Source organism: Pseudomonas sp. P4_C3 (assembly GCF_056402075.1).
The window spans coordinates 1-56,262 of the sequence record NZ_JBFUIC010000008.1 but is presented as its reverse complement, the minus strand read 5'-3'; the positions used below and the strand labels follow the sequence as shown (position 1 = coordinate 56,262).

52 protein-coding genes, 1 tRNA gene and 1 pseudogene (1 of these 54 only partly in view) are annotated in these 56,262 nt (G+C 59.7%); 30 read left to right on the top strand and 24 right to left on the bottom strand.

Going from position 1 to position 56,262, the window contains the following annotated elements:
- The 3 genes from AC1DVH_RS03615 to AC1DVH_RS03605 form a co-directional block, all read right to left on the bottom strand.
- Nucleotides 1-331 carry the 5' portion of a hypothetical protein gene (locus tag AC1DVH_RS03615; RefSeq protein WP_477752655.1) on the bottom strand. It extends 86 nt beyond the left edge of the window, so the window shows 331 of its 417 coding nt (coding positions 1-331); it begins with the start codon at nt 329-331; its stop codon lies off the left edge, out of view.
- A 36-nt stretch (nt 332-367) separates the two neighbouring features.
- Nucleotides 368-1,342 carry an alpha/beta hydrolase family protein gene (locus tag AC1DVH_RS03610; RefSeq protein ID WP_477752654.1) on the bottom strand — a complete coding sequence of 325 codons (975 nt, stop codon included), beginning with the start codon at nt 1,340-1,342 and terminating at the stop codon, nt 368-370.
- Between the two features lie 68 nt (nt 1,343-1,410).
- Nucleotides 1,411-2,469 carry a PDDEXK nuclease domain-containing protein gene (locus tag AC1DVH_RS03605; protein ID WP_477752653.1) on the bottom strand — a complete coding sequence of 353 codons (1,059 nt, stop codon included), beginning with the start codon at nt 2,467-2,469 and terminating at the stop codon, nt 1,411-1,413.
- A 253-nt stretch (nt 2,470-2,722) separates the two neighbouring features.
- Between AC1DVH_RS03605 and AC1DVH_RS03600 the strand changes: the two genes are divergently transcribed.
- Nucleotides 2,723-3,172: a carboxypeptidase regulatory-like domain-containing protein gene (locus AC1DVH_RS03600; RefSeq protein WP_477752652.1), complete on the top strand. Its 450-nt coding sequence runs from the start codon at nt 2,723-2,725 to the stop codon at nt 3,170-3,172.
- Nucleotides 3,173-3,201: 29 nt separating this feature from the next.
- Here AC1DVH_RS03600 and AC1DVH_RS03595 read toward each other — a convergent pair whose 3' ends face one another.
- From AC1DVH_RS03595 to panM, 7 genes are all read right to left on the bottom strand, one after another.
- Nucleotides 3,202-4,008, bottom strand: a complete 807-nt coding sequence (locus tag AC1DVH_RS03595; protein ID WP_477752651.1) for a TSUP family transporter — start codon at nt 4,006-4,008, stop codon at nt 3,202-3,204.
- A gap of 76 nt (nt 4,009-4,084) precedes the next feature.
- The gene (locus AC1DVH_RS03590; RefSeq protein ID WP_477752650.1) at nt 4,085-5,164 is read right to left on the bottom strand and encodes a hypothetical protein; all 1,080 of its coding nucleotides are present in this window, start codon (nt 5,162-5,164) and stop codon (nt 4,085-4,087) included.
- Between the two features lie 315 nt (nt 5,165-5,479).
- Nucleotides 5,480-5,555, bottom strand: a tRNA-Phe gene (locus AC1DVH_RS03585).
- A gap of 103 nt (nt 5,556-5,658) precedes the next feature.
- Entirely contained in the window at nt 5,659-5,931 is a 273-nt protein-coding gene (locus AC1DVH_RS03580; protein WP_477752649.1) for an oxidative damage protection protein, read from the bottom strand.
- Nucleotides 5,928-6,995: an A/G-specific adenine glycosylase gene (gene mutY / locus AC1DVH_RS03575; RefSeq protein ID WP_477752648.1), complete on the bottom strand. Its 1,068-nt coding sequence runs from the start codon at nt 6,993-6,995 to the stop codon at nt 5,928-5,930. Before mutY ends, AC1DVH_RS03580 begins: the two co-directional genes overlap by 4 nt.
- A complete protein-coding gene (locus AC1DVH_RS03570) occupies nt 6,992-9,223 on the bottom strand; it encodes an AsmA family protein (RefSeq protein WP_477752647.1) in 2,232 nt (743 codons plus the stop codon). The genes mutY and AC1DVH_RS03570 overlap by 4 nt, the downstream gene beginning before the upstream one ends.
- Nucleotides 9,224-9,301: 78 nt before the next feature.
- Nucleotides 9,302-9,706: an aspartate 1-decarboxylase autocleavage activator PanM gene (gene panM / locus AC1DVH_RS03565; RefSeq protein ID WP_477752646.1), complete on the bottom strand. Its 405-nt coding sequence runs from the start codon at nt 9,704-9,706 to the stop codon at nt 9,302-9,304.
- A gap of 231 nt (nt 9,707-9,937) precedes the next feature.
- Between panM and AC1DVH_RS03560 the strand changes: the two genes are divergently transcribed.
- The 7 genes from AC1DVH_RS03560 to AC1DVH_RS03530 all read left to right on the top strand — a co-directional run bounded on the left by AC1DVH_RS03560 (nt 9,938) and on the right by AC1DVH_RS03530 (nt 15,786).
- Nucleotides 9,938-11,602, top strand: a complete 1,665-nt coding sequence (locus AC1DVH_RS03560) for an OFA family MFS transporter (RefSeq protein ID WP_477752645.1) — start codon at nt 9,938-9,940, stop codon at nt 11,600-11,602.
- A 305-nt stretch (nt 11,603-11,907) separates the two neighbouring features.
- Nucleotides 11,908-12,501, top strand: coding sequence for an imidazoleglycerol-phosphate dehydratase HisB (gene hisB / locus AC1DVH_RS03555; RefSeq protein WP_003218037.1), 594 nt, complete (start codon nt 11,908-11,910; stop codon nt 12,499-12,501).
- Nucleotides 12,501-13,139, top strand: a complete 639-nt coding sequence (gene hisH, locus AC1DVH_RS03550) for an imidazole glycerol phosphate synthase subunit HisH (RefSeq protein WP_057712412.1) — start codon at nt 12,501-12,503, stop codon at nt 13,137-13,139. Before hisB ends, hisH begins: the two co-directional genes overlap by 1 nt.
- The gene (locus AC1DVH_RS03545; protein ID WP_093227621.1) at nt 13,140-13,397 is read left to right on the top strand and encodes a DUF2164 domain-containing protein; all 258 of its coding nucleotides are present in this window, start codon (nt 13,140-13,142) and stop codon (nt 13,395-13,397) included. It abuts the gene before it with no gap.
- A 42-nt stretch (nt 13,398-13,439) separates the two neighbouring features.
- The gene (hisA, locus tag AC1DVH_RS03540) at nt 13,440-14,177 is read left to right on the top strand and encodes a 1-(5-phosphoribosyl)-5-[(5-phosphoribosylamino)methylideneamino]imidazole-4-carboxamide isomerase (RefSeq protein WP_020795736.1); all 738 of its coding nucleotides are present in this window, start codon (nt 13,440-13,442) and stop codon (nt 14,175-14,177) included.
- A gap of 10 nt (nt 14,178-14,187) precedes the next feature.
- Nucleotides 14,188-14,958 (top strand): imidazole glycerol phosphate synthase subunit HisF, encoded by a 771-nt coding sequence (gene hisF / locus AC1DVH_RS03535; protein ID WP_110659523.1) that lies wholly within the window; start codon nt 14,188-14,190, stop codon nt 14,956-14,958.
- A 72-nt stretch (nt 14,959-15,030) separates the two neighbouring features.
- Entirely contained in the window at nt 15,031-15,786 is a 756-nt protein-coding gene (locus tag AC1DVH_RS03530; RefSeq protein ID WP_477752644.1) for a substrate-binding periplasmic protein, read from the top strand.
- Between the two features lie 147 nt (nt 15,787-15,933).
- Here the strand turns inward: AC1DVH_RS03530 and AC1DVH_RS03525 are convergent, their stop codons facing one another.
- From AC1DVH_RS03525 to gpmI, 4 genes are all read right to left on the bottom strand, one after another.
- Complete coding sequence (locus AC1DVH_RS03525; protein WP_477752643.1) at nt 15,934-16,710, bottom strand: divergent polysaccharide deacetylase family protein; 777 nt, start codon at nt 16,708-16,710, stop codon at nt 15,934-15,936.
- A 1-nt stretch (nt 16,711) separates the two neighbouring features.
- On the bottom strand, nt 16,712-18,031 hold the full coding sequence (locus AC1DVH_RS03520) for a S41 family peptidase (protein ID WP_477752642.1): 1,320 nt from the start codon (nt 18,029-18,031) through the stop codon (nt 16,712-16,714).
- A gap of 34 nt (nt 18,032-18,065) precedes the next feature.
- Nucleotides 18,066-19,361, bottom strand: coding sequence for a murein hydrolase activator EnvC family protein (locus tag AC1DVH_RS03515; protein ID WP_477752641.1), 1,296 nt, complete (start codon nt 19,359-19,361; stop codon nt 18,066-18,068).
- Between the two features lie 228 nt (nt 19,362-19,589).
- Nucleotides 19,590-21,119, bottom strand: coding sequence for a 2,3-bisphosphoglycerate-independent phosphoglycerate mutase (gene gpmI / locus AC1DVH_RS03510; RefSeq protein ID WP_477752640.1), 1,530 nt, complete (start codon nt 21,117-21,119; stop codon nt 19,590-19,592).
- A gap of 152 nt (nt 21,120-21,271) precedes the next feature.
- Here gpmI and AC1DVH_RS03505 point away from each other — a divergent pair, with 152 nt between their 5' ends.
- The 4 genes from AC1DVH_RS03505 to AC1DVH_RS03490 are packed head-to-tail and all read left to right on the top strand — an operon-like array spanning nt 21,272 to nt 22,672.
- Entirely contained in the window at nt 21,272-21,685 is a 414-nt protein-coding gene (locus AC1DVH_RS03505) for a rhodanese-like domain-containing protein (RefSeq protein ID WP_007989216.1), read from the top strand.
- 1 nt (nt 21,686) lies between these two features.
- The gene (gene grxC, locus AC1DVH_RS03500; RefSeq protein WP_108216188.1) at nt 21,687-21,941 is read left to right on the top strand and encodes a glutaredoxin 3; all 255 of its coding nucleotides are present in this window, start codon (nt 21,687-21,689) and stop codon (nt 21,939-21,941) included.
- Between the two features lie 56 nt (nt 21,942-21,997).
- Complete coding sequence (secB, locus tag AC1DVH_RS03495; RefSeq protein ID WP_477752639.1) at nt 21,998-22,483, top strand: protein-export chaperone SecB; 486 nt, start codon at nt 21,998-22,000, stop codon at nt 22,481-22,483.
- An 18-nt stretch (nt 22,484-22,501) separates the two neighbouring features.
- Nucleotides 22,502-22,672 carry a hypothetical protein gene (locus tag AC1DVH_RS03490; RefSeq protein WP_477752638.1) on the top strand — a complete coding sequence of 57 codons (171 nt, stop codon included), beginning with the start codon at nt 22,502-22,504 and terminating at the stop codon, nt 22,670-22,672.
- On the opposite strand, the gene trmL is transcribed toward AC1DVH_RS03490, so the two are convergent.
- Nucleotides 22,665-23,120 carry a tRNA (uridine(34)/cytosine(34)/5-carboxymethylaminomethyluridine(34)-2'-O)-methyltransferase TrmL gene (gene trmL / locus AC1DVH_RS03485; protein ID WP_090452600.1) on the bottom strand — a complete coding sequence of 152 codons (456 nt, stop codon included), beginning with the start codon at nt 23,118-23,120 and terminating at the stop codon, nt 22,665-22,667. The genes AC1DVH_RS03490 and trmL overlap by 8 nt on opposite strands.
- Here trmL and AC1DVH_RS03480 point away from each other — a divergent pair.
- Complete coding sequence (locus AC1DVH_RS03480; protein ID WP_477752637.1) at nt 23,119-23,559, top strand: hypothetical protein; 441 nt, start codon at nt 23,119-23,121, stop codon at nt 23,557-23,559. The two genes, trmL and AC1DVH_RS03480, sit on opposite strands and share 2 nt — an antisense overlap.
- Nucleotides 23,560-24,114: 555 nt before the next feature.
- On the opposite strand, the gene ntrC is transcribed toward AC1DVH_RS03480, so the two are convergent.
- Together ntrC and glnL are read right to left on the bottom strand one after the other, a co-directional pair.
- A complete protein-coding gene (gene ntrC, locus AC1DVH_RS03475; RefSeq protein WP_056852210.1) occupies nt 24,115-25,551 on the bottom strand; it encodes a nitrogen regulation protein NR(I) in 1,437 nt (478 codons plus the stop codon).
- On the bottom strand, nt 25,548-26,633 hold the full coding sequence (glnL, locus tag AC1DVH_RS03470; protein ID WP_057712404.1) for a nitrogen regulation protein NR(II): 1,086 nt from the start codon (nt 26,631-26,633) through the stop codon (nt 25,548-25,550). Before glnL ends, ntrC begins: the two co-directional genes overlap by 4 nt.
- 23 nt (nt 26,634-26,656) lie before the next feature.
- Between glnL and AC1DVH_RS03465 the strand changes: the two genes are divergently transcribed.
- Nucleotides 26,657-26,815, top strand: a complete 159-nt coding sequence (locus AC1DVH_RS03465) for a hypothetical protein (RefSeq protein ID WP_477752636.1) — start codon at nt 26,657-26,659, stop codon at nt 26,813-26,815.
- A gap of 48 nt (nt 26,816-26,863) precedes the next feature.
- Here the strand turns inward: AC1DVH_RS03465 and AC1DVH_RS03460 are convergent, their stop codons facing one another.
- From AC1DVH_RS03460 to glnA, 3 genes are all read right to left on the bottom strand, one after another.
- Nucleotides 26,864-27,484 (bottom strand): DUF4124 domain-containing protein, encoded by a 621-nt coding sequence (locus AC1DVH_RS03460; RefSeq protein WP_477752635.1) that lies wholly within the window; start codon nt 27,482-27,484, stop codon nt 26,864-26,866.
- Nucleotides 27,481-27,996 (bottom strand): DUF4124 domain-containing protein, encoded by a 516-nt coding sequence (locus AC1DVH_RS03455; RefSeq protein ID WP_477752662.1) that lies wholly within the window; start codon nt 27,994-27,996, stop codon nt 27,481-27,483. Before AC1DVH_RS03455 ends, AC1DVH_RS03460 begins: the two co-directional genes overlap by 4 nt.
- A gap of 296 nt (nt 27,997-28,292) precedes the next feature.
- On the bottom strand, nt 28,293-29,699 hold the full coding sequence (gene glnA, locus AC1DVH_RS03450) for a type I glutamate--ammonia ligase (protein WP_008002929.1): 1,407 nt from the start codon (nt 29,697-29,699) through the stop codon (nt 28,293-28,295).
- A gap of 328 nt (nt 29,700-30,027) precedes the next feature.
- Here glnA and thiI point away from each other — a divergent pair, with 328 nt between their 5' ends.
- The gene (gene thiI, locus AC1DVH_RS03445; protein WP_477752634.1) at nt 30,028-31,482 is read left to right on the top strand and encodes a tRNA uracil 4-sulfurtransferase ThiI; all 1,455 of its coding nucleotides are present in this window, start codon (nt 30,028-30,030) and stop codon (nt 31,480-31,482) included.
- A gap of 139 nt (nt 31,483-31,621) precedes the next feature.
- Nucleotides 31,622-33,442, top strand: coding sequence for a translational GTPase TypA (gene typA / locus AC1DVH_RS03440; RefSeq protein ID WP_477752633.1), 1,821 nt, complete (start codon nt 31,622-31,624; stop codon nt 33,440-33,442).
- A 217-nt stretch (nt 33,443-33,659) separates the two neighbouring features.
- On the opposite strand, the gene AC1DVH_RS03435 is transcribed toward typA, so the two are convergent.
- The gene (locus AC1DVH_RS03435; protein WP_477752632.1) at nt 33,660-34,097 is read right to left on the bottom strand and encodes a YkgJ family cysteine cluster protein; all 438 of its coding nucleotides are present in this window, start codon (nt 34,095-34,097) and stop codon (nt 33,660-33,662) included.
- A gap of 254 nt (nt 34,098-34,351) precedes the next feature.
- Here AC1DVH_RS03435 and AC1DVH_RS03430 point away from each other — a divergent pair, with 254 nt between their 5' ends.
- The 5 genes from AC1DVH_RS03430 (at nt 34,352) to AC1DVH_RS03410 (ending at nt 43,405) form a co-directional block, all read left to right on the top strand.
- Nucleotides 34,352-36,802 (top strand): glycogen/starch/alpha-glucan phosphorylase, encoded by a 2,451-nt coding sequence (locus tag AC1DVH_RS03430; protein ID WP_477752631.1) that lies wholly within the window; start codon nt 34,352-34,354, stop codon nt 36,800-36,802.
- 148 nt (nt 36,803-36,950) lie between these two features.
- Entirely contained in the window at nt 36,951-40,142 is a 3,192-nt protein-coding gene (locus AC1DVH_RS03425) for a DUF2339 domain-containing protein (protein WP_477752630.1), read from the top strand.
- Entirely contained in the window at nt 40,139-41,512 is a 1,374-nt protein-coding gene (locus AC1DVH_RS03420) for a DUF3999 domain-containing protein (protein ID WP_477752629.1), read from the top strand. The genes AC1DVH_RS03425 and AC1DVH_RS03420 overlap by 4 nt, the downstream gene beginning before the upstream one ends.
- Before the next feature lie 276 nt (nt 41,513-41,788).
- A complete protein-coding gene (locus AC1DVH_RS03415) occupies nt 41,789-42,799 on the top strand; it encodes a class 1 fructose-bisphosphatase (RefSeq protein WP_015093094.1) in 1,011 nt (336 codons plus the stop codon).
- 3 nt (nt 42,800-42,802) lie between these two features.
- Complete coding sequence (locus tag AC1DVH_RS03410; protein WP_477752628.1) at nt 42,803-43,405, top strand: DUF924 family protein; 603 nt, start codon at nt 42,803-42,805, stop codon at nt 43,403-43,405.
- 117 nt (nt 43,406-43,522) lie between these two features.
- Here AC1DVH_RS03410 and AC1DVH_RS03405 read toward each other — a convergent pair whose 3' ends face one another.
- Nucleotides 43,523-44,287, bottom strand: coding sequence for a methyl-accepting chemotaxis protein (locus AC1DVH_RS03405; protein ID WP_477752661.1), 765 nt, complete (start codon nt 44,285-44,287; stop codon nt 43,523-43,525).
- Nucleotides 44,288-44,380: 93 nt separating this feature from the next.
- Nucleotides 44,381-45,280 (bottom strand): annotated as a pseudogene (locus tag AC1DVH_RS03400) (HAMP domain-containing protein); the annotation flags it as partial.
- A 417-nt stretch (nt 45,281-45,697) separates the two neighbouring features.
- Between AC1DVH_RS03400 and AC1DVH_RS03395 the strand changes: the two are divergent.
- Nucleotides 45,698-45,952 carry a hypothetical protein gene (locus tag AC1DVH_RS03395; RefSeq protein WP_007975531.1) on the top strand — a complete coding sequence of 85 codons (255 nt, stop codon included), beginning with the start codon at nt 45,698-45,700 and terminating at the stop codon, nt 45,950-45,952.
- 30 nt (nt 45,953-45,982) lie between these two features.
- The gene (locus AC1DVH_RS03390) at nt 45,983-46,552 is read left to right on the top strand and encodes a lipocalin family protein (protein WP_477752627.1); all 570 of its coding nucleotides are present in this window, start codon (nt 45,983-45,985) and stop codon (nt 46,550-46,552) included.
- 106 nt (nt 46,553-46,658) lie between these two features.
- Here AC1DVH_RS03390 and AC1DVH_RS03385 read toward each other — a convergent pair whose 3' ends face one another.
- Nucleotides 46,659-48,023, bottom strand: coding sequence for a formimidoylglutamate deiminase (locus AC1DVH_RS03385; protein ID WP_477752626.1), 1,365 nt, complete (start codon nt 48,021-48,023; stop codon nt 46,659-46,661).
- 146 nt (nt 48,024-48,169) lie between these two features.
- On the opposite strand from AC1DVH_RS03385, the gene hutC reads away from it, so the two are divergent.
- The 7 genes from hutC (at nt 48,170) to AC1DVH_RS03350 (ending at nt 56,007) form a co-directional block, all read left to right on the top strand.
- Nucleotides 48,170-48,880, top strand: a complete 711-nt coding sequence (hutC, locus tag AC1DVH_RS03380) for a histidine utilization repressor (protein WP_173677901.1) — start codon at nt 48,170-48,172, stop codon at nt 48,878-48,880.
- Between the two features lie 10 nt (nt 48,881-48,890).
- Nucleotides 48,891-49,460 (top strand): HutD/Ves family protein, encoded by a 570-nt coding sequence (locus AC1DVH_RS03375; RefSeq protein WP_477752625.1) that lies wholly within the window; start codon nt 48,891-48,893, stop codon nt 49,458-49,460.
- Nucleotides 49,461-49,904: 444 nt separating this feature from the next.
- Nucleotides 49,905-51,587: a urocanate hydratase gene (gene hutU, locus AC1DVH_RS03370; protein ID WP_223457541.1), complete on the top strand. Its 1,683-nt coding sequence runs from the start codon at nt 49,905-49,907 to the stop codon at nt 51,585-51,587.
- Nucleotides 51,588-51,747: 160 nt separating this feature from the next.
- Nucleotides 51,748-53,220 (top strand): purine-cytosine permease family protein, encoded by a 1,473-nt coding sequence (locus AC1DVH_RS03365; RefSeq protein WP_477752624.1) that lies wholly within the window; start codon nt 51,748-51,750, stop codon nt 53,218-53,220.
- A gap of 69 nt (nt 53,221-53,289) precedes the next feature.
- Complete coding sequence (locus AC1DVH_RS03360; RefSeq protein WP_477752623.1) at nt 53,290-54,258, top strand: ABC transporter substrate-binding protein; 969 nt, start codon at nt 53,290-53,292, stop codon at nt 54,256-54,258.
- A 70-nt stretch (nt 54,259-54,328) separates the two neighbouring features.
- Entirely contained in the window at nt 54,329-55,180 is an 852-nt protein-coding gene (locus AC1DVH_RS03355) for an ABC transporter permease (protein ID WP_046039591.1), read from the top strand.
- Complete coding sequence (locus AC1DVH_RS03350) at nt 55,177-56,007, top strand: quaternary amine ABC transporter ATP-binding protein (protein WP_007975542.1); 831 nt, start codon at nt 55,177-55,179, stop codon at nt 56,005-56,007. Before AC1DVH_RS03355 ends, AC1DVH_RS03350 begins: the two co-directional genes overlap by 4 nt.
- The last annotated feature ends 255 nt before the right edge of the window (nt 56,008-56,262 follow it).

Genomic DNA, 56,262 nt, shown 5'->3' with positions numbered 1-56,262 from the left:
CCAGGGCGCTGGCTTCGTCGGTTTCGGTCGACCATTGGCGATATTCGATCAGAGCAGCGAGGATGAAGTCTGTCGCTGTTTCCTCACCTTCCTGCTCCAGTACCAGTGCGATAAGCGGATGTTCCAGAAAGGCCGCGCACATGGCCTGCTGGCTGATCTTTTGTGCGTCGATCATCTCCTTGAACATGTCGGTCAGGTCCACCGATTCGAAGTCGATGCGATCATCGTTCGGGTCCAGTTCCACCGGTGCGGCAGCCCGCTGGGTGCGGTTCTGCTTGGCCTTGGCCTTGGCGCGGGAGGCGCGTTTTTGCTGCTTGTTGGCGGAGGCCATGGGCGTCGTTCCGTATTCGTTGAAAGGGCAATTGACTTAGCTGCGCGGTACTCGCCGCCCGGGGGTATCGGGGGCCAGTTCGCCGTTTTGCAGCCAGGTCAATGCAATGGGCCATAGTGTGGCTTGGTATGCGCTGCGAAAAAAGGCGAAATGTCCGACTTCTTCTTCGCCGATGTCTTCGGGATGGATACGCAGGTGAGAGTTTGTGCTGCCGGTGAAGTAGCCGAGCAGGCGTTCGATGGCCGGAATTGTGCCGTAGGGATCGTCGCTGATGCTGATGGCCAGGGTTTGCGCGGTGACACCGACAAAGGGCAGCTGCCCGGCGGTTTTGCTGATTGTGCGGGCGCTGGAGCGTTTCTCGAAACGGGCAGTGGAGAAGCTCCAGTCACGGACCACGCCGGCGGGTGTGTCTTCCAGCCAGCCAAGGCGTTTGCCCGGAAAGTAGCCGTAGATCATCGTTACCAGTGGCATCAGCACATGCCACTTGCCGAACATGCGCCAGCGATGGGCCGGCGCATAGTCGCGCCAGTAGGCGAATTGCGCACCGACCGTCACCAGACGCCGGATCAGGTGCCCGGACGCCCCCAGGCCCGCTGCACAGCCGCCAAAGCTGTGGCCGACCACATCGATAGGCTGCCTTGGGAACTCACGCTGTGCGCGCTTGAGCATCGCCTCGAAATCCAGCGCTCCCCAATCGGTCCACGAGGCTTGAAGCCCCTTGAGCGATGCCGGCCGCGACTCGCCGATGCCGCGGTAGTCATAGGTGATGACATCGAAGCCGTGGGCGAACAGGTAGTCGGCAAAACGCGAGTAATGGCGGCAACGGACCGAGGTGGCGGCATTGATGATCACGACCGGACGAGCGGCGTCCTGAGAGGCGTGTCGCCAAGTGAAGCCACCGAGGATGAAACCGTCCGAAGCGGTTTCCTTGAACGGTTTGCCGGGCGTGGTAATCGGCAGCGGCAACTCGATTTGAGTGGGGGCCGGTGGAGGCGTGTCCTGCAAATTCATCGGCGTCAGTCCTTTGCGGGTAGCTGCCAACGATAGTCTTGATGCCGTTGATGAACAATCCGTTCGCCTCAACGCGGTTGTTGATCGAGCAGTCGTTCTTCAAGTGCCGCCCATTGCCGATCCAGTTCGTTACGCAGTTCCTCTTCACTCGGCAGGACAAGCTTGTACTTGCTGGCGAGCAGTTGCTCGTTGCCTTCCAGCACTGAGTAACGCACCACGGATTCATCCTTTTGCGCGCAGAGAATGATGCCGACGGTGGGGCTGTCTTGCGCGCCACGTTTGAGGTCGTCGTACATGCTCAAGTACATGTCCATCTGCCCCAGATCCTGATGGGTCAGTTCACCGCGCTTGATATCGAAGATGACGAAGCACTTGAGCAAGTAGTTGTAGAACACCAGATCGATGCAGAAGTCTTTGCTGCCGATACTGATGCGTTGCTGGCGGGCAATGAATGCGAAGCCCTTTCCCGGTTCCAGCAAGAAGCCCTGCAATTGTTCGATCAGCGCTTGTTCGATCTCACTTTCCTGAAGCTTGCCGGCATTGGGTAAACCAAGAAACTCCAGTACCACCGGATCACGGATGAAATCCCGAGGGCTGGCCTTCATGTTCTGAATGTGGGTGGCGGCCTCCTGCTTGAGACTGCCGCGATCGCGGCTCGCCAGCAGGCGTTCGTAGTACAGCGTATTGATCTGGCGCTCCAGCGCTCGGCTTGACCAGTTTTGGGTGACTGATTCGTTCATGTACCAGAGGCGCGCGCTGTCGTTGTCGACCCGAAGCAGGCGGCGGTAGTGGGTCCAGCTCAATTCGGAACGCACTGCGTTCCAAATTGGAAAAGTTTGATAAAAATCCCGCATGTAACGCAGATTGCGTTCGTCAAAGCCTTTGCCGAAGTCGGCACTGAGCACTTTCGCCAAAGTGGCCAGTAAGCGTTTGCCATATCTCGCACGCCGAGCCCCTTCCTGCTCGAACTCGACAATATGTCGCCCGATCTGCCAACAGGTTTGTACTTGCACGGTATCGACCGCCCGAAGCGCCTTCTGACGTGCCTGATGGATCAATTTGCCAAGGCTGCCAAGCAGTGATGCGAGATGTGGGTCGTGAGTGTCGTTGGGTGTGAGGGCCGTCATGAAGTCTTCCGCAGCAGGTTGAACAGCGAAAGAGAATGACAAGTGAGCACCCTTCGAAGATGCCGGGAGTTACTGAAACACAGGCAGGAAATGCCGGGTTCGCTGGCAGGACGTGTCGGAGGGCAGGCGAGGGCTGCGGAACAAATGGCGTAGTACGTTTCGTACTCAGGCCAAATCAATCTGAACCCTTCCCTCCGACTGGAAATCCAAAGGATGTAACGATTGGGTTCTGCAGAGCCCGGGAGTCGTCATCATGAAATACCTCCATACACTCCTGTTGCCCCTCACCGCTGTAGGCGTGCTGATGTTTCCAGCGATGTCACCTGCCGCCAGCCTTGAGCCCATCGACAGCTCGGGGGTGCAGGTGCAAAGCCATGAGCAAAACGGCATCGCCTACCTGTCCGGCGGTATCGGCGAGGATGAGTCCAAGGCCATCCAGCAGACCACCGGCTATAACCTGCACATGACGTTCTCTGTCGGGACGGAAAATAAATACATTCCTGACGTGAAGGTAGTTATTCAGAAAGCCCCGGGGCAGACCGTACTGACGCTCAATGACGCCGGTCCGCTGGTTTACGTGAATCTGCCTGCCGGTAAATACACGGTCATTGCGACGCGCAACGGCGAAACACGGCAGGACGTTGTCGATGTTGGCAGTGGTGCAGCCCGTAACCTGGTTTTCCACTGGAATGATGCGAGTTAACGAGAGCTCTAAACCCTGGGTCCTGCGACTCAGGGTTTTTCGTTATTAACACCCGCGTACGCTTGGATGAGTGCAACGCGTAAAGGGTTGGTTTCTACGCTCAGCAGCTTGATGGCCAAGGCGCAGCAGACCACGATCAACATGGGTTTGATCAACCGTGGTCCGACCCGGACAGCGGCCCGTGCACCCAATTGAGCGCCGACGAAGGCTGCCAAAGCCATGGCAATGGCTACCGGCCAGATAATCACACCTTTGGTGATAAAGACCGACAGAGAACCGAGATTGCATGAGGCGTTGGCAAGTTTGGTAAAGCTCATGGCCCGCATCATGCCCAAGCCGCAGAGCAGTACGAATCCGACGATAAAGAAAGAGCCCACACCGGGGCCAAATATACCGTCGTAGAAGCCAAGAATCGGCGCAACGCTAAACGAAAAAAGCAGAATGCCGATTCTCTTGCGTCGATCTTCATTGGCCAGCTTTGGAGAGAGCGCAAAATAGATGGCTACCAGAATCAGCATGATAGGTACGCAAACTTCCAGATAGCGCTTATCAATAGAGCTGACCAGCAAGGCACCACTGGCGCCGCCAATAAACCCGCAGACAACCAGGAAACGACCTTCGCGCCACTCGATCATCCCTTTGCGAGCAAAGGTTACAGTTGCCGATACAGTTGCCGAAGCGGCCTGGAACTTGTTCGTGGCAATCGCACTGATGGGGTCCATCCCAGCCAGAAAAAGTGCAGGCAATGTTATCAGCCCGCCCCCACCTGCAATGGCATCAAAAAAACCGGCGCAGAACGCCACGAGCGCCAATAGGCTAATTACATCCCAAGACATCCCAATCCCTCTTTTACAATTATTGGCCGGTCATCTACTTGACTGGTCATTCAATAGTCTGAAGCTGTGACAGACCTCAGCCCTGAAGTCGCAACGGGTCGTCTGTGATAACAATGGGGGAAGAAAACTTCGATAGTCCGAAAATGCGGACCAGAACACGTCTGTTGTCTTTGATCAGATCACGACAATGCAGTGCTCGAACGTTATTGATGACCATTGCCGACTCTTGCGTCAGCGTGTACTCGACTGGAGCTGCTTCGCCTACGCTCTGGCAAAGAGCGGCGTAGGCCGTTTTGACAAAGCGAGGGGCGTTATCGCTGACCGAAAATCGGTATGAGTTGAAACGGGCCGCGAATCCGACCTTGTCATCGAACTCCAGTATCGAAACATTGCGCCCGTCCCCTCCCTTGCCACTGACGAAGGAGTCACTGCGGGTGAACTGAAAATTCCCTGTAGTCAGGGCGAGGCAGTTGGTTACACCGATTTTTTCCAGCACGGGTGGCAGCGGAATTACCGAAGTCGGTTCCAGGCTCGGGTTCCAAAGGGCGGAGAGTATGAGCGACGACGGCGATGGGGAGTGCCCGTCTTTCGCGTTTATCGCGCACCAGTAAGGCGCCTCGGTGTGTGGGCCGAGCGCCAGGCCTGAGTGGGAACTCAGTTCTTTGATGTCCGGCTCGGCAGGGATTTTGGTCAGTCCGCCGCCCTTGAAGTTGGCCACCAATCGAACCAGTTTTCCTTCATTGTCCATGTCGTAGGCAAAGGCACTGTTATCCACCAGTTTCAACAAGATCTGATTACGGGCGGCCAGGCAAAGAACGTCGTATCGGTTTTCCAGGGATGTCAGGTCGGGCAGTTCATTGGGAGGGCTGACATCGGTGATTTTTTGCAGCCCTTCAAAGATCAATACGGAAACAAGGCCATCGGAGTAGGCACCCAGCAGTTCGCATTGGTCTTTCGAAAACGAGAACTTCAATTCAATGGCTGCCAAAGCGGCTTTGGACTTGGCTCCTGGTGCCTGCGGCCCGCCGATGGCGGCCAGCTCTTCGGCGAACATGTGCAGCAATGCTGACTGCTGGATATCAAAGCTGAACGTTCTGATTTCTTGTTCGGTAAAAAACTCAGCGGTTTCGACGTCTGGTTGAATAGCCTCAGTCATTGTCTTCCCTGTTGTGTATCTGCTCCCGCCTGTGCGGCAGCTTATCCTCCAATTCTGCACGAGCCGATGATCAGCGTATGTCATCCAATTCCGTTAAAGCATACGGAACGTTCCGACAAACCAAGAGACTGCCAGGAAGGGCCGATTTCCAATGTCTGAAGCTTTTGGGGGCTCAGCCCCGGCAACCATTACGGGCACTTGCTGGCGTGGCGAGAGGAGGTGGGAATTGTCGCTTCGATGGTGACTGGACCGGTGCCTCGTCAAATCGCAGGCATAAAAAAACCCTGAATCTTGCGATTCAGGGTTTTCGGTATTTGGTGCCCAGAGACGGAATCGAACCGCCGACACGGGGATTTTCAATCCCCTGCTCTACCGACTGAGCTATCTGGGCAACGGGGCGCATTAAACGGGTTTTTCAGGGGGTCGTCAAGCAAGTTTTCAAAAAAAATTTAATTATTACCGTCGCTTACGTTCCGACCCCCGATAAATCGGGGTTATTCCGACGGCGGCACGTAGCCTTCGGCCTTGGCGTATTCCTCGCCGGAGAAGTACTTGTCCATTTCGCCCTGCAGATATTTACGATCTTCGGCGTTCATCATGTTCAGGCGTTTTTCGTTGATCAGCAGGGTCTGGTGCTTCTGCCAGTCGGCCCAGGCCTTTTGCGAGACGTGGTCAAAAATGTCCTGGCCTTTGGCGCCCGGGAAGGGAGCGCGCTCCAGGCCTGGCAATTCTTCTTTGTACTTGCGGCACATGATGGTGCGGGTCATGACGACTCTCCTGCGTTCAATACGGCGGCCGCGCGTTCGAGCAAGGTTTTGACCGGGGCGGCAAGGCCCAGGCGCGGCGGGGTGGCGAGGTTATACCAGAGCCAGTCAGCCTCGGCCACGTGATGGCCGGACTCCTGGACCTGAACCAGCCAGGGTTCGATGGATAACTGAAAATGGCTGAAGGTGTGCACCAGGCTCGGCAATGCCTGTTGGGTGCCCAGTTCCAGCGAGTGCTGCGATGCCAGATGCGGCAGGTCGTCAAGGTCGTCGAGTTCCGGCAGGCTCCACAAACCGCCCCACAGGCCCGTGGACGGGCGACGGTAAAGCAGGATTGCGCCCTCGCCGTTGGCGAGCATCGGCATCAATGTGCGTTTCTGCGGGATAGCCTTGCGCGGCTTGGGGATCGGGTAGCGGGTTTCCAGGCCGAGCATGTGCGCCTCACAGCCATTTTTTAGCGGGCACAGCAGGCAGCTCGGTTTGCTGCGGGTGCAGAGCGTGGCGCCCAGGTCCATCATCGCCTGGGTGTAGGCGTTGACGCGGGTCTGCGGCGTAAAGCGCTCAGCGTTGGCCCAGAGCTGTTTGGCGACCTTCGGCTCGCCGGGGTAGCCCTCTTGTGCGGTAAATCGCGCCAGCACGCGTTTGACGTTGCCGTCGAGGATCGGCGCGCGCAGGCCCATGCTGATGCTGGCAATGGCGCCAGCGGTGGACAGGCCGATCCCCGGCAGATCCGTGAGTTTTTCCACATCCCGGGGAAATTCGCCGCCGAACTGCTCGACGACGATCTTCGCGGTCTTCTGCAAATTGCGTGCGCGGGTGTAGTAACCCAGGCCCGTCCACAGGTGCAGCACTTCGTCTTCCGGTGCCGCCGCCAGAGCTTCGACCGTTGGCAACGAGGCCATGAAACGGTCGAAGTAGTTCAGCACGGTGCTGACCTGGGTCTGCTGCAACATGATTTCCGAGACCCATACCCGATACGGGTTGATGTCCTGCTGCCAGGGCAAATCGTGACGGCCGTGGCGGTCGAACCAGTCCAGCACCGCCGTTGAAAACTGCTCGGCTCTCATCGCTTGAACAGCTCCTTGAGCGCGTCTTTGAGTTTCGGGTTGACCTTGTCGCCCCATTTCTCGTCGATTTTTTCGCTGATCCTGTCGCCAGCCAGTTTGGCCGCGACCTGGCTCATGCGGTCGTTATCCAAACGGCAAGCCTTGGCGCCCAGCTCCAGCGGGCCGCGGCAGCGCAGTGGCCACTCGATGCCGACAAACTTGTCGCCGACCTGGCAGGCCGGGTCCGGCATGGCGCTGGTATCGCCTTCGACGATGATGCCGACGCGGTAGTCCATGCCCAGCACTCGCAGATCGATGTCACCGTCACCGTTGACGGTCATGCCCGGGATGCGCACTTTCAGGTCGGGGTTGCTGGCCACGCCGTTACGCAAGGTCAGGTTGCCCTTGAGCTCCTGGAACGGTGTGTCCTTGCCCCGCGGCTCGCCGCTGAGGGATTTGCGGTTGAGCGTGGCAATGCCTTTGCACAGCTGTTGCTCAAGGTTGGCGTTGAGCAGCACGCCATTGTTGATGAGGAAACTGGCGTTGCCGTTGAGGGTTTCGATCAACGCTTTCTGGCTGTTGCCGCTACCGGTCAGGCTGCTGTTGAGCGTGACCAGGCCTTTGACCGGCGGGTTCTTGCCCTGGCTTTCGAGGATTTTTTCTGCCGGTACCCGGCTGATTTTCGTCTGCAGGTTCAGCGCCGGCACTGGCTGGCGTACATCGAGCGTGCCGGTGGTTTCGAAGTTGCCCTCGTACAGGTCGCCGCGCAGGTTGGCCAGTGTCAGCAGGCCGCCCTGGCCGGTGGCCTTGAGCGCAGCGTTATTGATCGGCAGTTTTTGCAGGGTCAACTGGCCGAAGGTCAGGTCGGCGTCCACATCGAGCTTGCTCAAGCGTTCCACGGGCAACAGGCGTTCGTTGCTCCACGCGTCCTTGGTCGGCGCGGGTGGCAATGGAGTGCTGCCGGCGCCGGCCATGGCATTGGCTTCGGTGCTGGCGACTTCGGCTTGACGCACTTGTGTCGCGCTATTGGCCTCGGCGGATTTCGGTGGCAGGTAACGGTCGACGTTGAAGGTGTCGGCCTTGAGTGCTGCGCGCAACGATTGCTTGGCGAAGTCTTCGACGGCGATACGGCCGCTGAAGGTGCTGTCGTCGACTTTCAGGTTGAGGTCGTCGAGCGCCAGGCTGGTCGGTGTCGCTGCCAATCGGCTGACCAGCTCGACTTTGCTCAGGCTGCCTTCGGCCATGGCCGGGAGCTTCTGGCCGACGCTGTCGACGAATTTCGCCAGGTCGAACTGGGCAATCGAGATGCCGCCGCTGACTTGTGGGGTCTTGTCGAGGTCGTTGACCTTCAGTTCACCCAGTGCCCGCAGTTGGTTGGCGGAGATCTTGATACCAGTCCATTCGGCAACGTTGGCGGCCTTGTCCAGCACCAGCTGGCCCTGGGCGGAGAACGTCATGGTCTTGCCCTGCAATGGGTCGCCGGTCACTTCACCGGACAACTTCATGTCTTCGAGTTGATAGCGCTGCAGTGCGCGTGCGATGCGCACCTCACCATTGAGCTCGGTACGCACACGCAATGCCGGCTGGTTGGCTGACAGGAAAGCCGTGAGCTTGAGCGGAATGTTGACGGAGTCGTGAACCGCACCGGTGCTCAACTGAATGCTTTCGGCGCTGAAGCTCTTGCCGGTTCGTTCGTCGGTGTATTCAACCCGTGCGTTGTTCACGGTCAGGCTGTCGATGTCCAGGCGAATCGGTTGCGGCGGTTTTTCCGCCGCGACGCTGGCTTCGGGCGCAGGTTCGCCAGCGGCCGGCGGGGTGCTGGTCGCGTCGGTATTGGCCGGTGCCGGCAGCTTGCCGACGTCTTGCCAATTACCGTGACCGTCCTTGTCGCGGTTCAGGCGCAGGTTCAGGCCCTCGACGCGCACGTCGCTCATCTGCACTTCACGGCGCAGCAGCGGCAGTACGCGCACCGACAGTCCGAGCATCTGCAAGTCGGCAAACGGCTCGGCAGGCTTGATCAGGGTCGCCACACTGGCGTCGTGCAGCTCCAGGCCCAGCCACGGGAACAGGCTCCAGCCGATATCGCCATTGAGCGTCAGCTCGATGTGGGCCTTGTCGCGGGCAATCTGGCGAATCTCGTCTTTGTAGTCGTTGGGATCGAAGAGGTGGGTCAGGGCAAAGCCCAGCGCCACAATGATCAGCAACAGCCCCAGAAGTACCAGACCCAGGATTTTGCCGAACGCTTTCATGGGCGAGTCCTTGTAATTAGTCGAATTCAAAATTTAGCCGAGGAGTATAGCGCCCCCGAACAGACGACCGGTCAGCGATCACGCCGGCAATATGTCCAGCGGCAGTTTCAGCTTGGCGGCCAGTGCCTGTGCCTCCAGATGCCCGGCAGGCGCGAGCAAGCGCAGGGTCATGCCCGATTGCGCGGCCATTTTCTGGGCTTCGGCGACCAGTCGCTCGGCAACACCACGGCGACGGGTAATTTTTCGCACACATATTTGGGACAAGTGCCAGGCGTCTTGGTGCCTTTGCAGGCGGGCCGCGCCCAGCAGGCGATCGTTGAAGCGTCCGGCGATCAGTGTGCCGTCGCGCAAACAGTCTTCGATCAACTGCGCGGCCCCGGAAAAAGGGGCGAACAGCCAGTCCGGGGCGTCGCAGTAGATCTTCTGCAGATCCTGCCGATCCTGGGCAGTGGCTTGGTTCAGCGGCTCGACAATGATCGGCATGGTGATTCCTGTGAGGTCATGAAGCGATAGAGATCAGATGACGTACAAAAGGTGATGTCAGTTTGGTTTTTCTGTCACTTGCAGATGGTAACCTTTGCCCGTTCGTCCGTCCTTCTGCGACCTGTTGTCGCACAACAAGGTGCTCCACCAAAAAAACGGTCATGCCTGCGTGCATCAAGGCCGGGAGTGAACCGTGGCTGGCGAACCCTACTGATAATTGGGGGATACACAATGACCACGAGCATCACGGCGGACGGCTTCAGCGCCGACCAGCCTGCGTTCCTGTCCAAGGAGCGGATCATCGCCAAGCCCGGTTTCAACCGTTGGCTGGTGCCACCGGCCGCGCTGGCCATCCACCTTTGCATCGGCATGGCCTACGGCTTTTCGGTGTTCTGGTTGCCGCTGTCCAAGGCGCTGGGCATCACCGCTCCAGTGGCCTGCGCACCCGACATGAGTTTTATCGCACAAGTCTTTTCGTCCCAGTGTGACTGGCCGATCTCGATGCTCGGCTGGATCTACACCCTGTTCTTCATCTTCCTGGGATGCTCGGCCGCCATCTGGGGTGGCTGGCTGGAACACGCCGGACCGCGCAAGGCCGGTGTCGTATCGGCACTGTGCTGGTGTGGCGGCCTGCTGATTTCGGCGCTGGGGGTATACACCCACCAGATCTGGCTGATGTGGATCGGCTCCGGGGTCATTGGCGGTATCGGCCTGGGCCTGGGCTACATTTCGCCGGTGTCGACCCTGATCAAATGGTTCCCGGACAAGCGCGGCATGGCGACCGGCATGGCGATCATGGGCTTCGGCGGCGGCGCAATGGTCGGTGCTCCACTGGCGGCGGCGTTGATGGGGCATTTCGCTTCGCCAACCAGCGTCGGCGTGTGGCAGAGCTTCCTGGTGATGGCCGCGATCTACTTCGTGTTCATGATCGGTGGCGCATTGTCCTACCGCGTCCCACCAACCGGCTGGAAGCCTGAAGGCTGGACTGCCCCGGCGAAAAAAGCCTCGAACGCAATGATCACTCATCGTCATGTTCACGTGAATGTGGCCTGGAAGACGCCGCAGTTCCGTCTGGTGTGGCTGGTGCTGTGCCTGAACGTATCGGCCGGTATCGGCATCCTCGGCATGGCATCGCCGCTGTTGCAGGAAGTGTTCGGTGGCAAGTTGCTGGGCAATGACCTGGCATTCGGTCAACTCGATGCTTCACAACTGGCTTCGATTGCCGCCATTGCTGCCGGTTTCACCGGTTTGCTGAGTCTGTTCAACATCGGCGGGCGTTTCTTCTGGGCTTCGTTCTCGGATTACCTGGGCCGCAAAAACACCTACTTCGTGTTCTTTGCCCTGGGTTTTGCCCTGTACGCACTGATTCCGAACCTCGGCCACCTGGGCAACGTCGCGCTGTTCGTGGCGGCGTTCTGCATCATCCTGTCGATGTATGGCGGTGGTTTCGCGACGGTTCCGGCGTATCTGGCGGACCTGTTCGGTACGCAAATGGTCGGTGCGATCCACGGTCGCCTGTTGACCGCATGGGCGGCGGCGGGCGTGTTGGGTCCGGTGCTGGTGAACTACCTGCGTGAGTATCAGCTGAGCATCGGCGTCGAGCGCGCCGCCGCTTACGACATCACCCTGTACATCCTCGCCGGCCTGCTGGTGCTGGGTTTCCTGTGCAACCTGCTGGTGCGTCCGGTGGCGGACAAGTACTTCATGACCGACGCCGAACTGGCCGCCGAACAGGCGCTGGGCCATGACAAAGGTGCCGACAGCAGCACCGTGCTGGAGTGGAAAGCCGCGCCGGGCACCAAGCCGCTGGCGGTTGCGGCGTGGCTGGTGGTGGGCATTCCGTTGGCGTGGGGTGTTTGGGTGACCTTGCAGAAGACGGCAGTGCTCTTTCACTAAGGTGTTCATGGGCTGACAACAGCCAGTCCTGAATAAACACCGACACTGTGGGAGCGAGCTTGCTCGCGATAGCGGTCTGACAGTCGACAGAAAGGTTGAATGTGAGGGCCCCATCGCGAGCAATCGAGCGTCGACCGGCTGCTCCCACAGTTGTTTTGTGGTGTGCCAAATGGCTTGTATGGACATGTCTATCGCCGATACCCCCGAATTCACTCCGTCAGGGATATCACCTCGCGTGTTTCTGTTTGGCGCCCGCGCCCCTATAATGGCTGCCTTTTTCGCCCAATGATTTTGCGGAGCTGGTGATGGCCGAACGTAAGGCGTCTGTCGAGCGCGACACTCTGGAAACCCAGATCAAAGCCTCGATCAACCTCGATGGCACCGGAAAGGCCCGATTCGATATCGGTGTTCCTTTTCTTGAGCACATGCTGGACCAGATCGCCCGTCACGGGCTGATCGACCTGGATATTGTCAGCAAGGGCGACCTGCATATCGATGACCACCATACGGTGGAAGACGTCGGTATCACCCTCGGCCAGGCGTTTGCCAAAGCCATCGGCGACAAAAAAGGCATCCGTCGCTACGGCCACGCCTACGTGCCGCTCGATGAAGCGCTGTCGCGCGTGGTGATCGACTTCTCCGGCCGTCCAGGCCTGCAGATGCATGTTCCGTACACCCGCGCCACCGTCGGTGGCTTCGACGTTGACCTGTTCCAGGAATTCTTCCAGGGCTTCGTCAACCATGCTTTGGTCAGCCTGCACATCGACAACCTGCGTGGCACCAACACCCACCACCAGATCGAAACCGTGTTCAAGGCTTTCGGCCGCGCTCTGCGCATGGCCGTCGAGCTCGATGACCGCATGGCCGGGCAAATGCCATCGACCAAGGGCGTCCTGTAATGCAGACAGTCGCGGTTATCGATTACGGCATGGGCAACCTGCACTCGGTGGCCAAGGCCCTCGAGCACGTCGGTGCCGGCAAGGTGCTGATCACCAGCGATGCGAACGTGATTCGCGAAGCCGACCGGGTGGTTTTCCCCGGCGTTGGCGCGATTCGCGACTGCATGGCGGAGATCCGTCGCCTCGGCTTCGATTCGCTGGTACGTGARGTCAGCCAGGACCGTCCGTTCCTCGGCATCTGCGTGGGCATGCAAGCCTTGCTCGACACCAGCGAAGAGAACGACGGCGTCGACTGCATCGGCCTGTTTCCGGGGGCGGTGAAGTTCTTCGGCAAAGACCTGCATGAAGACGGCGAACACCTGAAAGTCCCGCACATGGGCTGGAACGAAGTGAAGCAGAAGGTCAGTCACCCGCTGTGGCACGACATTCCGGACCTGGCGCGGTTCTACTTCGTGCATAGCTACTACATCGCTGCCGCCAACGCGCGGCAGGTGGTGGGGGGCGGTCACTACGGTGTCGATTTCGCCGCGGCGCTGGCCGAAGGCTCGCGTTTCGCCGTGCAGTTCCACCCGGAGAAAAGCCATACCCATGGCCTGCAATTGCTGCAGAACTTCGCTGCGTGGGACGGTCGCTGGTAAATGGCAATCAAGAAAAAGCCGCCGATTCTAACCCTCACTCCCGAGCAGGAGAGCGAGGCCAATCGCAAGATCAAGCGTTTCATGGAAGACCGCTTCGAACTCGACCTCGGCTCGTTCGAGGCGGCTGAGATTCTTGAGCTGTTTACCCGTGAAATTGCTCCGCATTATTACAACAGGGCGATTTTCGATGTGCAGGCGCACCTCAAAGAGAGGTTCGAAAGCATCGAAAGCGACCTGTGGGCGCTCGAGAAAAACTGATTTCCGAGCCAAGCTGAACATTCAAATTTGAAGGTTTGCCAGATGCTGATTATTCCCGCTATCGATCTTAAAGACGGTGCCTGTGTTCGTCTGCGCCAGGGCCGCATGGAAGATTCCACGGTGTTCTCCGATGACCCGGTGAGCATGGCTGCCAAGTGGGTGGAGGGCGGTTGCCGTCGTCTGCATCTGGTCGACCTGAACGGCGCGTTCGAGGGCCAGCCAGTCAACGGCGAAGTGGTGACGGCCATTGCCAGGCGCTACCCGAACCTGCCGATCCAGATCGGCGGCGGTATCCGCTCTCTGGAAACCATCGAGCACTATGTGAAAGCGGGCGTGAGCTACGTGATCATCGGCACCAAGGCCGTGAAAGATCCGGCCTTTGTCGCTGAAGCCTGCCGCGCCTTCCCGGGCAAAGTGATCGTTGGCCTGGACGCCAAGGACGGTTTCGTCGCTACCGATGGCTGGGCTGAGATCAGCACTATCCAGGTGATCGACCTGGCCAAGCAGTTCGAAGCCGACGGCGTGTCCGCCATCGTTTATACCGACATTGCCAAAGACGGCATGATGCAGGGCTGCAACGTACCGTTTACCGCCGCACTGGCTGCCGCAACAAAGATCCCGGTGATCGCTTCGGGCGGCATCCACAACCTGGGTGACATCAAGACCCTGCTCGACGCCAAGGCGCCAGGCATCATCGGCGCCATTACCGGCCGTGCGATCTACGAAGGCACCCTCGATGTCGCTGAAGCGCAAGCTTTCTGCGATTCGTACAAAGGCTGAGGAAACGACCATGGCCCTGGCCAAACGCATCATCCCTTGCCTGGACGTGGACAACGGCCGGGTGGTCAAGGGTGTGAAGTTCGAAAACATCCGCGACGCCGGTGACCCGGTGGAAATTGCTCGTCGCTACGACGAGCAGGGCGCCGACGAGATTACCTTTCTCGACATCACCGCCAGCGTCGACGGCCGCGACACCACGCTGCACACCGTCGAACGCATGGCCAGCCAGGTGTTCATCCCGCTGACCGTGGGCGGTGGCGTGCGTACCGTGCAGGACATCCGCAACCTGCTCAATGCTGGCGCAGACAAGGTTTCGATCAACACCGCCGCGGTATTCAACCCGGAATTCGTTGGCGAAGCCGCACAGCATTTCGGTTCGCAATGCATAGTGGTAGCCATCGATGCGAAGAAGGTTTCCGCTCCGGGCGAAACTCCGCGCTGGGAAATCTTCACCCATGGCGGTCGCAAGCCAACCGGTCTCGACGCCGTTGAGTGGGCGAAGAAAATGGAAGGCCTGGGTGCCGGTGAGATCCTTCTGACCAGCATGGACCAGGACGGCATGAAAAACGGCTTCGACCTGGGCGTCACCCGCGCCATCAGCGATGCGCTGGGCATTCCGGTGATTGCCTCCGGCGGTGTCGGCAACCTGCAGCACCTGGCCGACGGCATTATCGAAGGCCACGCCAGTGCGGTACTGGCGGCAAGTATTTTCCACTTCGGCGAATACACCGTGCAGGAAGCCAAGGCCTATATGGCCCATCGCGGAATAGTGATGCGCTAAACATACAGGCTAGTGGACATCATGGCGGGCCCAAGGCACTCTTGGGTACGCCATGGATTTCGGTAGCCAGACATGCTTAAACGCTTTCTACTCGTTCTCGCCAGCGCTTCTCTGTTGCTCATTAACGGGGCACATGCTGCAGACCATTCCGATACCGACCTGGTGTTGCTGACGGAAAACTTCCCGCCATACAACATGGCGAAGAACGGCAAGAACTTCGCTCAGGACGAGAACATCAATGGCATCGCCACCGATATCGTCCGCGAGATCTTCAAGCGCGCCGACATTACCTACAGCCTGACGCTACGTTTCCCTTGGGAACGAATCTACAAACTCACCCTGGAAAAACCCGGTTACGGCGTATTCGTCATGGCGCGGTTGCCGGATCGCGAGAAGCTGTTCAAATGGGTCGGCCCAATTGGTCCGGACGACTGGATCATGTTGGCCAAGGCTGACAGCACGATCACCCTCGAAACCTTGAGTGACGCGCGCAAGTACAAGATCGGCGCCTACAAGGGCGACGCCATTGCCGAGACGCTGGCCAAGCAAGGCCTCAACCCGATCGTTGTGCTGCGTGATCAGGACAACGCCAGGAAACTGGTCAACGGCCAGATCGACCTGTGGGCCACCGGTGATCCGGCCGGGCGCTATCTGGCGCGCCAGGAAGGGGTTAACGGGTTGAAAACCGTACTGCGTTTCAACAGTGCCGAGCTGTACCTGGCGCTGAACAAGAATGTGCCGGACGAGACAGTAGCCAAGCTCCAGGCGGCGCTGGACCAGATGCGCAAGGAAGGTCGGGTGGACGAGATCATGGCGCAGTATCTCTAGGATTCAACACCAACCCTGTAGTCATACCTGGCCCCCTGTGGGAGCGAGCTTGCTCGCGATAGCGATCTGTCTTCAACAATGATGTCGACTGAAACGACGCCATCGCGAGCAAGCTCGCTCCCACAGTTGTTTGGTGGTGCCCGCGGATTAGCGGTACACCCCATCCTTGCCATGCGCCGCAGTCGCCCGGTTACCGCGCACACTGATCATCTGCCTAATATCAATCCACTCGATTCCCTGAGCCTTCAGCTTGGGCAACTCACGCTCCAATACCGCCAATGTCTGCGGATACGGATGCCCGATCATCACCGCCGAACCCTGCTTGTGCGCGAGGCTGATCGCGGTCTGCAGCTGGGTCAGGATCGCCGCTTCAGTACGCTCATCATCGAGAAACACATCCCGCGAAACACTCGCCAGACCGATCTTCTGCGCTTGGGCAGCGGCCACGGTCTGGGCGCTGGTGCGGCTGTCGACGAAGAATTTATGCCGGCGTTGCAAATCGGCCATCAACCACGCCATGGCCGCTGGTTGTGCGGTCATGTGGCTGCCCATGTGGTTGTTGATGCCGCTGGTGTACGGGACCATTTTGAACGCGGCGTTCAGGCGTTTTTCCAGCTCCTCGACGGGCAGCTCGGGATGCCAGGCGAACGGTCCGGTGGCCGGATCCATAGGCATGTGCAGAATGACGATCTTGCCGGCGCGATGGGCTTCGCGGGCGAATTCGGTGGCGTGGGGTGTGTCGGGCATGATTGCCGTGGTCACCGGGCCGGGCAGGGCCAGCACGCGGCGATCCCGGGGCAGGTTCTGCCCCAGGTCATCGATGATCAGACTCAGGTAGGCTTTGTGGGGTGTCGATCCGGCGGGTTCTGCGTTAGCAACACCCGCCAGACAACACAACAGCCCGATCAGCAACCGCAGAAGCATCTCAACGGCCGGATGTGATGCTCAGCCCTTTGAGCAGGCTCAGGGCCTGGGCCAACTGATAATCGTCGTCCTGCGGCATCGGCTTGCCTTTGCCGCTGGAACCGGTCGGTTTGTCGGCGCCGCCGTTGCCGTTGCCCAGGTGGCCCTGCAAGTCGGCTTCCTTGAAGTAGTCGCCGTCTTGCTCGCTGGTGATCTTGGCCTTGCGCACTTCGATGTCCGGGACGATGCCCTGGGCCTGGATGGAGCGGCCGTTCGGTGTGTAATACAACGCCGTGGTGATCTTCAATGCGCGCTCGTTGTTGAGCGGCAGAACCGTCTGTACCGAGCCCTTGCCGAAACTGGTGGTGCCCATCAGCACGGCGCGTTTCTGGTCCTGCAGGGCGCCGGCGACAATTTCCGAAGCCGAAGCGCTGCCGCCGTTGATCAGCACGACCATTGGCACGGCTTCGCTTTCGTCCTTGCCGGTGGCAGAGAAGCGCAGCTCGGAGTTGGCAATACGGCCCTTGGTGTAAACGATCAGGCCCTTGGTGATGAAGTGGTCGACCACTTCGACCGCCGCCTGCAACACCCCGCCCGGGTTGTTGCGCAGGTCGAGAATGATGCCCTTGAGCTTCTTGCCGTTGTCCTTGCGCAGCTTGGCCAGGGCCTTGGAAACCTCTTCGCCGGTCTTGACCTGGAACTGGGTGATGCGGATATAGCCGTAGCCCGATTCCAGCAACTGGCTCTTCACGCTCTTCACCTGAATGACGGCGCGGGTCAGGGTCACGTCGAACGGTGTGCCGCCGTCGCGTACCAGGGTCAGGGTGATTTTCTGGCCGATCTTGCCGCGCATCTTGTCCACGGCTTCGGTCATGCTCTGGCCACGGGTCGGCTGGCCGTTGATCTTGACGATGAAGTCACCGGCCTGGATGCCGGCCTTGGAGGCCGGGGTGTCATCGATGGGCGAAACCACCTTGATGAAGCCGTCTTCGGCGCCGACTTCGATACCCAGGCCACCGAATTCCCCGCTGGTGCTTTCCTGCAACTCGGCGAAATCTTCAGGGCCGAGGTAGGCCGAATGCGGATCGAGATTGCTGAGCATGCCCTTGATGGCGTTTTCCAGCAGGGTCTTGTCGTCCACCGGTTCGACATAAGCGGCTTTGATCCGGTCCATCACCTCGGCAAAGGTGCGCAATTCATCCAGCGGCAGTGGCGCCTTGGTGGTCGCAGCAGTGCCCGCAGGCGCAACCGCCGGGGCTGGTTGAGCGGCAAACGCCAGAGGCGCGCCGATCACCAGGGCGATCGTCAGGGCCAGCGAGGTAAGGCGGGACAAATGCAGCATGTCGAACGAACTCCTAATGTAGGTAACTCAACGCCTATCCTTGCGCGTGGCACCATTGCGCGGGGTCACTCGGGTGACCCAGCTGACGAATTGCGAAATACAGCGCTGGTGTGTCCTGCCCGCCACTGTTACCGACAGTGGAAATAGGCTCACCGGCTTTTACAACGTCACCCGCAGACTTGAGCAGCGTCTGGTTGTGACCGTACAGACTCAAATAACCATTGCCGTGGTCGAGAATCACCAGCAACCCGGCGCCACGCAACCAGTCGGCGAACACCACGCGACCACCGTGCACGGCATGTACCGCGCTGCCGGCAGACGCGCCGATCATCACGCCGTCCCACTTGGTCCGGGCATCGTCCCCACGGCTTTCACCGAAACGCGCCAGCAGTCGACCATCGACAGGCCAGGGAAGTTTGCCGCGGGTTGACGCAAACGGGCCGCCAAAGGTCTCGCCGGAACTGGAAACCAGTGCGCCTGGTGTCGATCTGACCGGTTTGCGTGGGGCGTCGTCGCTGGCATCCGCCTGCGCCTGGGCCTCACGTAAACGCTTTTTTTCGGCTTCCTGCTGGGCAATCAGCGCTTTTTGCCGCGCTTCTTCTGCCTCACGGGCCTGGCGGGCAAGAGTTTCTTCAATGGTTTTAAGGACTTTAGACAGGTCTGCCTGATCCTGCTCGCGAGCCGCCAGTTTCTGATCGCGAGCCTTTACGTCGTCATTGAGTTTGGCCAGGACTTGCTGGCGCTCCTGGCGAACTTTCTCGAGTTCGCCACGCCGGGTGTCGAGGCTACTTTGCTGCACCAGCAATTGCGCCTGCTGCATGGTGATATCTTTCTCGACATTGGACAGTTGGCGCAGGGTTTCGTTGAAATTCTTCAGCTGCTCCAGGCGAGCCTGGCTCAGGTAGTCGTAATAGGTAAGGGTGCGGGCGAATCTTTCCGGATTCTGCTGGTTGAGCAGCAGCTTGAGGTATTCCTGGCGACCGTTCTGGTAGGCGGCCCGGGCCTGAATGGCGATCAGTCGTTGCTGTTCAATGCGCGCGCTCTGGAGTTTTTTTTTCTCTGCATCGAGGCGCTGTAGCTCGGCTTCGCTTTTCTTCAGCTCTTTTTGCAGGGCTTCGACCTGCTTCTCGAGCTTGCCCATTTCGGTTTCGGTGCCCTTGAGCTCTTTCTGCACACCGGACTTCTCTTCCTGCAGCTTGCCCAGCAGTTTCTTCAACTCGGCAATGTCCTGACGCGTGGCGTCCAACTGTTGTTGGGTGTCTGCGCGCTCGTCAGCAAAGGCCGGTTGGAGCAGGCAAGTCAGAGCTAGGGCTATCAGGACGCGAAGCATAGGGGCGGGCGGCACCAGGGAAAGGGACGGCCTAGTATGCCCGCCATGGGCGGCAAAAAAAATGCCCATTTCTGACTGTGTGATGACTGGGCTGAAAAACACCCTGAACCAATGTGGGAGCGAGCTTGCTCGCGATGGCGTCTTAACATTCAACATTGATATTGAATGTCAGATTGCTATCGCGAGCAAGCTCGCTCCCACAGGTTTTGTGGCGTTTGGGAGATCCAATCAGACCAGAATCGAAGTCCCGGTCATTTCCACCGGTTGCTCAAGGCCCAGCAACTTCAGCATGGTCGGCGCCACGTCCGCCAGCACACCGCCTTCGCGGACCTTCAGGTCGCGCTTGCCGACATAGATGAATGGCACCGGCTCGGTGGTGTGCGCAGTGTGCGCCTGGCCAGTGGTCTCATCGGACATTTGCTCGACGTTACCGTGGTCAGCCGTGATCAGCGCTTCGCCACCGACCTTTTCCAGGGCGTCGACGATGCGACCCACGCACAGGTCCAGGCATTCAACGGCTTTGACCGCAGCCTCGAACACGCCGCTGTGGCCGACCATGTCGCCGTTGGCGTAGTTGACCACGATCACGTCGTAACGCTGGTTTTCGATGGCGTCGACGATGCGGTCGGTGACTTCCGGTGCGCTCATTTCCGGTTGCAAGTCATAGGTGGCGACTTTCGGCGACGGAATCAGGATGCGTTCTTCGCCCGGGAACGGTTCTTCGCGGCCGCCGGAGAAAAAGAAGGTCACGTGGGCATATTTTTCGGTTTCGGCGATGCGCAGCTGGGTCTTGCCGTTTTTCGCCAGGTAGTCGCCCAGCACGTTTTCCAGGCTGCCGGCAGCAAAAGCCGACGGCGCAGGAATACTGGCGGCGTATTGGGTCAGCATGACGAAACCGGCCAGTTTCGGCTGGCGGGCACGCTCGAACTCACTGAAGTTGTCCTCGACGAACACGCGGGTCAGTTCGCGGGCGCGGTCGGCGCGGAAGTTCATGAACACCACGGCATCGCCGTCTTCGACTTTCACCGGCTCGCCGATGGAGGTGGCTTTGACGAATTCGTCGCTCTCGCCACGCTCGTAGGCTGCTTGCAGGCCTTCCTGAGCGGTGGCGGCGTTGAATTCGCCCTGGCCATCGACAATCAGGTTGTAGGCCTGGGACACGCGGTCCCAACGGTTGTCGCGGTCCATGGCGTAGTAGCGGCCAATCAGGCTGGCGATCCGGCCTTTGCCCAGGGCCTGGAAAGTCGCGTCGAGCAGTTCGATCGACGACTGCGCGCTTTTCGGTGGAGTATCGCGGCCGTCGAGGAAGGCGTGCAGGTAGATGTTTTGCGCACCGCGCTTGAAGGCCAGTTCGGCCATGGCGACCAGATGATCCTGGTGGCTATGCACGCCGCCATCGGACAGCAGGCCCATGAAATGCACGGCTTTGCCGGCGGCGACGGCTTTGTCCACGGCCGCGCAGATGGTCGGATTCTCGAAGAACTCGCCGTCGCGGATCGATTTGGTGACGCGCGTGAAGTCCTGATACACCACGCGACCGGCGCCGAGGTTCATGTGGCCGACTTCGGAGTTGCCCATCTGGCCATCCGGCAGGCCGACGTCCATGCCGCTGCCCGAGATCAGGCCGTTCGGCACGGTGGCCCACAGGCGGTCCAGTACGGGCTTCTTCGCGGCGAAGATGGCGTTGGATTCAGGGCTCTCACTGTGACCGAAGCCGTCGAGAATGATCAGGACCAAAGGTTTAGGCGTGGTAGTCATGGAATCCACTCGTGGCTGAGGTAAAAGAGGTAATGGAAAAGGGAGTGGCAGTTTAAAGCGAAGTTCCGGCCACGTCACCGCCGGACGGGGTTTGGCCCACCATAGTGGCTGTGTATACTGGCCGACATTTTAACGCCCTGGAACCTCCTTCGATGGTTGCTCACCTGATTGAATTCGCCACTAACCACTACATTCTCGTCGGTATCTTTGTCGTATTGCTGGCGTTGCTGATTGCCTATCAAATGCAGGGCGGCGGCCGTAGCCTGAGCACCGGCGAACTGACCGGCCTGGTCAACAAGGACGCCGGCGTTGTGGTCGATATTCGTCCGAGCAAGGATTTCGCCGCCGGTCACATTGTCGGTGCGGTGAACATTCCCCAGGACAAACTGGCCGCCCGCGTTGGCGAACTGGAAAAGCACAAGGCCAAGACCATCATCCTGGTCGACGCCATGGGCCAGACCGCCGGCACCCACGCCCGCGAACTGATGAAATCCGGCTTCACTGCCGCCAAGCTGTCCGGCGGTATCTCCAGCTGGAAAGCCGACAATCTGCCGCTGGTGAAGTGATATGAGTAGCGTCGTCGTCTATTCCAGCGATTACTGCCCTTTCTGCTCGCGAGCCAAGTACCTGCTCGAGAACAAAGGCGTGGCCTTCGAAGAGATCAAGGTCGATGGCAAGCCGCAGGTGCGCGCTGCGATGGCCCAGAAGGCCGGGCGTACGTCCGTGCCGCAAATCTGGATCGGCAGCACCCACGTGGGCGGTTGTGATGATTTGTTCGCCCTGGAGCGTGCCGGCAAGCTCGATGCGCTGCTCAGGGCCTGACGGTAATACCCCAAACAAGCAAACCTAAAAGAACCCTGGATCAAGAAGGATCTGCGATGACTGACCAACAGAACACTGCTGCGACCGAAGAAGAAACTGCACCGCAATTCTCCTTGCAGCGCATTTATGTGCGTGACCTGTCCTTCGAAGCTCCGAAAAGCCCGGCGATCTTCCGCCAGCAGTGGGAGCCGAGCGTCGGTCTGGATCTGAACACCCGTCAGAAGACGCTGGAAGCCGACTTCCACGAAGTCGTGCTGACCCTGTCGGTTACCGTGAAAAACGGTGACGAAGTGGCGTTCATCGCTGAAGTGCAACAGGCCGGGATCTTCCTGATCAAGAACCTGGATGACGCTTCGATGAGCCACACCCTGGGTGCGTTCTGCCCGAACATCCTGTTCCCGTACGCTCGTGAAACCCTGGACAGCCTGGTGACCCGCGGTTCGTTCCCGGCACTGATGCTGGCTCCGGTGAACTTCGATGCGCTGTACGCGCAAGAGCTGCAACGCATGCAGGCTGCTGGCGACGCTCCGACCGTTCAATAAAGAAGCTTCGTTTGGCCCATGAAAAAAGCGCCTTTGACGGCGCTTTTTTCATGGGGTAAACGAAACCTTCATGTAGGAGCTGCCGAAGGCTGCGATCTTTTGATTTTGATTTTGATTTTGATTTTGATTTTAAAGATCAAAAGATCGCAGCCTGCGGCAGCTCCTACATTGGGTCATGGTGTTATTTGAAGTCGTTCTGACGCCAGGCTTCGTACACGGCCACCGCTACGGTATTGGACAGGTTCAGGCTGCGGCAGCCCTCGCGCATCGGCAGGCGCAGGCGTTGCTCGCCGGGCAGGGCGTCCAGCACCTCGGCGGGCAAGCCCCGGCTTTCCGGACCGAACAGGAACGCATCGCCCGGGGCGAAGCTGGCGTCGTGGAACGGCCGCGAACCCTTGGTGGTGAAAGCGAACAGTCGTGGATGGCCGAGGCTTTCCAGGCAGCTGGCAAGGTCGGCATGGCGTTGCAGGGTGGCATACTCGTGGTAATCGAGGCCGGCCCGGCGCAGGCGCTTGTCGTCCATCTCGAAGCCCAGCGGTTCGATCAAATGCAGGTGGCAGCCACTGTTGGCGCACAGCCTGATAACGTTGCCGGTATTCGGCGGAATTTCTGGTTGGAAAAGGATGACGTGAAACATGCACGGCTCCGAAGGTAAAGATGACGCGCATTCTACGCCGCCAGAAGGCGTGCGTTCGAAACTATTCCTGCGGGTGATGGGCTCGCTGGCGATTGTCGGGGTGATGGTCGGGATGATGATCGGTCGGCTGACCACGCCAGACCCCAGCCAGTTGCAGCAGGTTGAGGTGACGAGCGACGGGCTGGTGGTGTGGTTCAACAACGAACCCAAGACCCACGGCGAGATGGTTGAGGGCAGTGTCGCGCTGCTGTTTGGCGCCGAGGGCAAGGCGCAGAAAGGCCAGCTCAAGCTCGGCGGCAAGGACGTGAACTGGCGGGTACGTTTGAGCGATGGGGGGGTGTTGCTGACACTGGTGGCGGCCCGGCCCCTGCAGGGCGAGTGGGCCGGTAGCGAGGTCGATGACCGCTGGCGGCTGGAGATCCATCTCCGGGAGCAATAAAAGAGGGAATCCCCGGCCTGCCTGTACCAAGGTTCCCGAAACGGGAGGCTCGTCGCGAGTGCGGTTTGAGCCTGGTGTAAAGAAGGAACCCCTGACCTGCCTGTATCAAGGGCCCCAAAACGGCTGGGCTCGTCGCGGATGCGGTGTGAGCCCGGTGTAAAGAGGGGAATCCCCGGCCTGCCTGTACCAAGGTCCCCGAAACCGGGTAGGTGAACTGATTCACTTGATAGGGTTATTGCAGGGGGCGTGCCAGGTTTTAACAAGTTGAAACAGAAAGCTGCGTATAAACGCCGAAAGCCCCGTAATCCGGGGCTTTCGTGTTTTTGCGATAGGGGTTCGATTGCGAACGCAGGCAGGGTTTCGACGCTGTTTTTGTGCGCGATTGCGGTTCACGGTGCATTGCGGCGGTGCACTGATAACCCAAAAAGCATCGCGAGCAAGCTCGCCCCACAGGGTTCGATGGTGTCTACACRATAGTGAAAACACCGAAAATCCACTGTGGGAGCGAGCTTGCTCGCGATTGGGTCTAACGATCAGCGAAGTACTAGAGGCTGATTAGCCCTCATCCCCCTCATCATCATCCCCGCCATCCACCTTCATCCCCAATTCCTTGATCTTGCGGGTCAAGGTGTTGCGCCCCCAGCCCAGCAACACGGCGGCATCGCGGCGGCGGCCGGCGGTGTGCTTGAGGGCGGTCTCGATCATGATCCGCTCGAAGGCCGGCACGGCGCTGTCGAGCAGGCTCGACTGACCACGGGCCAGCGCCTGGTCAGCCCACTGGCGCAGGGCCTGCTCCCAGTTGGTCACTGGCGCCGAATCCTGTGGCAGGCTCAGCAGCTCCGGTGGCAGGTCGCCGATGTGCACTTCGCGACCCGAAGCCATCACCGTGATCCAGCGGCAGGTGTTCTCCAGCTGCCGCACGTTGCCGGGCCACGGCAGGTTCTTCAGGTATTCCTCGGTTTCGCTTTTCAGCAGCTTTGGCTCGACGGCCAGCTCCTGGGCTGCGCGGCTGAGGAAGTGCTTGGCCAGGGTCGGGATGTCTTCGCGACGGTCCGACAGGCGCGGGATGTGGATGCGGATCACGTTGAGGCGATGGAACAAGTCCTCACGGAATTTTCCGGCATGCACCAGGGTTTCCAGATTCTGGTGAGTCGCAGCGATGATGCGCACATCGACCTTCACCGGCACATGACCGCCGACGCGGTAAAACTCGCCATCAGCCAGTACGCGAAGCAAGCGGGTCTGGGTGTCAGCCGGCATGTCGCCGATTTCATCGAGGAACAGCGTGCCGCCGTCAGCCTGTTCGAAGCGCCCGCGCCGCAGGTTGGCCGCGCCGGTGAACGCGCCTTTCTCGTGGCCGAACAGTTCGGATTCCATGAGGTCTTTGGGGATCGCCGCCATGTTCAGCGCGATGAACGGCGACGCTGCCCGCGGACTGTGACGGTGCAGGGCGTGGGCCACCAGCTCTTTACCGGTACCCGATTCGCCATTGATCAGTACGGTGATGTTGGAGTGGCTCAAGCGCCCGATGGCGCGAAATACTTCCTGCATCGCCGGCGCTTCGCCGATGATTTCCGGGGTGCGGGTCAGGGTCGGGGCGACTTCCAGGCCTTGTTGTTCCTGGGCGTGCTGGTTGGCGCGTTTGACCAGGGAAACAGCTTCGTCGACGTCGAACGGCTTGGGCAGGTACTCGAAGGCGCCGCCCTGATAGGACGCGACAGCGCTGTCCAGATCGGAGTGAGCGGTCATGATGATCACTGGCAGCCGTGGATGCTGCTCGCGAATCCGCGCCAGAAGGTCCAGGCCGCTGGCGCCGGGCATGCGGATGTCGGAAATGATCACGTCCGGCTGCTGGCGCGCCAGGCGGCTCATCACACCATCGGCGCTGTCGAAGCTTTGCGTGGTCATGCCTTCCTGCTGCAGGGCTTTTTCCAGGACCCAACGGATAGAACGGTCGTCATCGACGATCCACACGGTTTCACTACGGCTCATGTCGATGTGGCTCCTTGTTCCAGTGGCAGAAAGATCGAGAAAGTGGTGTGGCCGGGGTGGCTGTCACATTCGATCAGGCCCTGGTGCTGGCTGATGATGTTCTGGGTAATGGCCAGGCCCAGCCCGGTACCGTCCGGACGACCGCTGACCATGGGAAAAAAGATGGTTTCCTGAAGTTCCGCAGGAATGCCCGGGCCGTTGTCGATGATCTCGATCTTGGTCACCAGGCGATGACGTACATGGCCGATGGTGAACTGGCGCATGGCGCGTGTGCGCAGGCTGATGCGACCCAGGCGCAGTTCGTTCTGGCTGCTGATGGCCTGCATGGCATTGCGCACGATATTCAGCACGGCCTGAATCATTTGCTCGCGGTCGATCAGGACGTCGGGGATGCTTGGATCGTAATCGCGCACCAAGGTGATGCAGCCCTGGCTTTCGGCCTCCACCAGATGGCAGACACGCTCAAGTACTTCATGGACGTTGCACATGGCCAGCGATGGAAGCTTGTTGGAGCCGAGCATGCGGTCCACCAGGTTACGCAGGCGGTCGGCTTCTTCGATGATGACGTTGGTGTAGTCGCGCAGGCTTTCTTCCGGCAGCTCCCGGGCGAGCAATTGTGCCGCGCCGCGAATCCCGCCCAAGGGGTTCTTGATTTCATGGGCAAGGCCGCGCACCAGCATCTTGCTGGTTTCCTGTTTCGATAGCTGTGCTTCTTCCTTGGTGATCCGCAGCAGGCGGTCACGAGGGTGGACTTCGAGCAGCAGCATCGTGTCGCCGTTGCTCAGAATCGGTGTTACCGCGTAGTCGACTGTCAGGGTCTGGCCGGTGAGGGCGGTGAGCATGGCTTCGCGCTTGGTGAACGGGTGAGCTTGTTCGACGGCCTGGCGCAACGAGTTCAGCGCCTCGGTCGATTCGGTAAACAACTCACTGATGAACTGCCCATGGCTGCGTTGACCGCTGATGGCCAGCAGCATCTCCGCCGCCGGGTTCATGTACTCGAGGCGCAGTTCGGCGTCGAGCAGGATGGTGGCAGTGGTGAGGTTGTCGAGTAGCAAACGGTGGAGTGCGTCGCTAATGGTCATCGGGACCTCTTTTAGGGCAGAGCATGCGCAAGAAAAAAGCGCTGGTACGGGCAAAATGCAAAAACCAAACCAAGGCTCCGAAAAGAAGCGTTCAGCGCCTGAAACGGGCGTTTGACGCTCGTTTGCGTGGCGCTTTGCCAGCTTTGGCGGGTACTTTCGAACCAAAATGGGTTGGGATGTGAGTACGGTGCAAGCAATTGCACCAATATAGTGCGCAAACCTGAACGAGGTTAGAACAGTCGCAAGAATGGATTTTTTTCTTCGGCGGGTTTGTTGTTGAGCTGGCATTCCGGCCGCTGGCCGTAGTCTTCGAGAGTGCAGGGTTTGATCTTGCGCTTCTGGGCGAGAGACGTGCGCTGCATGTGGAAAGGTTGGTTGGCGGTGCGTTCGACGATGCGCCCCTGTTCGTCGAGGATTTCCACCGACAGGGTATGGCTGCCGCGATCGATGTTGCTCAATGGGAACACCGGGCTCAGGCCGGGTTCGGCGGTGGGCTGGCCGTCGAGCAGCAACCGGTAGCTGTGACCGGGTTGCAGGGCGGGTTCGTTGGTGGCGCTGACGATGACTTCGCCGGTATTGCTGCGGATGGTTGCGTCGGGTTCCGGGATCAGGATGCGCAGCACCTCATAGTGGAGCAGCGCTTGTACTTCGGGACTGCTCTGGGCAAGCAACGGCGCTGCACTGTTGGGGTTGGCCGCTATTCGATTGCTCTTTGTCAGCGGTACACGCTTGGCGTTGCCGGATTTGGGCTGGTCGGTGAAAACCCGATTGCCCTGGGCGTCGACATACATGAAGACCTCTGCCGAGGCGGGCAGGGCGATCAGGCAGGTGATCAGTAGCCACGCCTTCAAGGCTTGTGCACCCGCTGTACAGTGAATCTCTCCGCAGGGCTCTGCTGCACAACGTTTTCCCCGTCGATCACTTGTACGGCGAGACGGTGTTCGCCGCGATCGATGTTCACCAGTTGCAGGATCGGCACATTGCCTGGCTGGCCGTAGGGCTGATCGTCCAGCAGTAGCTGCAACAGGTGGGGGGCTTGCAGGCGCGGCTTGATCAGTACCGTTATGGTGAACGTGCCGTTGTTGGCACGCAGGGCTTCGGTGGTGGGCAGGCCGGTCAGCTCCAGTACTTCATAGGTCTTGTGGGGCGGTTCATTGCGAGCGGCTTCAGCAGCAGGTGCGGCCTCGCCGGGAGGCTGGCGCTCGACGCTGTTGAGGGGCGGCAAGTCGACCAGATGGGCGCTGACGCCGTCAGGCGGTTGATTGCTGTACGCGGCGCCGCCGTTGGCGTCCGTGTACTTGTAGATCTGCGCCGTGGCGGGCAGAACGATCAGCAGCAGGATGAAGAGAAAACCGCGACCCATGGAATTGACCGGAAACGAAAGCATTGGGTTGCAGCATAGGCCAGGCTTGGCGGTTATCCCAAGCCGTTAACATTTGGTTTTCTTTTCTGAGATATTCCAAGCGCCATAAATCCCTGTGGGAGCGAGCTTGCTCGCGATAGCGGACTAACAGGCAATATCAATGGTGAATTTGATGCCCCCATCGCGAGCAAGCTCGCTCCCACAGGGTCCATCGTCAATCATGGAAATGTGGGCAATAAAAAGGCCTCCCGAAGGAGGCCTCTTTTTGTCACGCCGCGTGTTGCAGCGCTACCGGATCAGCAGCTGTAGTACAGCTCGTATTCCAGTGGGTGTACGAAGGTACGTACCTTGATTTCTTCTTCGCTTTTCAGGGCGATGTAAGCGTCGATGAAGTCGTCGCTGAAAACGCCGCCTTTGGTCAGGAACGCACGACCTTTGTCCAGCTCTTCCAGGGCTTCTTTCAGGCTGCCGCAAACTTGTGGGATCTCTTTGGCCTCTTCAGGCGGCAGGTCGTACAGGTTTTTGTCAGCGGCATCGCCAGGGTGGATTTTGTTCTGGATGCCGTCCAGGCCAGCCATCAACAGTGCGGCGAAGCACAGGTACGGGTTGGCAGCCGGATCCGGGAAGCGTGCTTCGATACGGCGGGCTTTCGGGCTCGACACGTAAGGAATACGGATCGAAGCGGAGCGGTTGCGAGCCGAGTAGGCCAGCATCACTGGAGCTTCGAAGCCTGGAACCAGACGCTTGTAGGAGTTGGTCGCCGGGTTGGTGAAGCCGTTCAGGGCCTTACCGTGCTTGATGATGCCGCCGATGAAGTACAGAGCGGTATCGGACAGACCGGCATAGCCTTCGCCTGCGAAGGTGTTCTTGCCATCTTTCCAGATGGACATGTGTACGTGCATACCCGAGCCGTTGTCGCCGTACAGCGGCTTAGGCATGAAGGTAGCGGTACGGCCGTAGGCATCGGCTACGTTGTGCACGACATACTTCAGGGTTTGGGTTTCGTCGGCTTTCTTCACCAGGGTGTTGAACTTGACGCCGATTTCGTTCTGGCCGGCAGTCGCCACTTCGTGGTGGTGAACTTCGACGGTCAGGCCCATTTCTTCCAGTGCGTTGCACATGGAGGTACGGATTTCGTGGTCGTGGTCGAACGGTGGAACCGGGAAGTAGCCGCCTTTGACGCCTGGACGGTGGCCTTTGTTGCCGCCTTCGATGTCCTGGTCGGACATCCACGAACCTTGTTCAGAGTAGATCTTGAACATGGAGCCGGAAATGTCGGACTTGAACTTGACCTGGTCGAAGATGAAGAACTCTGGCTCTGGACCGGCGTACACGGTGTCACCGATAGCGGTGGCTTTCAGGTGCTCTTCGGCGCGCTTGGCGATCGCACGTGGGTCGCGATCGTAGCCTTGCATGCTCGAAGGCTCGATGATGTCGCAGACCAGGATCAGGGTCGGTTCTTCGGTGAACGGATCCAGAACAGCGGTGGAGTCGTCCGGCATCAGAATCATGTCGGAGGCTTCGATGCCTTTCCAGCCAGCGATGGAGGAACCGTCGAACATTTTGCCGACTTCGAAGAAGTCGTCATCCAGCGCATCGCGAGCCGGCATGGTCACGTGGTGCTGAGTGCCTTTGGTGTCCGTGAAGCGCAGATCAATCCACTTGACGTCATGATCTTTGATGAGTTGAACCGACTTCGACATAGTGTCCTCCGGGTGGCTTCGGGCTGGTAATGGATGCCCTTAAATGTGGGTGATGCCGGCGCGAATACTCTGCCAAGGCAACCTGCCTCACAAGGGAGCAAATTGCATGCCAGTGCCCCAGCATGGGTTTTTTGCCCCAATTTCACGCCTGTCAGGCGGAAAAGTACCTTAAAGCGGAAAATCCCGCCCTACAATGTGGCGCTCATTTCAATAAATGACCTGTTTTGGTGCGCACGAAACCTTCTGCACATWAACTGGTTAAACCTTGAGCAATTTCCGCTATAATCCGCGCCCCCCTTTTTCGGCWGGCCCTGCGCGCGCTGTTTCCATGAAATTAATCGTAAAAGTCTTCCCCGAGATCACCATCAAGAGTCGACCTGTCCGGACGAAATTTATCCGCCAGTTGGCCAAAAACATCCGCGCCGTGCTCCGCGATCTGGACCCGGCCGTGGTGGTGAGCGGCGTGTGGGACAATCTCGAGCTGGAAACCCGCGTCACCGACCCGAAAGCCTTGAAAGAGATGGGTGAGCGCCTGACCTGCATGCCGGGCATCGCGCACTTTCTGCAGATCGACGAGTACCCGCTGGGCGACTTCGACGACATCACCGAAAAGTGCAAACACCACTACGGCGATGCGCTGGCCGGGAAGATTTTCTCGGTGCGCTGCAAGCGTGCGGGCAAGCACACGTTCAGCTCGATGGACGTCGAAAAATACGTCGGCAGCAAGCTGCGTCGTGAGTGCGGCGCCGCCGGGATCGACTTGAAAGCGCCGGAAATCGAAGTCCGCATCGAAGTTCGCGACCAACGGTTGTTCGTGATCCACAGCCAGCACAACGGCATCGGCGGATATCCGCTGGGCGCCCTGGAGCAGACGCTGGTGCTGATGTCCGGCGGCTTCGATTCCACCGTGGCGGCCTACCAGATCATGCGCCGTGGCCTGATGGCGCACTTCTGCTTCTTCAATCTGGGTGGACGTGCCCACGAACTGGGCGTCATGGAAGTCGCGCATTTCATCTGGAAGAAGTACGGCAGCTCCCAACGCGTGCTATTTGTCAGTGTGCCGTTCGAGGAAGTGCTGGGCGAAATTCTCGGCAAAGTCGATAACAGTCATATGGGCGTAGTATTGAAGCGTATGATGTTGCGCGCTTCCTCCCAAATTGCCGATCGACTGCACATCGAGGCGCTGGTAACCGGTGAGGCGATCTCCCAGGTGTCGAGCCAGACGTTGCCAAACCTGTCAGTGATCGACTGCGTGACCGACAAGCTGGTGTTGCGTCCGCTGATCGCCAGCCACAAGCAGGACATTATCGACACGGCAATCGAAATCGGTACCGCCGATTTCGCCCGGCACATGCCGGAGTACTGCGGCGTCATCTCGGTCAATCCGAAGACAGCGGCCAAGCGCTATCGCGTCGAGCATGAAGAGAAAGAATTCGATATGGCGGTACTCGAGCGTGCGCTCGAAAACGCCAAACTGGTGCCGATCGATCGCGTGATCGATGAACTGGGCCAGGACTTGCAGATTGAAGAAGTCAGCGAAGCGCTGGCCGGTCAGATCGTCATCGACATCCGTCACCCGGATGCCGCTGAAGACGACCCGCTGGACCTCGCTGGCATCGAGGTACAAACGATGCCGTTTTATGCAGTGAACGCTCGTTTCAAGGAACTGGACCCTACTCGCCAGTACCTGCTGTATTGCGACAAAGGCGTGATGAGTCGCCTGCATGCCCACCATTTGCTCAGTGAGGGGCATGCCAATGTGCGCGTTTATCGACCGAGCTAAGTGCCCGGGGCTGTTTGCCTGTGGCCTGCGTCACCGGCCCCCCGATGCCACCGTCAAGCTGTAACGGCTTTCACGGACGCTACTGTTAATCGCTGCCAAGACTTGTCAGCACACCGAATCCTCTGATCGAGATACACAAGTGATCGAAAATCTACGCAACATCGCCATCATTGCCCACGTTGACCATGGTAAGACCACCCTGGTAGACAAACTCCTGCGTCAATCCGGCACCCTGGAGCGCAACGAGCTCAACGACGAGCGCGTGATGGACTCCAACGACCAGGAAAAAGAGCGCGGTATTACCATTCTGGCGAAAAACACCGCCATCAACTGGAACGGCTACCACATCAACATCGTGGACACCCCGGGCCACGCCGACTTCGGCGGTGAAGTTGAACGTGTAATGTCGATGGTCGACTCCGTTCTGCTGCTGGTTGACGCTCAAGACGGCCCTATGCCGCAAACCCGTTTCGTGACCAAGAAGGCTTTCGAAGCCGGCCTGCGTCCAATCGTGTGCATCAACAAGGTTGACCGTCCAGGCGCGCGTCCGGACTGGGTTCTGGACCAGATCTTCGACCTGTTCGACAACCTGGGTGCCACCGAAGAACAGCTGGACTTCAAAGTCGTCTACGCCTCGGCCCTGAACGGTATTGCCGGTCTGGAACACACCGACATGGCTGAAGACATGACCCCGCTGTACCAGTCGATCGTCGACAACGTACCAGCACCGAAGGTTGACCGTGATGGTCCGTTCCAGATGCAAATCTCGGCACTGGACTACAACAGCTTCCTGGGTGTTATCGGCGTTGGCCGTATCGCTCGTGGTAGCGTCAAGCCGAACACCCCGGTTGTGGCTATCGGCGCCGACGGCAAGAAGCGTAACGGTCGTATCCTGAAGCTGATGGGTCACCACGGCCTGCACCGTATCGACGTTGAAGAAGCTTTCGCCGGCGACATCGTGTGCGTGAGCGGTATGGACTCGCTGTTCATCTCCGACACCCTGTGCCAGCCGGACAATGTCGAGGCGATGAAGCCTCTGACCGTTGACGAGCCAACCGTTTCCATGACCTTCCAGGTAAACGACTCGCCTTTCTGCGGTAAAGAAGGCAAGTTCGTGACTTCCCGTAACATCAAGGAACGTCTGGACAAAGAGTTGCTGTACAACGTTGCACTGCGCGTTGAAGAAGGCGACTCGGCCGACAAGTTCAAGGTTTCCGGTCGTGGTGAGCTGCACCTTTCGGTACTGATCGAAACCATGCGTCGCGAAGGCTTCGAAATGGGCGTTGGTCGTCCTGAAGTGATCATCCGTCAGGTTGACGGCGTGAAGCAGGAACCGTTCGAAAACGTAACCATCGACACCCCTGAGGAATCCCAGGGCAAGGTTATGGAAGAGATGGGCCTGCGTAAGGGCGACCTGACCAACATGGTGCCGGATGGCAAAGGCCGTGTGCGTCTGGAATACAACATCCCTGCTCGTGGTCTGATCGGTTTCCGTAACCAGTTCCTGACCCTGACCAACGGTGCTGGCATCCTGACCTCGATCTTCGATCGCTACGACACCATGAAGTCCGGCGACATGTCCGGCCGTCAGAACGGTGTTCTGGTATCGGTAGAAACCGGCAAGGCTCTGACCTACTCCCTGGAAACTCTCCAGGCGCGTGGCAAGCTGTTTGTTGAACACGGTCAAGAGATCTACAACGGTCAGATCGTTGGTCTGAACAGCCGTGACAACGACATGGGCGTCAACCCAACCAAAGGCAAGAAGCTCGACAACATGCGTGCTTCGGGTAAAGACGAAACCATCGCTCTGGTTCCACCTGTTCGCTTCACCCTGGAACAGGCTCTGGAATTCATCCAGGACGACGAGCTGTGTGAAGTGACTCCTAAGTCCATCCGTCTTCGCAAGAAGATCCTGGACGAAGGCGAGCGTACCCGCGCTGCCAAGAAAGCCAAGGCATAAGATTTAGCCTTGCTTAACGAAAACGCCCCCGGTCGAAAGGCCGGGGGCGTTTTTGTTTGTCTGGGGTTTGTGTGGCGTTTGTACTGGCCTCATCGCGAGCAAGCTCGCTCCCACAGTGTTCGAGGTGAACCACAAATTGTGTGAACACCACAGAACCCCTGTGGGAGCGAGCTTGCTCGCGATGAGGCCAGTACCAGCGCCGCAAATTCCGGGGGTATCAGAACCGCTCGATACTCCGCGAATTCTGCACGCGCTCCACTTCTTTCGGCTTGTAGGCGCAATACCCCGGCCGCGGGCCGATTTTCGGGTGGTTGCGGCAGGTATCCGGGCGCTTTTCATAAATAGTGCACAGACGGCTCTTACGATCCAGGTACAGGCAATCGTTGTTGCTCATGCGCTGGAGGGTAAAGATTCCTGACTTCTGGTTGAAACGCTCGACCAACCCTTCCTTTTGCAGGCGTTTGGCGATGTTCTTCGGCGGATCGCCCAGCTCGAACTCATCAACCACGCCGATGCGGATCAGGTCCTTGATCTTGACCTCGACGGGCAGGGTGCAGCAGCTGGACATGCACGAGCCGCACATCGGGGCAGAGTACTTGGCCCAGGTATCGAGGCGGTCGATCTCTGCGGCAGCGATCAGGTTCGGCTTCATCATCGTTTGTTACCAGCGTGTGCATCAGGGCGCGCGATCATACCGGGACCGGTGGATTTTTGAACAACCTTTCGCCAGATTTTTTCACTGCCGGCCAATAAGCCGCTAATCCGGCACGGCCCCTGCATTGAATCAGGTATACGACAATGTATTGCCGACCCGATTCGCACTTACAGGAAAAACTGCCGAACCAGAGCCTCTACCGCCTGTCAGACCGTCTAGGCTCAGACAACCCAAGCTCGCTCGAGGTCCTATCGATGACTCAAGAACCACTTGTTCGCGAAGCAGAGGTGGCCGCATTTCGCGACGCCGTCTTGACCAAACTCACTTACGCAGTGGGTAAAGACCCGGATCACGCCTTCGACCATGACTGGTTCGAAGCCATTGCCCTGGCCGCGCGGGACCACATGGTCGAGCACTGGATGGACCATACGCGGCAGATCTACCGCAAAGGTCAGAAGCGCGTTTATTACCTCTCCCTGGAATTTCTCATCGGTCGGCTGCTGTTCGACAGCCTGAGCAACCTCGGCCTGCTCGACGTGGCCCGCGAAGCCCTGACCGAACTCGGTGTCGATCTTGAGCGCATCCGCTTGCTGGAGCCCGATGCGGCCCTGGGCAACGGCGGCCTCGGGCGTCTGGCGGCGTGTTTCCTGGAAAGCATGTCGACCCTCGGTATCGCCGGTCATGGCTACGGCATCCGCTATGAGCACGGGTTGTTCCGCCAGGCGATTGTCGATGGCTGGCAGCAAGAGCAGACCGAACACTGGCTGGATTTCGGCAACCCTTGGGAATTCGAGCGGCCTGAAGTGGTTTATCCGATCGGCTTTGGCGGCAGCGTCGAAACCGTGACCGATGACAGCGGCAAGTCCAGGCAAGTCTGGCACCCGGCGGAAACCGTACGGGCCATTGCCTACGACACGCCGGTGGTCGGCTGGCGCGGGGCGAGCGTCAACACCCTGCGCCTGTGGCGCGCCCGGGCCATGGAAGATCTGCACCTGGAGCGTTTCAACGCCGGCGATCACCTGGGCGCCGTGGCCGAAGTAGCCCGGGCCGAGAGTATCTCCCGCGTGCTCTATCCAGCGGACAGCACCGAAGCCGGCCAGGAACTGCGCTTGCGTCAGGAATACTTCTTTGTCGCCGCGTCCCTGCAGGATTTGCTGCGCCGCCATCGCAACATGCACACCTCGGTACTGACCCTGGGCGATCACGCGGCGATCCAGCTCAATGACACTCACCCCTCGATTGCCGTCGCCGAACTGATGCGCCAGTTGGTGGACGTCTACGACGTGGCGTGGGATGCGGCGTGGCAAGTGACGGTCGACACGCTTTCCTACACCAACCACACCCTGCTGCCCGAAGCGCTGGAAACCTGGCCAGTGGGTTTGATGGAGCGCATGCTGCCACGGCACATGCAGATCATTTACCTGATCAACGCCCAGCACATCGACTCCCTGCGGGCCAAAGGCATCCACGACTTCGACGTGTTGCGCGCGGTATCGCTGATCGAAGAAGACAACGGACGCCGGGTGCGCATGGGCAACCTGGCGTTTCTCGGTTCCCACAGCATCAACGGTGTGTCCGGGTTGCACACGCAACTGATGCGCCAAACGGTGTTCTCCGAACTGCACAAGCTCTACCCGGAGCGGATCAACAACAAAACCAACGGCATCACCTTCCGCCGCTGGCTGTATCAGGCCAACCCCGAGCTGACCTCGATGCTGGTCGATGTCCTCGGGCCGCAAGTGCTGGACAACCCGGAAGAGCGTTTGCTCGCCCTCGAACCGTTCGCCGAGAAAAATGCATTCCGCAAGGCATTTGCCGAGCAACGCCTGCACAGCAAGAAAGCCCTGGCGTACCTGATTCATGAGCGGCTGGGCGTCGCGGTCAACCCGGCAGCGATGTTCGACGTGCAGGTCAAGCGAATCCACGAATACAAACGCCAGTTGCTCAACCTGATGCACACCGTGGCGTTGTACCAGGCGATTCGCGCGGAACCTGAAATCGACTGGGTGCCACGGGTGAAAATCTTTGCCGGCAAGGCCGCCGCGAGTTATCACCAGGCCAAACTGATCATCAAACTGACCAACGACATCGCCCGGGTGGTGAACAACGACCCGACCGTGCGCGGCTTGCTCAAAGTGGTGTTCCTGCCCAACTACAACGTCAGCCTGGCGGAGAGCATCATTCCGGCGGCGGATTTGTCCGAGCAGATCTCCACCGCCGGTTTCGAAGCGTCAGGCACCAGCAACATGAAATTCGGCCTGAACGGCGCGCTGACCATCGGCACCCTGGACGGCGCCAACGTGGAAATGAGCGAGCGCATCGGCACCGAGCACATGTTCATCTTTGGTCTCAGCGCACAGCAGGTCGAGGCGCGCAAACAGAACCATGAGTTCAATGCGGCACCGGATATCGCCGCCTCCCATCGTCTGAACGATGTGCTGCAAGCGATTCGTGGCGGCGTGTTCTCGCCGGATGATCCGTCCCGTTACACCGGCCTGATCGACTCCTTGGTAGATTTCGACCGCTTCCTGGTCTGCGCCGATTTCGACTCGTACTGGAATGCACAGATGCGCGTCGAAGCCCATTGGCACGATTCGAACCAGTGGTGGCGTTCGGCGGTGTTGAACACGGCGCGGATGGGCTGGTTCTCGTCGGACCGGACCATTCGCGAGTACGCCACGGAGATCTGGAAGGCGCTGGAGTAAGTCTTCAGGCAGGTGGATATACTGGCGCGCCGGAAAAGATCGCAGCCTTTGGCAGCTCCTGCAGGATCGCGTAGGAGCTGCCGAAGGCTGCGATCTTTTGGGCGCTGGTTACGCTAATCTTTCGGGATTGAGCTTAGGGATATCGACCATGCAATGGATTTTCATGCTGATCGGGCTGGTGCTCGGCTGGATACTCGACGAGTCATTCAGTGATGCACTGCTGGGCGCGTTACTCGGATTGGGTGTCGGCCAAGCCGTTCGCATGGCTCGCATGGACGCTCGGGCAGCCGAGCAGCAGCACTTGCTGGAACAGGCACAGGTTGCGCTGCAAGCGGTCGAGCAACGGCTGGCAGTGCTTGAAGCATCAGGCGTCAAGGCGCCGGAAACCCGTGAACCGCTGGTATCGCCTGAAGCCCTCCTTGATGAAACACCTGCCATAGTCCCGGAATTGATCTGGGAGCTGCCGCCCGAGCTCGAGCCAATCCCCGCAGCGGCCAGCGAAGTCGCCGATGCCTGGAAATCCGAGCCGACTGCTCGTGAGGCACAACCACCTGTCCCCCCGCATGGCCCGAACCTCATCGACCGCGCCATCAGTCGCGCCCGCGCCTGGCTGTTCGGCGGCAATACAGTCTTGCGGGTCGGCGTGGTGTTGCTGTTCCTCGGCCTGGCCTTTCTGCTGCGCTATGCCACTGAAGGCGTGGTGGTGCCGGTTGAGTTGCGCTACGCCGGTGTGGCGGCCGCAGCCTTGGGGTTGCTCGGATTGGGTTGGTGGTTACGAGCGCGCAACAGCAGTTACGCGTTGATCTTGCAGGGCACCGGGATCGCCGTGTTGTACCTGACAGTGTTTGCCGCGATGCGCCTGCATCCGTTGCTCGATCCCTCGGCGGCGTTTGGCCTGCTGGTGGCGGTGACGATCTGTTCGGCGATTCTCGCCATTACCCAGGACTCCCTGGGGCTGGCCGCCGCTGCCGCACTGGGTGGCTTCGCCGCGCCCATCCTGGCCTCCACCGGCGCCGGCAGCCACGTCGCGCTGTTCAGTTACTTTTCCCTGCTCAACGCCGGCATCCTCGCCATCGCCTGGTTCAAGGCCTGGCGGCTGTTGAATGTCATCGGATTCACCGGCACCTTCGGCATCGGTTTCGCCTGGGGCCTGCGCTCCTACTCGCCGGAGTTGCTGTGGAGCACCGAGCCGTTCCTGATTGTGTTTTTCCTGATGTACCTGGCCATTGGTCTGTTGTACGCCCGGCGCAAGTTGATGGCGATGAGCGATGCACCGGCAGAGGGCAATCGCGAAGCGCTGCTGCAGTGGTCGGCGCGCAAGGGTGACTACGTCGACGGCACACTGCTGTTTGGCCCGCCGCTGGTGGGTTTCGGCTTGCAGTTCGCACTGGTGCAGCATCTGGAATTCGCTGCGGCGTTCAGTGCCTTGACGCTGGGCATGATTTACATGGGACTCGCCCGTTGGCTGATGGCCGGGCGCACGCTGTTGCTGGGGGAAACCTGCCTGGCCTTGGGGGTGATCTTCGCCAGTCTGGCGATTCCGCTGGGGCTTGATGCGCGCTGGACGACGGCGGCGTGGGCGGTGGAAGGCGCGGGGATCTTCTGGCTCGGTCTGCGTCAGCAAAGGCCCCTGGCCCGGGCCTTTGCCTTGCTCCTGCAACTGGGGTCGGCGCTGGCGTTTCTCAGCGAGTTGCACAGCAGCGAGAGCAGCCTGCTCGGCGGTGTGCCATTAGGCGCGCTGTTGTTGGGTGTCGCGTTGTTGTTCAGCTTCTACCAGTTACGCAAAGCCTTGCCGGAGCAGATCAGGCCCTGGGAGCTGATAGGCCTGCCAGTCCTGGCTTGCCTCGGGCTGGCGTTTCTCTATTTGCTGGCACCGCTGTTTTTCTTCAGTCACGGCACGGTGATCAGTTGGGCCTTGGCCGGGGGGCTGACGTTGTTGGTTGGCTTGCGTCTGCAATCGCGCACGTTCGTGTTCACCGCGCTCTCTGTGCAACTGTTGGGTGGCGCGCTGTTCCTGGTAACAGGACCGCAGCTCAGTGACGGTCTGCGACCCCTGGCCCATGGCGGGTTCTGGGCGCCGCTGGTGCTGGGGCTGGCCGCGATGTTCGGGGCCTGGCGTTTGCAGATGAGTCGTGTGCGTGGAGCGTTGAAAGGGTTGAGTCTGTTGCGGTTGTCCCAGGCGTTGCTGGTGTGGGGCGCAGGTTGGTGGGCGTTGGCCTGGGTCATCGAGGTGCTGCATTTCGCGTCGTTGCCGATGCAGGCGACTTTTTTGTTGAGCATGGCTGCCGTGAGTGTCGCGCTGTGGACAGCGTTGGCGCTGCGCCTGAGTTGGCCGTCACTGGGCGTGCTCTGCACAGTGTTGATTCCCGCGGCGGCGCTGGTGCTGCTGGCGGCCTGGCACTCGCGTTATCACCCGGCGGCCAACGCCGGCTGGCTGGCGTGGGCCGCCGTGTTCGTCGTGCATTTCATGTCCCTGCGGCGTCTGGCGCCCATGCTGCCGGCGCGCGTGCTGAGTGTCGCCCATGTGCTCGGCTGCTGGCTGTTGATGGGGGTGCTGGCTCTGGAGCTGCGTTACGCTTTGCTGGTGTTGTCCGAGCAATACAACGCCTGGCGCTGGTTGGGCTGGGCGATTCTGCCAAGTCTGTATCTGGTGCTGATGGCGGCACCTCGCGCGTGGCCTTGGCCGGTGTCGACATATTCGAGGGAATACCGTGTATACGCCGCCGCGCCGCTGGCGTTACTGATGCTCGGCTGGTTCTGGCTGGCGAATGTCGCCAGTGACGGCAACGCTGAACCTCTGCCCTACGTGCCATTGATCAACCCGCTGGAGCTCGGCCTGTTGTTCGCGCTGTTCGGCGTCTATGCCTGGTCCCGCAGTGCCATGACACAACTGGCGGTCCGCGAGGATTACGTCGCCATCGCCACGCAAGGGGTCGCAGGTGCCTCGCTGTTCATGTTCTTTACTGCATTGGTAATGCGTACGGCGCACCATTGGAGCGGGGTGCCGTTCGAGCTGGATCTGTTGCTGGCGTCGATGCGTGTACAAGCCGGCCTGTCCATCGTCTGGACCCTGATGGCCCTGAGCTTGATGATCGGCGGCCATTTGCGTCGCCGCCGCGAAGTCTGGCTGATCGGCGCCGCCTTGATCGGCGTGGTCGTGGCCAAGCTGTTCTTTGTCGAATTGAGCAATCGTGGCGGGCTGGCGCGGATCGTGTCGTTTATTGGAGTCGGCGTCTTGCTGCTGGTGGTGGGCTATTTCGCCCCGCTGCCGCCCAAGCGCGCCGACGCTGTGCCGGATACCGGGAAACCGCTCGCGGAATCCGAAGGAGTGTCATCTTGAGTCAGAAGCTGAACCTGGGTTGGCTGGCCGCTGTTGCCATGGGCGTGGTGTTGTCGGCGGTTGCCCAGGAAAAACCGGCGGACTTCACCACCCAAGTGCCTTTGTCGGTGACGGGCGAAGGCCCCTGGTATCGCCTTGAACTGCCCCTGAGCGTGCAACTGAATGCACGGCAGGCCGACCTGAGCGATGTGCGGGTGTTCAACGCCGTCGGTGATGTTCAGGCCTATGCCCTGGCCCGGGAGTCGGCGCAGAGCAGTGAAACGCGCACCTTGACCGAGGTGAAACGGTTTGCGTTGTACAACTCGGTGGACGCCACTGAAACCGCGCCGAGCGTACGGGTGCAATCGAGCGCCAACGGCACCTTGGTCGAGGTGCAGCCCTCAAGTCAGCTGGAGGCGGGTGAGGAGGAGTTGCGCGGCTGGTTGCTCGACGCTTCCGCGATCAAGGCGCCGTTGCGGCAATTGATTCTCGACTGGACCAGCGAGCGCGACGGCTTCGAGCGTTTCACCCTCGAAGCCAGCGACGATTTACAGCATTGGCAGTTCTGGGGCGAAGGGCAGGTGGCGCGCCTGACCTTTGCCGACGAGCGGGTCGAGCAGCATGAAATCGGCCTGCCGGGCCAGTCGGCGCGCTACTTGCGGTTGCTGTGGATCACTCCGCATTCGGCACCGACCCTGACTTCGGCGCAACTGCAAAGCGCCAGTACCCGCAGCCTGCCGCTGCCGTTGGTCTGGTCCCAGGCGTTGACCGGCAGCAGCACGAAGGCGGGTGAGTACACCTGGCAGTTGCCGATGGGGCTGAATGTCGAGCGAGTGCAGGTCGAGCTGAGCCAGCCCAACAGCCTGGCGCCGGTGAGTCTGGCCGGTCGGCGCGACAGCAGCCTGCCATGGCAGTCGTTGGGCAGCGGTTTGCTCTATCGCCTGACCCAGAACGGTCAGGATGTGGTGCAAAACGAATTGCCGTTGTCAGGGCAAATCGTCCAGCAATTGAAACTGACCGTGGACGAACGCGGCGGCGGCCTGGGTGATCAGGCGCCGACGCTGAAGTTTGCCGTGCGCGCCACGCAACTGGTGTTCCTGGCGCGCGGGCCGGGGCCTTACACGCTGGTTGTGGGGAATACGACGGCGAAGGCGGCGAACTTGCCGCTGTCGATGCTGATTCCGGATTACGGCCCGGCGAAGCTCGCGACCTTGGGCCGGGCCATGGTGGATGTCGGGGCGGTGGTCTCGAATGCATCGACTGAGAAAACGCTGGCTACGACGGACACCCAGTGGAAGAAGTTCGGCTTGTGGGCAGTGTTGTTGCTCAGTGTCTTGTTCCTGGCGGCGATGGCGTTCAGTTTGCTGCGCAAGCCTACTGCCAAATCCTGACAGTGGGTGCTACGCACCCAATCGCGAGCAGGCTCGCTCCCACATTTTGAACGCGTACCCCTGTAGGAGCGAGCCTGCTCGCGAAAGCGTTCGCCCAGTCACTGAAAGTGCCGAAATGACTGCAGTTCTCAGGCCCACACCCAGCCCATTTCCAACTACGCTCATCCCCGCACATGAACTCTCTTCAGCCGATCACGTCTGATAGGAGGAAATGCACCCCGACTCGCGCTAAACTGCTCGGGTTTTTAGCCCCCCCCCATTCCTCCGGAGCCTTCCATGTCCCGCGTTACCTTGAGTCGCTATTTGATTGAGCAGACCCGCAGCAACAACACTCCTGCCGATCTGCGCTTCCTGATCGAAGTGGTGGCGCGTGCCTGCAAGGAGATCAACCACGCCGTGTCCAAAGGCGCCCTGGGTGGCGTTTTGGGCAGCATGGGCACTGAAAACGTCCAGGGCGAAGTGCAGAAGAAGCTCGACGTGATCTCCAACGAAATCCTGCTCGAAGCCAACGAATGGGGCGGTCACCTGGCCGGTATGGCGTCCGAAGAAATGGACAACGCCTACCAGATCCCGGGCAAATACCCGAAAGGTGCGTACCTGCTGGTATTCGACCCGCTGGACGGTTCGTCGAACATCGACATCAACGCGCCGGTCGGAACCATCTTCTCGGTACTGCGTTGCCCGAACGAATACCTGAGCCAGAACGAACCTTTGAACGAAAAGGCCTTCCTGCAGCCAGGTACCCAGCAAGTGGCCGCCGGTTATGCGATCTATGGTCCACAGACCATGCTGATCCTGACCTTGGGCGATGGCGTGAAAGGTTTCACCCTGGACCGTGAAATGGGCAGCTTCGTACTGACCCACGAAAACATCACCATTCCTGAAGCCACCCAGGAATTTGCCATCAACGCGTCCAACCAGCGTCACTGGGAAGCACCGGTACAGCGCTACGTCGGCGAATTGCTGGCCGGCGATGAAGGCCCGCTGAAAAAGAACTACAACATGCGCTGGGTCGCTGCGATGGTGGCCGACGTGCACCGCATCCTGACCCGCGGCGGTCTGTTCATGTACCCACGCGACAGCCGCGAGCCTTCCAAGCCAGGCAAACTGCGCCTGATGTACGAAGCCAACCCGATGTCGTTCCTGGTGGAACAAGCGGGCGGTGCGTCCACCGACGGCCACCAGCGCATCCTCGACATCCAGCCGGAAGGCCTGCACCAGCGGGTTGCGGTGTTCCTCGGTTCGAAAGAAGAAGTTGCCCGCGTCACGGCTTACCACAAGGAATAAACCATGACTGCGCCCTGGCAGCCGTTGCTTTATTGGTGGTTCGGGAGTTCCGAGTCAGCGAGGGAAGTGGCGGCGCAGAAGGGCAAATTGTGGTTCGGCAAGCGCGACAGCCAGGACCTCGAAGCGCGCGAGCGTTTCGGGGGCTGGACCGAGCAGGCACTGGCCGGCGGATTGACCGAGTGGATGCAACATCCCGAAGGTTGGCTGGCCCTGGTGCTGTTGCTCGATCAAATCCCGCGAATGATCTTTCGCGATATTCCCAAAGCCTTTGCAGGCGATCTCCGGGCGCAGAAGCTGGTAGCCCAAGGCATTGCCGCGGATTACGACCGGCAGTTGCAGCCGATTCAGCGGGTGTTCATCTACCTGGTGTTCGAGCATAGCGAAGACCTCGCGGTGCAGAACGAAGGCGTCTCGCGCTACATCGAACTGGTGGCGCAGCAACCGGAAATCGATCGGGCGCTGTTCAGCGATTACCTGGACTATGCCGAGCGGCATCAGAAAGTGATTGCGCAGTTTGGGCGCTTTCCGCATCGCAATGCGGTGTTGGGGCGGGAGAGTACTGCTGAGGAGCTCGAGTTTCTGTCGAAACCGGGCTCTCGGTTCTGATTTTTCGTTGTAGCTGATGCCGCCATCGCGAGCAAGCTCGCTCCCACAGGGATCTTTGTCGCACTGGAGATCCACTGTGGGAGCGAGCTTGCTCGCGATGAGGCCGGAGAGATCGCCTCAGATCCTGAAGCTACCAACTAGCTGCTTCAACCGCGCCGCCTGCTGCTCAAGATCGGCACACGCACGCAAGGTCGACTGCAGGTTCTCCACACCTTCCTGGTTCAGCATGTTGATCTCTGTGATGTCGACGTTGATCGACTCCACCACGGCCGTCTGTTCCTCAGTGGCAGTGGCGACCGACTGATTCATGCCATCGATCTCACCGATGCGCTGGGTCACGCTGCCCAGGCGTTCGCCCGCCTGGTTGGCGATGCCGACGCTGCTTTCGCTCTGGCGCTGGCTGTCAGTCATGATGCCCACCGCTGCCCGGGCGCCGACCTGCAGTTCTTCGATCATCGTCTGCACTTGCTGCGCCGAGTCCTGGGTGCGGTGAGCGAGGTTGCGCACCTCATCGGCCACCACGGCAAAACCGCGACCGGCCTCGCCAGCGCGGGCCGCTTCAATGGCGGCGTTGAGCGCCAGCAAGTTGGTTTGCTGGGAGATGCTGGTAATCACTTCCAGGATCTGCCCGATGTTGACCGTATTGCTATTGAGGGTTTCGATGTTGCCGCACGAATCGCTGATCTTGGCCGACAGCTGCTGCATCGCCGCGATGGTTTTATCCACCACCTGTTGGCCTTCTTCGGCCAGGCTGCGGGCATCGCTGGAATGTTGCGAGGCGAGGGCGGCGTTCTGGGCGATCTCCTGGGCGGCGGCACCGAGCTGGTTGATCGCCGCAGCGACGCTGCTGGTGCGCGAGGCTTGCTGGTCGGAGTTGTACATCGACGAGTTCGAGGCGGCGACTACACGCAACGCCACTTCGTTGACCTGGCCGGTGGCCGAGGACACTTCGATGATCGAGGTGTGAATGCGCTCGACGAAGCGGTTGAACGACAGCCCCAGCGCGCCGAATTCGTCATGGCCGTGAATGGTCAGGCGTTTGGTCAGGTCACCTTCGCCTTCGGCGATGTCGTGCATGGCGCGGCCCATGGTCAGCAGCGGCTGCATCAGCAGGCTGATCAGCATGCCCAGCAGGACGATGATGATCACCACGGCAATCACCATGGCGATGATCGCCGAGGTGCGGAATTCGCTGAGCATCGAGAACGCCGTTTCCTGATCGAGCACCAGTGCCACGTACCAGTTCGCCGATGGCACGCCGTTGACGTGGGTGAAGGCGATGAACTGGCGCTTGCCGTCGATCTCGACTTCTTTCATGCCCGGGCTGACTTTGGGTGTGTCGCTCGGATAGGCCTCGGTCAGGTTCTTGAGCACCAGCTTGCTGTCCGGGTGAATCAGGATCTTGCCATCGGCACCGACGATGAACGCATGACCGTGACCGCCGAAGTTCAGCGAATTGATGATCGCGCTGACGCTGGACAGGTCGATGTCGGCGCCTGCGACGCCGATCATCTGGCCCTGGTGCTGCACCGGGGTGGCCACGGTGATCACCAGTTTGCCAGAAGACGCGGCAATGTACGGTTCGGTGACGATGGTCTGTTGTGCGCTATTGGCCGCCTTGTACCAGCCGCGGGCGCGAGGGTCGTAGTCCGCCGCACGGTTGCCCGCCGGGACCGAGAACATCACGCCGTCGGCACCACCGAAGTAGCTCAGCTGGAAGTTGCCGGTGTAGGCGGGCAGGTCGATGATTCGTTTCAGGCCAGCGGGAGCATTGCCGTCGGCGTTGATCTGTTGGGCCATCGACTGCAGCAATTGCATGCGGCTTTCCAGCCAGGTCTGGATGTTGCTGGTGGTCAGACTGCCGAGTTCCTGCATCGAGGCTTCGGTGCTGTTGCGCAAGGTTTGGCGCTGGCGATAGTCGTTGAACAGGATGAAACAAGCGAATGCGACGGCCACCACGAGGGCGGCAGCCAGCAATATCTTGTGGCTGAACTTCATGTTTCTGGTCATGGATGAGCTACCGCAGAGGGGCTGTTCTACAAAATGGGGGAGCAAATGCCACCGACGTGGCTTTGCGTTGCATTTATGTCGACTGAACGGCGCCAAAGATTAGGCGAATTCTCTGAAAAACGACGAAATGCTCGATGAATAAGGAAAGTGGCTGATTTTCGGCAAAAGGTAGACGAGTGGCCCGATAAATAGCCTGCCGGGCACGGAACCTCGCAGGGGTTTTCTCTTCTAAGCTTCAGCTTGGCAGCCATGCCAATCCCCTACGCCCCCCGGAGTTTCACCATGTCGCTGCGTTCCATCGCCCTGCTTTCGTTTTGCGTGTTGCTGGCTGCCTGCAGCAAAGTCAATCAGGAAAACTACTCTAAGCTCTCGGCCGGCATGGCCAAGGCCGATGTGGAGACCCTGTTGGGCAAACCTGCCGATTGTTCAGGTGCGCTCGGCATGTCCAGTTGCACCTGGGGCGACAAGAACAGCTTTATCAGCGTGCAGTTCGCCGGTGACAAAGTGCTGATGTTTTCCGGCCAAGGCCTGAAGTAAACCGGGGCGTTTGCCCGCGGGAGAAAAATAATGAAGCGGTTATTGATCATCCTTTTTGCCGGTCTGTTGTTGGCTGGCTGTGCCACGTCTGGCCCGGACCCATTGGCCCCCAAGACTGTCAAAAGTGTCAATCTCAAGCGCTACCAGGGCACCTGGTACGAGTTGGCGCGCATGCCGATGTACTTCCAGCGCGACTGCGCGCAATCCGAAGCCCATTACACGCTCAAGCCTGACGGTAACGTGGCGGTGTTGAACCGCTGCCTGACGGCGCAGTGGCAATGGGAAGAGGTCAATGGCACGGCTTATCCACAGGTGCCCGGCAAGGGCGACAAGCTGTGGATCGAGTTCGATACCTGGTTCTCCAGGCTGATCCCGGGTACGGCGAAGGGCGAATACTGGGTGCTGTACGTCAGCGATGACTACAAGACCGCCATTGTCGGGGATCCGAGCCGGAAGTATTTGTGGCTGTTGTCGCGCACGCCGACCGTGAATGGTGTGGTGCGTGAGGAACTGCTGAGCAAGGCGCGTCAGCAGGGTTACGACACAACGCGGCTGATCTGGCGTGCGTCGGAACAGCAGATGGCCGAGACGTCCAACTAACAACGCATGGCCCTGTAGGMGCGAGCTTGCTCGCGATGGAGTATCAGACACAACGATGTCGACTGACACACCATCGCGAGCAAGCTCGCKCCTACAGGGTTTTGTGTCAGCCTAAAAGTTCGCGCAGGACTTGAGTGAATGCACGGCTGCTTTCTTCTTCGCCGGCATGCCGCCCGTCACGCACCACCCACTGACCATTCACCAGCACATCCCGCACTTGGCGATCGCCACCGGCAAACAGCCACCGATTGAGAATCCCGTCACCATTGGCTGTCGCCAAATACGGATCGTTGCCATCGAGCACCAGCCAGTCGGCGCGTTTGCCGACTTCCAGCGCGCCAATCGGCTGGCCTAACGCCTGAGCACCGCCATCCAGCGCCGCATCGAACAACGTGCGGCCAACCATTGGCTGATCCGCGCCATACAAACGATTACGCCGTTGGTCGCGCAGACGCTGGCCGTATTCCAGCCAGCGCAATTCTTCCACCACGCTCAATGACACATGACTGTCGGAACCGATGCCCATGCGGCCGCCCTGGGCGAAGAAATCCACCGCCGGGAAAATCCCGTCGCCCAGGTTGGCTTCGGTGGTCAGGCACAGGCCGGCGATGGCGCGACTCTTGGCCATCGACGTGACTTCTTCCGGGTTGGCGTGGGTCGCGTGGACCAGGCACCAGCGCTGATCGACGTCGATGTTTTCGTACAGCCATTGCAACGGACGACGACCGCTCCAGGTCAGGCAGTCGTCGACTTCTTTCTGCTGCTCGGCGATGTGGATGTGCACCGGGCATTGCTTGTCGCTGGCCGCCAGCACTTCGCTGATCTGCTGTGGCGTAACCGCGCGCAGTGAGTGGAAACACAAGCCGAGCGACTGCGCCGGTTGCTGCGCCAGCACCGGTTGCAGGCGCGATTGCAGCTTGAGGTAGTTTTCGGTGCTGTTGATGAAGCGACGCTGACCTTCGTTCGGGGTCTGGCCGCCGAAACCGGAGTGGCTGTAGAGCACCGGCAGCAGGGTCAAGCCGATACCCGCGGAACTGGCTGCCTGGCTGATGCGCAGAGCCAGTTCGGCCGGATCCGCATAAGGCTGACCATTGATGTCGTGATGCACGTAGTGAAATTCCGCGACCGAGGTGTAACCGGCCTTGAGCATTTCGATATACAGCTGGCGGGCGATGACACCGAGTTGTTCCGGGCTGATTTTTCCGACGAGGCGATACATCAGATCGCGCCAGGTCCAGAAACTGTCGTTCGGATTGCCCGCCACTTCCGCCAGCCCGGCCATGGCCCGCTGGAAGGCGTGGGAGTGCAGGTTCGGCATGCCAGGCAGCAGCGGACCGCTCAGCCGCTCGGCGCCATCTGCCTTGGAATCGGCCTGGATATGGGTCAATACGCCGTCGGCGCTGACCTCAAGACGTACATTGTTGGCCCATCCACTAGGCAGCAGCGCGCGTTCGGCAAAGAAGGCGGACATGGTTCAGCACCCCATCGTGTGTTATTTGTATATACATATACAGACGTTTGCCTGCCCGGTAAACTCCGGCAAGCTAGCGACATCAATCAAATGACCAAGGATTAACCGTGCCGACTCCGCCTCCAGTCTCTCCGTTGGCCGCGAACATGGGCGACAGTCCGGCGCCCTTGTACGCCCGCGTCAAACAAATGATCACCCAGCAAATCGACAGTGGAAACTGGCCGCCGCACTACCGCGTTCCGTCGGAAAGCGAACTGGTCAGCCAGTTGGGCTTCAGCCGCATGACCATCAACCGCGCCCTGCGCGAGATGACCGCCGATGGCCTGCTGGTGCGCATGCAAGGCGTCGGCACATTCGTCGCCGAGCCGAAAAGCCAGTCCGCGCTGTTTGAAGTGCACAACATTGCCGATGAAATTGCCTCTCGCGGTCATCGCCACACCTGCAAGGTCATCACCCTTGAAGAAGAGGCCGCCGGCTCCGAGCGTGCCCTGGCCCTGGACATGCGCGAAGGGCAGAAGGTGTTCCACTCGCTGATCGTGCATTTCGAAAACGATATTCCGGTGCAAATCGAAGACCGTTTCGTCAATGCGCTGGTGGCGCCGGACTACCTCAAGCAGGACTTCACCCTGCAAACGCCCTACGCCTACCTGAACCAGGTCGCGCCGCTGACCGAAGGCGAGCACGTGGTCGAGGCGATCCTGGCCGAGTCGTCCGAATGCAAATTGCTACAGATTGAAAAGGGCGAGCCTTGCCTGCTGATTCGCCGCCGCACCTGGTCCGGTCGTCAGCCAGTGACCGCCGCTCGCTTGATCCACCCCGGTTCCCGTCATCGTCTGGAAGGTCGGTTTCATAAATAGAGAGCCATAAATGAGCAGTCTGAAAGTTTTACGTGCGCTCGATTACCCGCGCATGCCGTGGAAAAACGGCGGCGGCAGCACCGAAGAAATCACCCGCGATGCCGGCACTGGCCTGGATGGGTTTGGCTGGCGCCTGTCGATTGCCGACATTGGCGAGTCGGGTGGGTTTTCCACCTTCGCCGGTTACGAGCGAGTGATCACCGTTTTGCAGGGCGATGGTATGAGCCTGACGGTGGATGGCCAGGACACGCGGCCACTGTTACCGCTGGACCCGTTTGCCTTCAGTGGTGAAAGCAAGGTTTCCTGCACGTTGCTCGGCAGTCCGATTCGCGATTTCAACCTGATTTACGCGCCGCAGCGTTACGGTGCGCGGTTGCAGTGGTTGAGTGGCGAGCAGCGGTTCTTCAGTTCGGCGGGTACGATGTTGGTGTTCAGCATCAGCGAAGCACTGGAAGTGAAGGTCGGTAACAACGCTTCGAAGCTCGGTCGCCACGATTGCCTGCAACTCGACGCTAACACTGGCCTGCTGGAAATCTCCGTTAATAGCCCATGCTGTGTGATTGAGCTGACCGCACGCTGATTCTGAATTTTCAAAAGATCGCAGCCTTCGGCAGCTCYTACATGGGATGCTTTGCACCCTGTARGAGCTGCCGAAGGCTGCGATCTTTTGCTTTTCAGCGTTCCCGAAAGCGCACCATGTTGTTACCGAACGCCCCAGCGTGGCGCAAAACCACGCTCAAGTAACAAAACCCCCTCGCCACAAAAATCCTCCCGAAAAAATTTCATCTACACCAGAACCCTTGTCCCAGGCGCTCTCCAGCCGTTTCAGAATTTTTCTTGAATGCTCATCCGGCAAGTTGGCCGCTTGATTGCATATGCTTGTATGTACAAGTAAAGACGTATGCGTATGAGTCACGAGGACTCAACCATCGTCCACTGATTCGCCGGTGTGCACTGATATGCCCATTGGCTTGCTCGCCCACTGCCTGGGTTGGTTTGGATTGATTGCTGAGGAGTCTTTTTCGTGACTGACATTAAACCTACTAAGTTTCGTGACGTTGAAATCCGTGCCGCACGTGGTAACAAGCTGACCGCCAAGAGCTGGCTGACCGAAGCGCCGCTGCGCATGCTGATGAACAACCTCGACCCGGAAGTCGCCGAGAACCCTAAAGAACTGGTGGTTTACGGTGGTATCGGTCGCGCTGCACGTAACTGGGAATGCTACGACAAGATCGTCGAAAGCCTGACCAACCTGAACGACGACGAGACCCTGCTGGTGCAATCCGGCAAGCCGGTCGGCGTGTTCAAGACCCACAGCAATGCCCCGCGCGTACTGATCGCCAACTCCAACCTGGTTCCACACTGGGCGAGCTGGGAACACTTCAACGAACTCGACGCCAAAGGCCTGGCCATGTACGGCCAGATGACTGCCGGCAGCTGGATCTACATCGGCAGCCAGGGCATCGTCCAGGGCACCTACGAAACCTTCGTTGAAGCCGGTCGCCAACACTATAACGATGACCTGAAAGGTCGTTGGGTCCTGACCGCAGGCCTCGGTGGCATGGGTGGCGCTCAGCCTCTGGCCGCGACCCTGGCTGGCGCTTGCTCGCTGAACATCGAATGTCAGCAGGTCAGCATCGATTTCCGTCTGAAAAGCCGCTATGTCGACGAGCAAGCAACCGATCTCGACGACGCGCTGGCCCGCATCGCCAAATACACCGCCGAAGGCAAAGCGATTTCCATTGCCCTGCTGGGTAACGCGGCAGAAATTCTCCCGGAACTGGTCAAGCGCGGCGTGCGCCCGGACATGGTTACCGACCAGACCAGCGCCCACGATCCGCTCAACGGCTACCTGCCGGCCGGCTGGACCTGGGACCAGTACCGCGCTCGCGCCAAGACTGAACCTGCCGCTGTGATCAAGGCCGCCAAGCAATCGATGGCCGTGCACGTCAAAGCGATGCTGGACTTCCAGAAAATGGGCGTACCGACTTTCGACTACGGCAACAACATCCGTCAGATGGCGCAAGAAGAAGGCGTGGAAAACGCATTCGACTTCCCGGGCTTCGTACCAGCCTACATCCGTCCGCTGTTCTGCCGTGGCATCGGCCCGTTCCGTTGGGCTGCACTGTCGGGCAACGCTGAAGACATCTACAAGACCGACGCCAAGGTCAAAGAGTTGATCCCGGACGACGCCCACCTGCACAACTGGCTGGACATGGCCCGTGAGCGCATCAGCTTCCAGGGTCTGCCGGCACGTATCTGCTGGGTTGGCCTGGGCCTGCGCGCCAAGCTGGGTCTGGCGTTCAACGAAATGGTCCGTAGCGGCGAGTTGTCCGCGCCGATCGTGATCGGTCGCGACCACCTGGACTCCGGTTCGGTATCGAGCCCGAACCGCGAAACCGAGTCCATGCAGGACGGTTCCGACGCCGTGTCCGACTGGCCACTGCTCAACGCCCTGCTCAATACCGCGAGCGGCGCGACCTGGGTTTCCCTGCACCACGGCGGCGGCGTCGGCATGGGCTTCTCTCAGCACTCGGGCATGGTGATTGTCTGCGACGGTACTGACGAAGCGGCCGAGCGTATCGCTCGCGTGCTGCACAACGACCCGGCCACCGGTGTCATGCGTCACGCCGATGCCGGTTACCAGATCGCCATCGACTGCGCCAAGGAACAAGGGCTGAACCTGCCGATGATTACCGGCAAATAAAGAAAGCGGGCCTTGGCCCAATGCAAACCTGTAGGAGCTGCCGAAGGCTGCGATCTTTTGATCTTGATCTTTTAAAAGCAAAAGATCGCAGCCTCGTTTCACTCGACAGCTCCTACACAGATACAACCAACACCGACCAACAATCCACAGAGGTTGAACCATGGCTGTTAACAGCGATCGTGCAGGCAACAAACCGTTGATCGAGAAGCGCTCGATCGACTACATCCCGGAAGCGGAAAGACACGGTCGTCTGTTGAGCCAGTTCACCCTGTGGATGGGTGCCAACCTGCAAATCACCGCGATTGTCACCGGGGCCCTGGCCGTGGTGCTGGGCGGCGATGTGTTCTGGTCGTTGATCGGTCTGTTGATCGGTCAATTACTGGGTGGCGGCGTGATGGCGCTGCATGCCGCGCAAGGGCCCAAGCTCGGCCTGCCGCAGATGATCTCCAGCCGGGTGCAGTTCGGCGTGTACGGCGCGGCGATCCCAATCGTGCTGGTCTGCTTGATGTACCTGGGCTTCACCGCAACGGGAACCGTGTTATCCGGGCAGGCGCTGGGCCAATTGTTTGGCGTCAGCGACACCGTCGGTATCCTCCTTTTCGCCAGTGTCATCGTGCTGGTCACGGTGCTCGGTTATCGGGTGATCCATTGGATCGGCCGTGTTGCCAGTGTCATTGGCGTGATTGCCTTTGTTTATCTGTTCAGCTGTCTGATGAGCCAGGTTGACGTTGGCGCACTGTTGCAAATCCGCCACTTCAGCTGGAGCAGTTTCTTGCTCGCGGTGTCGCTCGCGGCGTCCTGGCAGATCGCCTTCGGCCCTTATGTGGCTGACTATTCTCGCTACCTGCCGAGCAAGATTTCCTCGGTGAAAACTTTTTTTGCCGCAGGCGCAGGTTCGGTTATTGGTGCACAGGTGGCGATGGTCCTCGGCGTGTTCGCTGCCGCTTCGGCCAACGGGCAATACGCCGGCCACGAAGTGGCCTACATCGTTGGTCTTGGCGGTACCGGTGCCACCGCTGCGCTGCTGTACTTCAGCATCGCCTTTGGCAAGGTCACCATCTCCACGCTGAACTCCTACGGCAGTTTCATGTGCATTGCGACCATCATCAGCGGTTTCCGGGGTGACCTGAAGGTAACGCGCTTGCAACGTCTGGTCTTCGTGCTGGTCATCGTCGGTGCTGCGACCCTGATGGCGTTGCTCGGTCAGCACTCGTTCCTCGGTGCGTTCAAGTCCTTCATCCTGTTCTTGCTGGCGTTCTTCACGCCCTGGAGCGCGATCAACCTGGTGGACTACTACTGCATCACCCGCGAGCGCTATGACGTGCCGGCGCTGGCCGACCCGAACGGTCGCTACGGCCGCTGGAACCCACTCGGGATCAGCGTCTATGTCTTCGGTGTGCTGGTGCAACTGCCGTTCATTTCCACCAAGTTCTATACCGGTCCGCTGGTGGCGGCCCTGGGTGATGTGGATATTTCCTGGATCATCGGTCTGGTGCTTCCCGCAGCCCTGTATTACCTGTGCGCAAAAAAATGGCACGGCACAGTGCCCGATCAATTGATCCTGCCGGTCGAGCAGGACAGCGTTGTACAACCTAAAAAAAGCGGGGCCGGTCGCGCTGCGGCGCAGGCCTGATTGGACGTGGACAGGGCTGGATGCCTCTTGACTGCCGTAAGCCAACTCATGATTAGGAGCGTCACAACAATGAAATCGAACAAGACCCTGCTGACCACATTGCTTTCCATGGGCCTGCTGGCCAGCGCCGGCGCCACTCAGGCGGCGGGTTGGTGCGAGTCGGGCAAACCGGTGAAGTTCGCCGGCCTGAACTGGGAAAGCGCCATGCTGCTGACCGACGTGTTGCAAGTCGTGCTGGAGAAAGGCTACGACTGCAAGACCGACAGCCTGCCAGGCAACTCCATCACCATGGAAAACGCCCTGAGCAGCAACGACATTCAAGTGTTCGCCGAAGAGTGGGTCGGCCGCAGCGAAGTCTGGAACAAGGCCGAGAAGGCCGGCAAAGTCGTCGGTGTCGGCGCGCCAGTGGTGGGTGCCGTCGAAGGCTGGTACGTGCCGCGCTACGTGATCGAAGGCGACGCCAAGCGCAAGCTGGAAGCCAAGGCGCCGGACCTGAAAAACATTGCCGACCTGGGCAAGTACTCGGCGATTTTCAAGGATGCCGAAGAGCCATCCAAGGGTCGTTTCTATAACTGCCCGGCCGGTTGGACCTGTGAGCTGGACAACAGCGAAATGCTGAAGAGCTACGGCCTGGAAAGCACCTACACCAACTTCCGCCCAGGCACCGGCCCGGCGCTGGATGCCGCTGTGCTGTCGAGCTACAAGCGTGGCGAGCCGATCCTGTTCTACTACTGGTCGCCAACCCCGCTGATGGGCCAGATCGACGCGGTGAAACTCGAAGAGAAACCAGGCGTGAACAAGACCGTGGATATCAAGGTCGGCCTGTCCAAGACTTTCCACGACGAAGCGCCTGAATTGGTGGCCGTGCTGGAAAAGGTCAACGTGCCAATCGACCTGCTGAACCAGAACCTGGGGCGCATGACCAAAGAGCGGATCGAATCACCAAAACTGGCCAAGATCTTCCTGAAGGAACATCCTGAAGTCTGGCACGCATGGGTGAGCGAAGACGCAGCCAAGAAAATCGACGCGGCCTTGTAGGTTGGGCTTCTCCGACTGTCGGCGACGGCAGTCGGATGCTTGATCGCAACCCCTTGATTGAGAGTCTCTTATGTTTCCCGAAAGCTTTACCTTTTCCATCGCCGACTGGGTCAACGGTTGGGTCGATTCGCTGGTCACCAACTACGGTGACGTGTTCCGGCACATCTCCGACACCCTGTTGTGGGCCATCGTCAATCTCGAAGGCCTGCTGCGCGCTGCACCCTGGTGGCTGATGCTGGCGATCGTGGCTGGTGTGGCCTGGCACGCGACCCGCAAGGTCGTGACCACTGCCGTCATCGTTGGTTTGCTGTTCCTGGTGGGGGCGGTTGGCCTCTGGGACAAGCTGATGCAGACCCTGGCACTGATGATGGTGGCGACGATCATTTCGGTGTTGATCGGCATTCCGCTGGGCATTCTCTCGGCGCGCAGCAACCGCCTGCGTTCGATACTGATGCCATTGCTGGACATCATGCAGACCATGCCGAGCTTCGTGTACCTGATTCCGGTGCTGATGCTGTTCGGCCTGGGCAAGGTCCCGGCGATTTTCGCTACCGTGATCTACGCCGCGCCGCCGCTGATCCGCCTGACCGATCTGGGCATTCGCCAGGTCGACGGCGAAGTGATGGAAGCGATCAACGCCTTCGGTGCCAACCGCTGGCAGCAACTGTTCGGCGTGCAACTGCCGCTGGCCCTGCCGAGCATCATGGCCGGGATCAACCAGACCACCATGATGGCCCTGTCGATGGTGGTGATCGCCTCGATGATCGGTGCCCGTGGTCTGGGTGAAGATGTGCTGGTGGGGATTCAGACCCTCAACGTCGGACGTGGCCTTGAAGCCGGTCTGGCGATCGTGATTCTGGCTGTGGTGATCGACCGCATTACACAGGCGTACGGTCGCGCACGGCATGAGGTGAGCAAATGAACAACGCAACCGTGAGCAAGATCGAAGTCAAAAACGTCTTCAAGATTTTCGGCAACCGTGCCAAGGACGCGCTGGCCATGGTCGGCCAGGGCAAGACCAAGGATCAGGTGCTGGCCGAAACCGGCTGCGTGGTGGGTGTGAACGACCTGTCGCTGAGCATCGGCAGCGGCGAGATCTTCGTGATCATGGGCCTGTCGGGTTCCGGCAAGTCGACCCTGGTCCGCCACTTCAATCGCCTGATCGACCCGACCAGCGGCGCGATCCTGGTGGACGGCGTGGACATCCTGCAATACGACATGGAAGCCCTGCGCGAATTTCGTCGGCGCAAGATCAGCATGGTGTTCCAGAGCTTCGGTCTGTTGCCGCACAAGAGCGTGCTGGACAACGTCGCCTACGGCCTGAAAATCCGCGGCGAAAGCAAAGCCATGTGCGCCGAGCGTGCGCTGCACTGGATCAACACCGTGGGCCTCAAGGGCTACGAAAACAAATATCCGCACCAGCTCTCCGGCGGTATGCGTCAGCGTGTGGGCCTGGCCCGCGCCCTGGCGGCGGACACCGACATCATTCTGATGGACGAAGCCTTCAGCGCCCTAGATCCGCTGATCCGCGCGGAGATGCAGGACCAGTTGCTGGAACTGCAAAAGACCCTGCACAAGACCATCGTCTTTATCACCCACGACCTCGACGAGGCCGTGCGCATCGGCAACCGTATCGCGATCCTCAAGGATGGCCGCCTGATCCAGGTCGGCACGCCGAGAGAGATCCTGCACTCGCCTGCGGATGAATATGTCGACCGCTTTGTACAGCGTCGGGCGGCGGTGGTTTAAGAGGTTTGTGCCGGCTGTGCTGGCCTCATCGCGAGCAAGCTCGCTCCCACAGTGGGTCCCCGGTGTTCACAAAACCTGTGGGAGCGAGCTTGCTCGCGATGAGGCCGGTAAAGCTGCATCAATATTCAGGTTGTAAGCACGAGGTTGAAGATGTCCCAGGCTGAAAAAATCGTTATCACCGAAGCGCAGGTAACCTGGCAGGACGTGGTCGCCGTGGCCCGTCATGGCGCACAGCTTGAGCTGTCGGCGCCGATC

Excerpts from the sequence above, each read along its gene's own strand:
- AC1DVH_RS03365 (WP_477752624.1), top strand. The coding sequence starts at position 51,748 with ATGGCTGTTAACAGCGATCGTGCAGGCAACAAACCGTTGATCGAGAAG.
- AC1DVH_RS03595 (WP_477752651.1), bottom strand. The coding sequence starts at position 4,008 with ATGTCTTGGGATGTAATTAGCCTATTGGCGCTCGTGGCGTTCTGCGCC.
- trmL (WP_090452600.1), bottom strand. The coding sequence starts at position 23,120 with ATGTTTCACGTCATCCTTTTCCAACCAGAAATTCCGCCGAATACCGGC.
- hisB (WP_003218037.1), top strand. The coding sequence starts at position 11,908 with ATGGCCGAACGTAAGGCGTCTGTCGAGCGCGACACTCTGGAAACCCAG.
- AC1DVH_RS03415 (WP_015093094.1), top strand. The coding sequence starts at position 41,789 with ATGTCCCGCGTTACCTTGAGTCGCTATTTGATTGAGCAGACCCGCAGC.
- AC1DVH_RS03590 (WP_477752650.1), bottom strand. The coding sequence starts at position 5,164 with ATGACTGAGGCTATTCAACCAGACGTCGAAACCGCTGAGTTTTTTACC.
- AC1DVH_RS03520 (WP_477752642.1), bottom strand. The coding sequence starts at position 18,031 with ATGCTGCATTTGTCCCGCCTTACCTCGCTGGCCCTGACGATCGCCCTG.
- glnL (WP_057712404.1), bottom strand. The coding sequence starts at position 26,633 with ATGACCATTAGCGACGCACTCCACCGTTTGCTACTCGACAACCTCACC.
- grxC (WP_108216188.1), top strand. The coding sequence starts at position 21,687 with ATGAGTAGCGTCGTCGTCTATTCCAGCGATTACTGCCCTTTCTGCTCG.
- AC1DVH_RS03360 (WP_477752623.1), top strand. The coding sequence starts at position 53,290 with ATGAAATCGAACAAGACCCTGCTGACCACATTGCTTTCCATGGGCCTG.
- AC1DVH_RS03600 (WP_477752652.1), top strand. The coding sequence starts at position 2,723 with ATGAAATACCTCCATACACTCCTGTTGCCCCTCACCGCTGTAGGCGTG.
- AC1DVH_RS03610 (WP_477752654.1), bottom strand. The coding sequence starts at position 1,342 with ATGAATTTGCAGGACACGCCTCCACCGGCCCCCACTCAAATCGAGTTG.
- AC1DVH_RS03405 (WP_477752661.1), bottom strand. The coding sequence starts at position 44,287 with ATGTACAACTCCGACCAGCAAGCCTCGCGCACCAGCAGCGTCGCTGCG.
- AC1DVH_RS03515 (WP_477752641.1), bottom strand. The coding sequence starts at position 19,361 with ATGCTTCGCGTCCTGATAGCCCTAGCTCTGACTTGCCTGCTCCAACCG.
- AC1DVH_RS03355 (WP_046039591.1), top strand. The coding sequence starts at position 54,329 with ATGTTTCCCGAAAGCTTTACCTTTTCCATCGCCGACTGGGTCAACGGT.
- AC1DVH_RS03455 (WP_477752662.1), bottom strand. The coding sequence starts at position 27,996 with ATGGGTCGCGGTTTTCTCTTCATCCTGCTGCTGATCGTTCTGCCCGCC.
- hutC (WP_173677901.1), top strand. The coding sequence starts at position 48,170 with ATGGGCGACAGTCCGGCGCCCTTGTACGCCCGCGTCAAACAAATGATC.
- AC1DVH_RS03605 (WP_477752653.1), bottom strand. The coding sequence starts at position 2,469 with ATGACGGCCCTCACACCCAACGACACTCACGACCCACATCTCGCATCA.
- AC1DVH_RS03465 (WP_477752636.1), top strand. The coding sequence starts at position 26,657 with ATGCGCAAGAAAAAAGCGCTGGTACGGGCAAAATGCAAAAACCAAACC.
- AC1DVH_RS03530 (WP_477752644.1), top strand. The coding sequence starts at position 15,031 with ATGCTTAAACGCTTTCTACTCGTTCTCGCCAGCGCTTCTCTGTTGCTC.
- panM (WP_477752646.1), bottom strand. The coding sequence starts at position 9,706 with ATGCCGATCATTGTCGAGCCGCTGAACCAAGCCACTGCCCAGGATCGG.
- AC1DVH_RS03570 (WP_477752647.1), bottom strand. The coding sequence starts at position 9,223 with ATGAAAGCGTTCGGCAAAATCCTGGGTCTGGTACTTCTGGGGCTGTTG.
- AC1DVH_RS03435 (WP_477752632.1), bottom strand. The coding sequence starts at position 34,097 with ATGATGAAGCCGAACCTGATCGCTGCCGCAGAGATCGACCGCCTCGAT.
- AC1DVH_RS03425 (WP_477752630.1), top strand. The coding sequence starts at position 36,951 with ATGCAATGGATTTTCATGCTGATCGGGCTGGTGCTCGGCTGGATACTC.
- AC1DVH_RS03525 (WP_477752643.1), bottom strand. The coding sequence starts at position 16,710 with ATGCTTCTGCGGTTGCTGATCGGGCTGTTGTGTTGTCTGGCGGGTGTT.
- AC1DVH_RS03505 (WP_007989216.1), top strand. The coding sequence starts at position 21,272 with ATGGTTGCTCACCTGATTGAATTCGCCACTAACCACTACATTCTCGTC.
- AC1DVH_RS03390 (WP_477752627.1), top strand. The coding sequence starts at position 45,983 with ATGAAGCGGTTATTGATCATCCTTTTTGCCGGTCTGTTGTTGGCTGGC.
- thiI (WP_477752634.1), top strand. The coding sequence starts at position 30,028 with ATGAAATTAATCGTAAAAGTCTTCCCCGAGATCACCATCAAGAGTCGA.
- ntrC (WP_056852210.1), bottom strand. The coding sequence starts at position 25,551 with ATGAGCCGTAGTGAAACCGTGTGGATCGTCGATGACGACCGTTCTATC.
- mutY (WP_477752648.1), bottom strand. The coding sequence starts at position 6,995 with ATGAGAGCCGAGCAGTTTTCAACGGCGGTGCTGGACTGGTTCGACCGC.
- glnA (WP_008002929.1), bottom strand. The coding sequence starts at position 29,699 with ATGTCGAAGTCGGTTCAACTCATCAAAGATCATGACGTCAAGTGGATT.
- AC1DVH_RS03350 (WP_007975542.1), top strand. The coding sequence starts at position 55,177 with ATGAACAACGCAACCGTGAGCAAGATCGAAGTCAAAAACGTCTTCAAG.
- secB (WP_477752639.1), top strand. The coding sequence starts at position 21,998 with ATGACTGACCAACAGAACACTGCTGCGACCGAAGAAGAAACTGCACCG.
- gpmI (WP_477752640.1), bottom strand. The coding sequence starts at position 21,119 with ATGACTACCACGCCTAAACCTTTGGTCCTGATCATTCTCGACGGCTTC.
- AC1DVH_RS03480 (WP_477752637.1), top strand. The coding sequence starts at position 23,119 with ATGCACGGCTCCGAAGGTAAAGATGACGCGCATTCTACGCCGCCAGAA.
- AC1DVH_RS03560 (WP_477752645.1), top strand. The coding sequence starts at position 9,938 with ATGACCACGAGCATCACGGCGGACGGCTTCAGCGCCGACCAGCCTGCG.
- AC1DVH_RS03385 (WP_477752626.1), bottom strand. The coding sequence starts at position 48,023 with ATGTCCGCCTTCTTTGCCGAACGCGCGCTGCTGCCTAGTGGATGGGCC.
- hisA (WP_020795736.1), top strand. The coding sequence starts at position 13,440 with ATGCTGATTATTCCCGCTATCGATCTTAAAGACGGTGCCTGTGTTCGT.
- AC1DVH_RS03545 (WP_093227621.1), top strand. The coding sequence starts at position 13,140 with ATGGCAATCAAGAAAAAGCCGCCGATTCTAACCCTCACTCCCGAGCAG.
- AC1DVH_RS03395 (WP_007975531.1), top strand. The coding sequence starts at position 45,698 with ATGTCGCTGCGTTCCATCGCCCTGCTTTCGTTTTGCGTGTTGCTGGCT.
- hisF (WP_110659523.1), top strand. The coding sequence starts at position 14,188 with ATGGCCCTGGCCAAACGCATCATCCCTTGCCTGGACGTGGACAACGGC.
- AC1DVH_RS03430 (WP_477752631.1), top strand. The coding sequence starts at position 34,352 with ATGACTCAAGAACCACTTGTTCGCGAAGCAGAGGTGGCCGCATTTCGC.
- AC1DVH_RS03375 (WP_477752625.1), top strand. The coding sequence starts at position 48,891 with ATGAGCAGTCTGAAAGTTTTACGTGCGCTCGATTACCCGCGCATGCCG.
- AC1DVH_RS03410 (WP_477752628.1), top strand. The coding sequence starts at position 42,803 with ATGACTGCGCCCTGGCAGCCGTTGCTTTATTGGTGGTTCGGGAGTTCC.
- AC1DVH_RS03580 (WP_477752649.1), bottom strand. The coding sequence starts at position 5,931 with ATGACCCGCACCATCATGTGCCGCAAGTACAAAGAAGAATTGCCAGGC.
- AC1DVH_RS03490 (WP_477752638.1), top strand. The coding sequence starts at position 22,502 with ATGAAAAAAGCGCCTTTGACGGCGCTTTTTTCATGGGGTAAACGAAAC.